Below are 56,254 nucleotides of genomic sequence, written 5' to 3'. Positions count from 1 at the left end.
TCTCGGCCGAGATCTGCAGGGCGGTGCGTTTGTGGGTGCCCTTGAAGAGCAGGTGTTCGAGGAAGTGCGAGGCGCCGGACATGGCCGGGGTTTCGTCTCTGGAACCGATGCCGACCCAGACGCCGAGCGCGATGCTGCGGGTGGTCGGGATGGCCTCGGTGACGATGCGCAGACCAGTGGGCAGGATCGTGCGCTTCACGCCGTCCTGCAGGGTCCTGGTAGTGCCGCGGGCCGGCCTCTCGGCCGGCCCGCGGGAGGAACTCGTTGTCACAGGTTTCGCTTACTCGCGGCGCTCGCCGCTGTTGCCGCCCCGCTCGCCACCGGAGCGCTGGCGCCGGCGACGCGGCTCACCACCGTCGCCGCGGGGGCCGCGGTCACCGCGGTCCTCGCGAGGCGGACGGCCGCCCTCGGCGGAGGCGGGGGCGGAGGCGGAGGCGGAGGCCGGAGCGGCCGGGGCCTCCTCGCCCTCGGGACGGACCTTGTCGAGGTAGATCTTGCCGCGGCCATCGATGTCTGCGATGGACACCTCGACCTTGTCGCCGACGTTGAGGTAGTCCTCGACCCGCTCGACCCGCTTGCCGTCGCCCACCTTGGAGATGTGCAGCAGGCCGTCGCGGCCCGGGAGCAGCGAGATGAAGGCGCCGAACGCGGCCGTCTTGACGACCGTGCCGAGGAACTTGTCGCCGGCCTTGGGCATCGTCGGGTTGGCGATCGCGTTGATCCGCTCGACCGCGGCCTCGGCTGCCGGGCCGTTGGTCGCGCCGACGTAGATCGTGCCGTCGTCCTCGATCGAGATGTCGGCGCCGGTCTCGTCCTGGATCGCGTTGATCGTCTGGCCCTTGGGGCCGATCACCATGCCGATCTTGTCGACCGGGATCTTGACCGAGGTGACGCGCGGGGCGTACTCGGACATCTCGGCCGGGCTGGCGATCGCGTCGGCCATCACGCCGAGGATCGTCGCGCGGGCGTCGTGCGCCTGCTGCAGAGCGGCCGCCAGCACGTCCGACGGGATGCCGTCGAGCTTCGTGTCGAGCTGCAGCGCGGTGACGAACTCGCTGGTGCCGGCGACCTTGAAGTCCATGTCGCCGAACGCGTCCTCGGCACCCAGGATGTCGGTCAGCGCGATGTACTGCGTCTTGCCGTCGACCTCGTCCGAGATGAGGCCCATCGCGATGCCGGCGACCGGGGCCTTCAGCGGCACACCCGCGCTCAGCAGCGACAGTGTCGATGCGCAGACCGAGCCCATCGACGTCGAGCCGTTCGAGCTCAGCGCCTCGGAGACCTGGCGGATCGCGTACGGGAATTCCTCGCGCGACGGCAGCACCGGCACGAGGGCCCGCTCGGCCAGCGCGCCGTGACCGATCTCACGGCGCTTCGGCGACCCGACCCGGCCGGTCTCACCGGTCGAGTAGGGAGGGAAGTTGTAGTTGTGCATGTAGCGCTTGTGCTTCTCGGGCGCCAGGGTGTCGAGCGCCTGCTCCATGCGCAGCATGTTCAGCGTGGTGACGCCCAGGATCTGGGTCTCGCCCCGCTCGAACAGCGCCGAGCCGTGCACCCGCGGCAGCACGCCGACCTGGGCCGACAGCGGACGGATGTCGCGCGGGCCGCGGCCGTCGATCCGGATCTGCTCGCGCAGCACGCGCTGACGGACCTCGGACTTGGTGACCGAGCGGAACGCCGCGCTGATCTCCTTCTCGCGACCCTCGAAGCGCTCGTCGAGCAGCTCGTGCGACTTGGCCTTGACCAGGTCGAGGGCTTCCTCGCGCTCCTGCTTGGCCGCGATCTTCAGCGCCTCGGCGGTCTCCTCGCGGACGGCCTCGGTGACCGCCGCGTAGACGTCGTCCTGGTAGTCCAGGAAGACCGGGAACTCGGCGACCGGCTTGGCGGCGATGTCCGCCAGCTCGCTCTGCGCACGGCACAGCTCCCGGATGGCCGGCTTGGCGGCCTCGAGGCCGCCTGCGACGACCTCCTCGGTCGGGGCGGGCGCACCGGCCGAGATCAGCTTGATCGCGTCCGGGGTGGCCTCGGCCTCGACCATCATGATCGCGACATCGCCCTCGGCGGTGACGCGGCCGGCGACGACCATGTCGAAGGTGGCCCGCTCGAGCTCCTCGAGGGTGGGGAAGTTGACCCACTGGCCCTCGACGTGCGCGACGCGGGTGGAGCCGACCGGACCGCTGAACGGCAGGCCGGAGAGCTTGGTCGACATCGAGGCGCCGTTCATGGCGACGACGTCGTAGGGGTGCTGCGGGTCGAGCGCGAGCACCGTCTCGACGACCTGGACCTCGTTGCGCAGGCCCTTGGTGAAGGACGGGCGCAGCGGCCGGTCGATGAGGCGGCAGGTGAGGATCGCGTCCTCGCTCGGTCGGCCCTCGCGGCGGAAGAACGAGCCGGGGATGCGGCCCGCGGCGTACATCCGCTCCTCGACGTCGACGGTCAGCGGGAAGAAGTCGAAGTGCTCCTTCGGCGCCTTGCTGGCCGTGGTCGTGGAGAGGACGACGGTCTCGCCCAGCTGGACGACGACCGAGCCGGCGGCCTGCTTGGCCAGCCGGCCGGTTGCGAAAGTAATCTCACGGGTGCCGAACGACCCGTTGTCGATCACAGCGGTGCGGACGATGTTCCCCAAAGCTGAGGTCCCGAGAGCAGTCTGCTCTGTCATGTTGGTGCGGTACTCCTTCATCGAAGGACCCGGTTCTCTTTTGGCCGGTCTTCGATCGAAGCGCCCAGGAGTCTCCGCCTGGGAACCACTACCGAGGACCGGGGTCCGGGTCCATGGGTGGTAAAGCACGGGGGAGTGGCCCGCGGGCCACTCCCCCGTCACGTCATCGGCGCAGGCCGAGCCGCTCGATCAGCGTGCGGTAGCGCGCGATGTCCTTCTTCTGAACGTAGTTGAGCAGTCGGCGGCGGCGGCCGACCAGCAGCAGCAAGCCACGCCGGCTGTGGTGGTCGTGCTTGTGCACCTTGAGGTGCTCGGTCAGGTCGGCGATCCGCTTGGTGAGCATCGCAACCTGGACCTCGGGGGAGCCGGTGTCGCCGTCCTGCGCCTTGTACTCGTCGATGATCTTGGTCTTGGTCTCTTGATCGAGCGCCATGTTCTCCGTGATTCTGTGTTGCCGGCTGTAAAGCCTCCGCACCCGCGGCGTCGGGCAGGCTCGCGGAGGCATGATAAAAGCGGCGTGGTTAACTCCAACGCCGCTTCCACCTTACCAGTGCGTCAACCAAGCAACGCGCGGGTCTCCTCGACGTCCTGCCGGATCTGCGCCACCAGCGGCTCGATGCCGTCATATCGACGCTGCTCACGCAGGTGGGCGACGAAATCGAGGGCGACCCGCTCGCCGTACAGGTCACCGGCGAAGTCGAGCACGTACGCCTCGACCCGCCGCTCCTGCCCGCTGAACGTCGGGTTCGTCCCGATCGAGACGCTGGCCGGCAGCCGTCCGGCGTGCTCGCCGCCCCGGATCAGCCAGGCCGCGTAGACACCGTCGGCCGGGACCGCGGCGTAGCGGTGGACCATCAGGTTGGCGGTCGGGAAGCCGAGCTCGCGGCCGCGCTGGTCACCGCGGACCACGACGCCGCCGACCTGGTGCGGCCGCCCGAGGGCGGCGGCCGCGGCGCGGACGTCACCCGCGTCGACGCAACTGCGGATGTACGTCGAGCTGAACACCAGCCCGTTGTCGGAGACCAGCGGCGCATCTTCCACCTCGAAGCCGAACGACCGGCCCAGCCGCTCGAGTAGCGGCACGTCACCGGCCGCCCGGTGCCCGAACCGGAAGTTGTCGCCGACCACCACGACCGCCGCGTGCAACGCCTCGACCAGCACGTCGTGCACGAACGCGTCCGGGCCGAGCTGGGAGAACGCCGGGGTGAACGGCTGCACGCAGAGCGCGTCGACGCCCAGCTGCTCGATGAGCTCGGCCTTGCGCACCGGCTCGGTCAGCACGGCCGGGTGCGAACCCGGGCGCACGACCTCGGAGGGGTGCGGGTCGAAGGTCATCACCACCGACTGGAGGCCGAGGTCGCGGGCCCGCTTCACGGCGTGCCCGATGATCGCCTGGTGCCCGCGGTGCACACCGTCGAAGACCCCGATCGTGACGACGGACCGGCCCCAACCGCCCGGCACCGACTCATATCCGCGCCAACGCTGCATGGGCACAGCGTATCGGCCTGCCAACCCGACCGAAACGGTACGATTAGCGCCGATATGCCCATTGGTTGGAGTGCCTTAGTCCTGCTCGCGGCGGAGCTGACCTTCGCGGTTCTCTTCCTCCGCGCCCTCGGTGGCTACCTGCGCAAACGCGATCCCATGTGGCGCGACGTCACGCTCGTGTTCCTGCCCTGCACGGCCGTCTTCGGGGTCGACCTGGCCCGGCGGGCCAGCGGCGGCCACCTGTCGCCCTGGGTCGGCATCACGGCCAGTGCGATCCTGCTCACCCAGCCCTACCTCACCGTGCGGCTCGCCGGTCGCCTGCGGCGGGTACCCCGTTCGGTGCACTGGCTGATGATCGGCGCCTACGTGGCGATCGCCGTGCCGATCGTGCTCGCCCCGCGACCGCTCGACCGGCGCGAACTCGTCTCGATGATGGTCGCGTTCTCGCTCAGCGAACTGGTGGCGGCCCTGCTGCTGTGGGACAAGGCGCGCACCCGTACCGGAGCCAACCGGGCCCGGCTGATAACCGCGGCCCTGGCCACCATCGTCTTCGGCGCGATGATCGTGTTCATCGGGCTGGGCGCGATGCCGCACGCCAACCCGTCCCTGCCGACCGTCAGCCGGGTGCTCGCCCTGATCAGCGGGGTCGGCTACCTGGTCGCCTTCGTGCCTCCGCGCTGGCTGCGCCGGATGTTCTCGGCCACCGCGGCACAGGAGATCACCGAGCGGTTGCTGCGGGCCCCGGTCGAATCACCCGAACAGGTCTGGCAGACCTACGCCGACATCATGCGGGTGCAGACCGGCTCCGACGCGGTCGCCGTGCTCATGCCGCGGGCCGACGGGCAACTGGCCCAGGTCGCGTACGCCGGACCGCGGATCGCCCGGCCGGAAGGGCTCAGCGGCGCGGACCTGACCGCGCTCATCCGGGTCGGGCAACCGGCCCGGCTCCGGGAGAGCGCCGCCGAGGTGCTCACACACTTCGGTGACGATATGGGCGACGACTTCGTCACCGTGGTCAGCATGCCGGTGCCGCCCGACGTCGAGGGCGCCGTGCTGCTCTTCCACTCCCACCGCACCCTGTTCAGCGACGACGACCTGCGGCTCTTCGTGGCCCTCGGCGGCCAGGCCGGAGTGCTCGCCGAACGTCAGGCCGTGCTCGACGCCCAGCGCCGGCTGGCCACCGAACTGAGCGTCTCGGTCGACGCGCTCACCCGGGCCAACCAGGCCAAGAGCTCGTTCCTCGCCAACATGAGCCACGAGCTGCGCACCCCGCTCAACGCGATCATCGGATTCAGCGACCTGATGCGCATGGAGGAGCCGGACGGCGACCGGCGCAAGGTGCCGGCCGAATGGGTCGAGCACATCCACACCAGCGGCCGGCATCTGCTCGGCCTGATCAACGACATCCTCGACCTGGCCAAGGTCGAAGCCGGGCGCCTGGAACTGCGCCTCGCCCCGCTGCGGGTCGACACCGCGGTGCAGGAACTGCTCACCGGCCTGAGCCCGCTCTTCACCACCAAAGAGATCACCGTCGACACCACGCTGCTGCCGGCGACCGCGCTGGCCGACCGGGTCCGGTTCCGGCAGATCGTCGAGAACCTGCTCTCCAACGCGATCAAATTCACCCCGCAGGGCGGGACGGTCGCGGTGCTCGTCCAGGCCGCCGAGGACCAGGTGTTCGTCTCGGTGGCGGACACCGGCGTCGGCATCGACGAGGCCGATCAGAGCCGGATCTTCGAGGAGTTCCAACAGGTCGGCGATCCCGACCGGCAGCGTGCGGGGACCGGGCTGGGCCTGGCGCTCACGCGCCGGCTGATCGAGGCTCACGGCGGCGAGATTTCCGTACGCTCGGAGCCCGGCGAAGGCAGCGTTTTCACCGTACGCATGCCCGGCGCCCCCGTGATCCGCTCGATGCCACCGCCCGGGCACAGCGGCAATCAGCCCTACGTGCTGCTGATCGAGGACGACCCGCAGGCCGCCGACCTGATGTGCGCCCAGCTCAACACCGCCGGCTACCGGGTCGACGTGGCCGGCGACGGCGAGACCGGGCTGTCCGCCGCCCGCGCACACGCCCCCGACGCGATCGTGCTCGACGTCGCCCTGCCCGACATCGACGGCTGGGAGGTCATCCGCCGGATCAAGGCGGACGACCGGCTGGCCGGCATCCCGGTCTTCTTCGCCAGCATCATTGACGACCCCGAATCCGGGCTGGCTCTGGGCGCGAACGACTACTTCGTCAAGCCGATCGACCAGGCCAAGCTGCTGCGCGCGCTGGCCGCCGCGATCGCCACCCGGCCCACCCCGCGGGTCCTCGTGGTCGATCACGACGACGCGGTCCGCCAGGCGATCGAGGACGGCCTGCGGGCCGGCGGCGCCGACGTGGTGACCTGCGCCGACGGACGCGAAGGCCTGGCGATGAGCCGCAAGGGCGAGTTCGACCTGATCGTCTGCGACATGCAGTCACCCGAAGTCGACGGTTTCAGCCTCCTGGCCGCCATCGAGCGGGAACCGGCCACCCGGCACACCCCGGTGCTCGGCCTGAGCGCGGCCGCCCTGACCGGCCGCTCCCCCGCCGACGCCGGGCCGCTGGTCGCCACGGCCATGGCCGGCGGCATGGTGGCGGACGCGATGGCCGGCGGGCCGGGATGGGAAAACCTGGCACCTCTGCTCGGCAGCCGACCGGTCCAGCCGGCTCAGGAAGACAATCGGAAGGACGTCCGGTGACGAAGATTCTCCTGGTCGAGGACGAGGAACTGAACCGCACCCTGGTCAAGGCGGTGCTCGCCCGGGCCGAGGTGGCCGCGGTGCGGGAGGCGGCGGTGATCGACGCGCTCAGCCTGGCCTCGGCCCGCGAGAAGCTGGGCACCGAGGACGTCGACCTGGTGCTGCTCGACATGAACCTGCCCGACGGCAACGGCCTGAGCCTGGCCCGCGAACTGGCCTCGGGCGGCATGCCGACCGGCCGTCGCAGGCCGGCCGTGGTCGCGGTGACGGCCAGCGTCCTCCCGTCCGACCGCGCCGCGGCGATCGAGGCCGGCTGCGACGGCTTCCTGGACAAGCCCTACGCCGCCGCCGACCTGGTCGCGACCGTAGCCCGCCACCTGCCGTAGAGGACCTGTCCTAGGCCGGTGCGAGCACGATCTCGGCTCGGGCGCGGCCCGCCTTCTCCGACACGATCGCCAGCAGCTCACCGGACGGGGCGAAAACGGCGTACGGTCCCTCGATGCCGACCGGCGTGAGCGGGCCGCCGTGGCTGAGCACCTTGGCCTCGTCGGCGGAAGCCGACCGCTGGGGGAAGGTCTGCCGCGCCGCCTCGGCCATCGGCAGCGAGATGACCTCCGGCGCCTTCTCCTCGAGTTGCTCCAGCGTGACCGCCTCGGCCAGCGTCATCCCGCCGACCGCGGTGCGCCGCAGCGCGGTCAGATGCCCGCCGACCCCGAGCGTCCCGCCCAGGTCGCGCGCGATCGCGCGGATGTAGGTGCCCGACGAGCAGGTCACCTCGATGTCGACGTCGATGACTTCGCGCCCGTCGGCGGTGACCGTGTGGCGCAGGTCGAGCACGTCGAGCCGGGAGATGGTCACCCGGCGGGACGGGAGTTCGAACTCCTCGCCCTCGCGGACCCGCTTGTACGCCCGCTTGCCGTCGATCTTGATGGCGCTGACCGCGCTCGGCACCTGGTCGATCTCGCCGCGCTGCGCCTCCAGGCAGTCGTGCACCGCGGCGTCGGAAACGCCGCTGACCGGAGTGGTCGCGGTGACCTCGCCCTCGGCGTCGTCGGTGATCGTCGACTCGCCGAGACGGATCGTGGCGGCGTAGCTCTTCTCCGAGCCGATCACGTACGTGAGCAGGCGGGTCGCCCGGTTGACGCCGATGATCAGGACGCCGGTCGCCATCGGGTCGAGGGTGCCGCCGTGCCCGACCCGGCGAGTCTTAGCCAGGCGCCGGATGCGCGCCACGACGTCGTGCGAGGTCATCCCCGCCGGTTTGTCCACCACGATGAGCCCGTCCGCTGTCACCCGCCCCACCCTGCCAGACCGGCTTTACCGGGTGGCGCCCAGGACCGCCCACCGGGCGGATCTCCACCGCCAAACCATGGTCACGAAGCGGATCATGATGAACAGCGTGAGACCCGCCCAGACGCCGCGGATGCCGAGGTCGAGGCCGTAGGCGAGCCAGATCGCGGGCAGGAAGCCGAACATCGCCGAGGCCAGCGTGATGTTGCGCATGTAGCGCACGTCGCCCGCACCGATCAGTACGCCGTCGAGGGCGAAGACCACCCCGGCGAACGGCATCATCCCGATGAACCACGGCCAGATGATCGCGGCCTGCTCGATCACCCCGCGGTCGCCGGTGAACCAGCCCGGCACCACGCCCGCCCCGGCTAGGGCGAGCAGCCCGAACGCCACGCCGGCCACCGCGCCGGCGATGGTCACCCGGCGGGCCACGTCGCGGGCCAGAGCGCCGTCGGACGCGCCGAGCGCCGCCCCGACCAGCGACTGCGCCGCGATGGCGACCGCGTCCAGCACCAGCGAACTGAAGAACCACAACTGGAGGGCGATCTGGTGGGCGCCGACCGAGGCGACGCCGAAGCGGGACGCGACCGCGGTCGCGGAGACGAAGCAGGCCTGGAAGGCGGCACCCCGGATGAACAGGTCGCGGCCGAGCACCAGTTGCCGCCAGATCACCTGCAGGGTGGGCCGCAGTTCGCTGGTCGCGCGCACGAGCGCGACCAGGAACGATCCACCGGAGACGGTCTGTGCGACCACATTGGCGATCGCGGAACCGGTCAGGCCCCAGCCGACCGGATAGACCAGCAGGGGGCAGAGGATCGCGGAGAGCACATTGGCGCCGAGCACGAACAGCAGCGGGCGCCGGGTGTCCTGCACGCCGCGCATCCAGCCGTTGCCGGCCGCCGCGAGCAACAGTCCGGGCGCGCCCAGGGCCGCTATGCGCAGCCAGCCCGCCGCCGCGTGCGCGGTGACGGCGTCGCCCGCCAGGGCCCCGGCGATGGGTCCGGCCAGGACTTGCGCCGCCAGCGCCACGAGTACGCCGGTGCCCAGCGCGAGCCACGACGCCTGAACGCCCTCGGCGATCGCCCCGGCCCGGTCACCGGCCCCGAACCGGCGGGCCGAACGCCCGGTCGTCCCGTACGCCAGGAGCGTCCCCAGCCAGGCGGCGGCCGACATGACGGTCCCGCTAACCGCGACGGCCGCAAGCGGAACGCGGCCGAGGTGGCCGACCACGGCGGTGTCGACGAGCACGTAGAGCGGCTCGGCGGCCAGCACGACGAGCGCCGGAAGGGCGAGCTGAACGATCCGCCGCGCGGTCGCGGGGGTCTGCTGTTCAGCCGGTGGTGCCTCGGCAGACGGGCTCATGGTTACCCATGATGCCCGCCCTGCCGTAAGCAGTGCAACGTGCGCCAGGCCTTACTGGCGCGTGTCCATCGAGGTCTGCAGCGCCCGGCGGGCCTGCTCGCGGGCGTCGTCGCTGGACTGAGGCTTCGGCTTGGCAGCCATGATGTGTTTCCTTCCACACGGTGGGCGTCGGCACGCAACGGCGCGCGCCCCAAGATCGGTCGAGCAGGGCGTCACAGAGGCCTGGTCCGGGATCGCCGGACGTCTGGCGAGGTGACGCGGCCCAGGTGGGTGAACCCGGGCGGCTCGAGGCCTTCGCAGCGGGCGGTGGTCGCGACCCGGACGAAAACCAAATCACCGTTCAGGTCCCCAAACTATCGTTCAGGTCCACGACTTGACGCCTAGTTCCCAGCCACCGGGATAGGAGTTCTGTTTGCTGGCTGAGCTTGCTGGCTCCGCTTCGCTCCGCGGGCGATTGCCTGGGATCCGGCGTCATCGGAGATGTTTTTGGGCTGAGCTTGCTGGCTCCGCTTCGCTCCGCGGGCGATTGCCTGGAACCCGGCGTCATCGGAGATGATTTTGGGCCGCCCGCAAACCCCGCGGGCGGCCCAAAATCAGCTGCGATAACACCGGCGGCAATCGCCGGGTTGTGGCGTTTTGTGAAAAACACGGGCGGCGAACGCCGGAGCGTGGCGGATCGTGATACCGCGACAAACGCCGGATTGTGGTGGTTAGGGGTGAGTTGGCTGAATCAGGCAGGCCTCTAGCTTTTTTCGTACGGCTACTACTACCTCGCCTGGCGTGCCGTGGCCTGTGAAGCCGGCCGCCAGCCGGTGGCCGCCGCCGCCGAAGGCGGTTGCGACCCGGCTCACGTCGACCGCACCCTTGCTGCGCAGGGACACCGCCCACTCGCCCGCCGCGAGCTCCTTCACGATCACGGCCACGTCGGCCTCGGCCACGCTGCGTACCGGGTCGATCAGCGTGTCGAGCACGTACGGCCGTTGGCCGTGCCGTTCGAGATCGGCCAGCGTGGCGTACGTCCAGACCATGCCCCGCCCGCCGGCGGCGGTCGGGTCGAGAGCGGCCCGGCCGAGCACCTCACCGACCAGCTTGATCGCCCCGAAGGGGCGGGTGTCGAAGATGCGCCGGGAGATCGCGCCGGGGCTGATGCCGGTCTCGATCAAGCGCGCGGCCAGCTCGTGTACGGCCGGCGTGGTCATGTCGAACTTGAACGAGCCGGTGTCGGTCGACAGAGCGACGTAGAGACACTCCGCGATCTCGGCGTCGAGGGCGACCCCGAGACGGCTCAGCAGCCCCTCGGCCACCACCGACGTGGCGGCGGCCCGCGGGTCGACCAGGTTGATCCGGCCGAAGCCGGTATTGGACGCGTGATGGTCGAGGGCGACCACGCACGGAGCCGGCGGCAGCAGTTCGACCAGGGCACCGAGGCGCGACTCGGCGGCCACGTCGAACGTCATGACCAGGTCGGCGTCGCGGAAGGCGTGGTCGTCGGGGACCAGCAGGTCGCGGCCGGGCAGCGTCTGGTAGGGCTCGGGCAGCTCGAACGGGCCCGGGAAGGTCGCCCGGAGCCGGGTGAAGCCGAGTCGCCGTAGCCCGAGGGCGAAGCCGAGCATGCTGCCCAGCGCGTCGCCGTCCGGGTTGACGTGACAGATGAGCTGGATCTTGTCGCCGTCGTCACCGGGGGTGAGCCCGCGGACCGCCTCGACGGCCGCGGACCACTCCGTGTCGGTGACGCCCCCCGCTGAGTCGGAGGCTGTCGTCACCCGAGGTCCTCCCGGGCACCCACGCGTTCGGCGTCGGAGTCGGACTCCTCGTCCTCGTCTTCCTCTTCGCTCTTGTAGGGGTCGGGGTCGCCCGCGTAGTGCTTGCCGGCGGCGAGCCGCTGCACCTCTTCGTCACGGTGACGCGCCTCGGCCAGCAGGTCGTCGATCTCCTTGGCGTGGTCGAGCACGTTATCGAGCACGAACGCCAGGCTGGGCGAGTGACGCAGACCGAGCGCGTGCCCGACCCGGGTGCGCAGCATGCCCTTGGCGCTCTCCAGCGCCGCCTGGGTGCCCGCCTGCTCGGTCGTGTCGCCGAGCACGGTGTAGTAGACCGTCGCCTCGCGCAGATCGCCGGTGATCCGGGCGTCCGTGATCGTGACCATGCCGAGCCGGGGGTCCTTGATCTCCCGCACCAGCGATGCCACCAGCTCACGTACGCGCTCAGCGTGCCGACGCGTCTTGGCCGGGTCCGACATATCGCCCACCTCCGACTATGGTCCCAGCGGGGCCGTGACGGGCCCCCGCCCAACGTGCTGAAGCCTACCCAGGTCGCGTTGCGACCGAACGTCCCGGCAGCCCGCACCCATCACTCGTCGTCGCCGTCGCCGTACAGGCGGCGCTTCACCGAGAGCAACTCGACCTCGGGACGGCCGGCCATCTGGTTCTCGCACGTGTCGATCACGGCCCGGGCCTGGGCCGCCTCGGCCGCCACCACGGCGACCCCGAGCAGGGCCCGGCCGTGCAGGTCATGGAATCCGACCTCGGCGGCACTGACCTCGTATTTCTTCAGCATCGCGAGGATCGGGCGGACGTAGGAACGCTTCTGCTTGAGCGACCGCGAGTCGCTGGGCAGCAGCAGGTCGAAGACAGCGGTCTCGGTAAACATCGCCCGGTAGATTACCGCCGCGCGATCACCACGTCGCGCTCAATTCCCTGGTCGACCCGGTGTTCCAGGGGAAGATGCTCGACGATCTCGAGGCCGTTCGCGCGCAGGATGTCCTCGGCCAGCTCACGACGGGCGACCTTGGTGTTCCACGAGAGCCCGAGCGCCGCGCCCGGCCGCAGCAGGGGCAGCCACTGCGGTACGGCGCGCTCGAGCAGATCGAGCGGGCGCCTCGACAGGCCGCCTTCGTCGTAGCTGCCGTGGGCTACGCCGTACGGGAGGTCGGCGACCAGCACGTCGGCGAAGCCACCCCGGATCAGCCCGTCGAGCTGGGTGGTGTCGCCCTGGATGACGGTGACCTTCTGCACCGCGCCCGCTTTGTGGTCGTCCTTGCTGGCCGCCATCGTGACCTCGAGCCGGCGGGCGGCCCGGCGCCCCTGCCGGCGCACCGGCACCAGTTCGGCGGTGTGCTTGAGCCGCTTGCGCTTCAGCCAGGTCTGCAGGAACAGCTTGTACGCCTCGACGTCCTTCCCGTCGATCTCGATCCCGACCGCGTCGTAGCCGTACATCAGGGCCTGGTTGAGCGTGGTGCCGCGGCCGCAGAGCGGGTCGAGGACGGTCAGGTGGCCGTCGAGCATCCGCTCGGCCGCCGAGGAGGCGAGCAGCGTGAGGTTGAGGACGAGCTTGGTGAACTGCTCGTTGGTCTTCCCCACGTACTTCGGGATCGTGATCAGGTCACTGTCGTAGTGCGCCAGCGGCGTCAGCTCGAGCGGCCGCAGCAGCTCACCCTCCCGCTGGAAGAGCGCGTACGCCGACGACAGGTTCGACACGTACGCGATGTCCCGCGCGCTCAGCTCGCCTTCGAACGCCAGGTATTCCACCCCGCCGATCCGGGTGGGCGAGACCTCGGTGATGTCCGCGGAGAGCACCCACGAGAACGCGGCGAGTTCGGCAATCGCCAGCCGGGAGGCCTGATCGGCGTAGACACGGTTGGCGGACGGGGCGAGGAGTAACGCGTACGCGGACATGGCCGCCATTTTGGCAGGCCGGGTGACCCACAACGGAAAGCGGGCCCGGCGCGCAAAGCGCCGGGCCCGTTTCCTGCGAACTTCTTAGGCGCGCGGCTTCTCGCGCATCTCGAAGGTCTCGATCACGTCGCCGACCTGCGGGCTGCCGAAGCCGCTCAGGGTCAGACCACACTCGAAGCCCTCGCGGACCTCGGTGGCGTCGTCCTTGAACCGGCGCAGCGAGCTGATCGTGACGTTCTCCGCCACCACGGTGCCCTCCCGCAGGATGCGGGCCTTGGCGTTGCGGCGGAGGAGACCAGTGCGGACCATACAGCCGGCGATCAGACCGATCTTGGACGAGCGGAAGACCTCGCGGATCTCCGCCGTGCCCAGCTCGACCTCTTCGTACTCCGGCTTGAGCAGGCCCTTGAGCGCGGCCTCGATCTCCTCGATGGCCTGGTAGATCACGCTGTAGTAGCGGATCTCCACGTTCGCCCGGTCGGCCAGCTCCTTGACCTTGTTGGACGCCCGGACGTTGAAGCCGATGATCGTGGCCGTGGCATCCGAGGAAGCCGAGGCCAGGTTCACGTCGCTCTCGGTGATCGCACCGACGCCTCGGTGGATGACCTTGAGCTGGATTTCGTCCGGGATCTCGATCTTGAACAGCGCGTCTTCCAGGGCCTCGACCGAACCGGACGAGTCGCCCTTGATGACCAGGGTGAGCGAGGTCTTCTCGCCCTCCTTGAGCTGCTCCATGAGCGTCTCGAGAGTCGCCTTGGTGCGCGAGTTGGCGAAGCTCGCCGCGCGGCGGCGGGCTTGCCGCTGCTCGGCGATCTGCCGGACCGTACGGTCGTCCTCGCCGGCCAGGAACGTGTCGCCCGCGCCCGGCACCGAGGTGAGACCGAGGACCAGCACCGGACGCGCCGGCAGTGCCTCGGCCACCTGGTTGCCGTTCTCGTCGAGCATGGCGCGGACGCGACCGTGCGCGCCACCCGCCACGATCGAGTCGCCGGCCCGCAGCGTGCCCTTCTGGACCAGCACGGTCGCCACCGCACCACGACCCTTGTCGAGGTGCGACTCGACGACCGCGCCCTGAGCCGCCCCGTCGATCGGAGCGGACAGCTCCAGCGACGCGTCGGCGGTCAGCAGGACGGCCTCGAGCAGGTCGTCGATGCCGATGCCGGGCTTGGCCGCGACGTTGACGAACATCGTGTCGCCGCCGTACTCCTCGGCGAGGAGCCCGTAGTCGGTCAGCTGCTGGCGGACCTTGTCCGGGTTGGCGTCCGGCTTGTCGACCTTGTTGACCGCGACCACGATCGGCACCTCGGCCGCCTTGGCGTGGTTCAACGCCTCGACCGTCTGCGGCATGACGCCGTCGTCGGCCGCGACCACCAGGATCACGATGTCGGTCACCTGGGCACCACGGGCACGCATGGCGGTGAACGCCTCGTGGCCCGGGGTGTCGAGGAACGTGATCGCACGCTCTTCACCCTGGTGAGGGACGACGACCTGGTAGGCACCGATGTGCTGGGTGATGCCACCCGCCTCGCCGGCCACCACGTTGGTCTTGCGGATCGCGTCGAGCAGCTTCGTCTTACCGTGGTCGACGTGACCCATGACGGTCACCACCGGCGGCCGGGTGACCAGCCGGTCCTCGGCGACCGCGGCGTCGAGGTCGATGTTGAACTGCGCGAGCAGCTCACGATCCTCGTCCTCCGGGCTGACGATCTGCACGTCGAAGCCCAGGTGCTCACCCAGCAGAAGCAGGGTGTCATCGGAGCACGACTGCGTGGCCGTCACCATCTCGCCCAGGTTGAACATCTCCTGGACCAGCGAGCCGGGGTTCGCGTTGATCTTGTCAGCGAAGTCGGAGAGCGACGCACCACGCGACAGCCGGATCTCCTGACCCTGGCCGCGCGGAGCGCCCGAACTCATCTGCGGAGCAGACAGGTTGTCGAACTCTTGACGCCGCTGCTTCTTCGACTTGCGGCCACGGGTCGGACGGCCACCCGGACGCCCGAAGGCACCCGCGGCACCGCCGCCACGGCCACGACCGCCGCCACCGGGACGACCCGGGGCACCGGCACCGACCGGACCGCCACCGCCGCCGCCGGGGCCGCCGCGGTAGCCACCGCCACCGCCGGCACCGCCGGGACCACCGCGGTAACCGCCGCCACCGCCGGCGCCCGCACCGGGACCGCCACGGAAGCCGCCGCCACCGCCGGCGCCCCCACCGGGACCGCCACGGAAGCCACCGCCACCGCCGCCACCCGGACCGCCACGACCGCCGCCGGGACCACCGGGACGGCCGGCACCGGGACCAGCCGGACGACCAGGACGCTGCGCCGGCATGGACGCCGGGCTGGGCCGCGGCGGCATCGATGCCGGGCTCGGCCGCGGCGGCATGCCGGGCTGGTTGGGACGAGGCATGGCCGAGGGGTTCGGCCGCGGAGCGCCGCCACCGGAAACCCCGAACGGGTTGTTACCCGGACCGCGCGCGGGCGGCCGCGGGGCGCCACCGGCCGGACCGGGACGCGGGCCACCGGGCGCACCAGACGCCGGCGGACGAGCGGCCGGGGAACCCGGACGAGGCGGAACGGAGCCGGGGCCGGGACGCGGACGCGTGGTCGCGCCGTCGGACGGCGGCTGCTGGGCGCGACGCTCGGCGTCGCGGGTGCGGGCGGCCTGAGCGGCCTTGACCGCGGCCTCCTGCTCGGCCTTCAACGCCGAGGCGCGGGCCTCGGCGGCCGCCACCTCGATGTCGTGGGCACTGGCCGGCTTGGTGACCGGGCCGGGCGTCGGGCCCGGACGGCCGGTCGGCGGCTTGGGCCGCACAAACGGGCCCGGGGACGGCGCCGGCGACGTGGGCGCGCTGGACAGCTCCGAGCTGGACAGCTCGGTGCTGGGCTCGCTTGTGGCCGGAGCGGACGGGCGGCGCGGCGGCTGGGGCCGGGCGCCGGTCGGGTTGGGGCGGGCGGTGGGCGCCGGGGCGCTTGCTCCGGAGGCACTGGGCGCGGACGAGGCGGGCGCCGCCGGAGCGGCCGAACCTGTCTCGAAGGCACCACGGAGCCGCCGGGCCACCGGGGCCTCGACCGTGCTGGATGCGGACTTGACGAACTCGCCCATGTCTTTGAGCTTGGCGAGAACGGTCTTGCTGTCGACCCCGAGCTCTTTGGCGAGCTCGTGAACGCGGGCCTTGCCTGGCACTGCACTCCTCACTTCGAGGTCGTGCGAGCAGCGCCCGCAGACCTCACTCGTGCACTAGAAGCCTGGTCATTTCAGGGACTTCATCGTGTGCTCATCTAGGTCGTCCTACCTTGCTGGTCGTGGCTCGGCCACCAGGGCCGAGTCATCGGTCGTTCCCCACGGCCACAGAGACCGTGCGGATGTGCTCGGCCAGCGGCCCGGTGTCAGGGACCCCGGAAAGTCGCAGCGCGCGCCCGAAAGCACGACGCCGCTCCGCCAGCGCGAAGCAGGCCGGATCAGGATGCAGATGCGCTCCCCGGCCCGGCAATCGGCGGCTCGGATCCGGCTGGAGCCGGAGATCATCTCCGGAACCGGTCGAGACGAACCGAATCAACTCAAAAGCCGCCGCCCGATTGCGACAGCCAATACAGGTACGGGTGAAATTCTCCCCGACCACTGGAAAGTCTACCCCTCGTGCGTCGGTGGCGCGTATCCGGTCAGCTTCCTGCCTCGGCCGCATCGCGATCCGGGGTCTGGGCGGGCTCGTTGTCCGGATGGATGTCGATGCGCCAGCCGGTGAGCCGGGCCGCCAGCCGGGCGTTCTGCCCCTCGCGACCGATCGCCAGCGACAACTGGAAGTCGGGAACGGTCACCCGGGCGGTGCGGGAGGCCGCATCGACGACCTCCACACGCAGGGCTTTTGCCGGCGAGAGCGCGTTGCCGACGAACTGCGCCGGGTCCTCCGAGAAGTCGATGATGTCGATCTTCTCGCCGTGCAGTTCGCTCATGACGGCCCGCACCCGCTGCCCCATCGGGCCGATGCAGGCGCCCTTGGCGTTGACCCCGGGAACGGTCGAACGGACCGCGATCTTCGAACGGTGACCTGCCTCACGCGCGATCGCGGCGATCTCGACCGTGCCGTCGGCGATCTCCGGAACCTCGAGCGCGAACATCCGCTTGACCAGCGCCGGATGCGAGCGCGAGAGGGTGATCTGGGGGCCGCGGAAGCCCTTGGCCACATGCACCACGATCGCCCGCAGCCGGGCGCCGTGCTCGTAGGACTCGCCGGGGACCTGCTCGGACTGGGGCAGGATCGCCTCGATCTTGCCGAGGTCGACGATCACGATGCCCTTCTCGGCCCGGGCGGCATCCGCCTGCACGATGCCGGTGACCAGGTCGCCGTCGCGCCCCGCATATTCCCCGAAGTGCTGCTCGTCGGTCGCCTCACGCAGACGCTGCAGGATCACCTGCTTGGCGGTCATCGCGGCGATCCGGCCGAAGTCGTGCGGGGTGTCGTCCCACTCCCGCACCACGGTGCCGTCCGCGTCCAGTTCCTGGGCCAGCACCGAGGCCACCCCGGTCTTGCGGTCGATCTCGACGCGAGCGTGACCCTCGGCTCCGTCGGTGTGCCGGTAGGCGGTCAGCAGCGCGGTCTCGATGGCCGCGATGATCGTCTCGAACGGGATCTCCCGCTCGCGCTCCAGGGCGCGTAGCGCCGCGAGGTCGATGTTCACTCCTCGCCCTCCCCTTCGTCGTCAACGTCGTCTTCTTCTTCGTCGCCGAAATCGGCCTCGTCCATGCGCTTGAACTCGACCTGCACCTTGCCGGGGCCGAGCTCGTCGAAACGCAGCGCGCGGGGGGTGCCGTCGACGTCGAGAACGATGCCGCTCTCGTCGACGTCGAGCACGCGTCCGGTCAGGCCGTTGACCGCGACCAGTCGGGTGATGTTGCGCCGCCAGTGGCGCGGCAGGGTCAGCGGCCGGTCGACACCCGGCGAGCCGACCTCGAGCTGGTATTCGCCCGGGAGCACCTCGCCCCCGCCCTCCTCGGCCGCGTCGAGCGCGGCCGAGATCTCGCGGGAGACCGCGGCGACGCCGTCGAGGTTGATGCCCCCGTCGGCGTCGACCAGCACCCGGACCACGTAACGGCGGCCGGCCCGCGACAGGCCGACCTCTTCGAGGTCGTAGCCGGCCGCCTCGACGACCGGTTCGATCACGGCCCGCACCCTGGCCTTGGCCGCGGCGAGGTCGATGCGTGGCGCCGCGGGAGCGCGATCGGCCGCCTCTTCCCGCCGGCGGGCGCCGGGACGGCTGCCGGGCCGGGATCCGGCACGGCCACGCTGCGTCATCGAGACTCGACCTCTCCTCGGCTATGTCGATAAACGACGCTGTAGTCGATCAACGACGGTGGGCCGCCGGGCGAAAATGCCCCGCGGCTGACGCAGAGCGTAACGCGCGCGCTGTCGGGACGCGCCGCCGCCGCTCCGAATCGGCGCCATCCGCAGGTCACCACCTATGCCCGATGGTGTTCACTGGCCCGGTGCGGATGAACGCGGTGCGGATGAACCCGGAGCGACCGAGCCGGCGGCGGGTGCTGGGCATGGCGGCTACCGGGCTGGGCAGTGCGGCACTGTCCGGATGCGGACTGTTCGGCAGCAAACCCACCACGTCGTCGACTGAAGGGAACGACGCCTTGCAGCCGCTGCTCGCCGAGGCGGTCGCGCTGGCCGGGGCGTACGACAAGGCGGCCGCCGCCCAGCCCGATCTGGCCGCCCGGCTCAAGCCGCTCGCCGACGACCACCGTGCGCACGCCGCCGCTCTGGCCAAGCTGATCGGCAAGGCGGTGCCCACGGCGGCACCGGCCGCGGTCGGCTCGGGCGACGTGCTGGCCGGGCTGCGGACCGCCGAACAGGCCGCTCAGCGCAACGCGGTCACCGCCTGCAAGCAGGCCCCGGCCGACCGGGCGGCGCTGATCGGCTCGATCGCCGCCTGCCGGGCCACCCACGCCGAGGCGCTGCGATGAGCGCGGGCGACGCCCTGGGTGCGGCCCTCGCGGCCGAGAACGCCGCGATCTATGCGTACGGCGTGCTCGGCGTCCAGCTGGAGAGCGACGACGAGAAGTCCGACGCGCACACCGCCGAGACCGCGCACCGGCAGCGGCGTAACTACGTGGTGACCCGCCTCGACGAGCTCAAGGTGAAGGCACCGGCGACGCCGGCCGGCTACGACCTGCCGTTCCCGGTGACCGACCGCGACTCGGCGCTCAAGCTGGCAATTCACGTCGAGGACGGGGTGGCCCAGGCGTGGCGGCCGGTCCTGCCGGTCACCGGATCGGCCGATCGCACCACCGCGCTGTCGGCGCTGACCGACGCGGCCGTACGCGCCACCAGGTGGCGGCGCCGGGCGTCGGCCGATCCGCTGACCCTGCCATTCCCCGGTCGCGCCGGCTAGGGGGATTTTGTCCGTTTTCGTGCTCAGTGCCGGAGTGCTGACCGGCCGACGTCGATGCACAACAATGGCGGGGTGCGCGAGGAGATCGACGTCACCACGGCCCGGGGCGACCTGGCCGTCCGGCTGTCCGAGCTGATCCAGCGGCGGTGGTCGGCCGACGTGCAGGCGATCGGCGTGCACGGCTCGCTGGCCCACGGCGACGACCAGGACGGCAGCGACGTCAACCTGCTCGTCGTCACCTATCGGGCCGGCTCCGGACCGCGGGCCGCGCTGCGCAAGGTCGACGGCACGCTGGTCGACCTCGAGGTGGCGACCGGCGAGGAAGGACTGCTCCGGGCCCGCCGGCTCACCCCGCGCTGGCCGCTCGACGCCGACCGGTTCGTGACCACGCGGGCGTCCCACGACCCGGGCGGCTGGTTCGGCAAGCAGCGCGACATGCACCTCGCCCGCCTGGCCGAGGCGCGGCCACCCGAGTTCACCGGGCTGGCCCGGCACAACTGGGAGATGGCGTCGGCCGCGCACGGCCGCGCGGTCCGCCTCGCCGAGTGGTACGAGACGGACGCCGCGCTGGTGATGATCGCCGAGGCCCGGCTGCGTGCGGCCCTGGTGGCCGGCTTCCTCACCCGCACCTACTTCCGCAATGCGGCCGACGCGGTCAAGCGCACCGGGGTGGCCGGCGCCGACATCCAGGAGCTGGCGGCGGTGCTGAAGACACAGGCCGAGGAGCTGACCGCCCGCGGCCGCCCGGTCGACGGCGCCCTCAACGCCCTCTTCGACTAGCGCCGGCCGCCGAAAGCCCCGAGCGGCGGCCGCCGAAAGCACCCAGCGCCGGCCGCCGAAAACACCCAGCCGCCGGCCACCCAGCCGCCGGCTCCCGAAAGCACCCAGCCGCCAGCCGCCCAGCCGCCGGCCGCCGAAAACACCCAGCCGCCGGCCACCCAGCCGCCGGCCGCCGAAAGCACCCAGCCGCCGGCCGCGGAAAGCACCTAGGAGACGCCGACGCCGATCAGGGCGCCGATGCCGTAGGTCGCGGCCGCGGCCAGGGCGCCCAGCACGAGCTGCCGGAAGCCGCCGCTCCACCACGGGCGGGCGGTGAAACGGCCCACGATCGCGCCCGCGGTGAACAGGCCGACTCCGCCGATGCCCAGCGCCAGCCACAGGTTGTCGAGGCCGAACAGGTAGGGCAGCAGCGGGAACAGCGCGCCGACGGCGAAGCAGACGAAGGACGACACGGCCGCGGTCCATGGGCTGGGCAGCTCGTCCGGCACCACGCCCAGTTCCTCCTGCGCGTGCACCCGCAGCGCCTGCTCGGGATGCTTCTTGAGCACGTCGGCGACCTGCCGGGCCAGCGCGACCGGCAGCCCGCGGGCCACCCACATCGCGACCAGTTCCTCGGCCTCGCCGTCCGGGTTGACCTTGAGCTCGTGGAGTTCCTTGTCGAGTTCGGCCGCGACCTGCTCGTTCTGGGTGCGGACGCTGGTGTATTCGCCCAGGCCCATCGAGATGGCGCCGGCGACCAGGCCGGCTGCGCCGGTCAGCAGCAGGGCCCGGTGGCCGGCTCCGCCGCCGCCCACCCCGGCGATCAGCGCGATGTTGGTGACCAGGCCGTCCATCGCGCCGAAGGTGGCCGCGCGCAGCCAGCCGCCGCTGACGTCGGCGTGGTGGTGCTCGATGACCGCGGTCACGGAACGGTGAGGATCTCGCATCCGTCCTCGGTCACCACCAGGGTGTGCTCGAACTGCGCGGTCCACTGACGGTCCTTGGTGACCACGGTCCAGCCGTCGGCCCACATGTCCCACTCGTGGGTGCCGAGTGTGATCATCGGCTCGATGGTGAAGGTCATGCCCGGCTCCATGACCACGTCGAGGCGCGGGTTGTCGTAGTGCGGCACGTACAGGCCGGAGTGGAAGGTCTCGCCGATGCCGTGGCCGGTGAATTCGCGGACCACGCCGTAGCCGAACCGCTTCGCGTACGACTCGATGACCCGGCCGATCACGTTGATCGGGCGGCCCGGCGCCACCGCCCTGATGCCCCGCATCATCGCCTCGTGGGTGCGCTCGACCAGCAGCCGGGCCTCCTCGCTGACGTCACCGACCAGGAACGTCGCGTCGGTGTCGCCGTGCACGCCGCCGATGTAGGCGGTGACGTCGACGTTGATGATGTCGCCGTCGTCGATCACCGTGGAGTCGGGGATGCCGTGGCAGATCACCTCGTTGAGCGAGGTGCAGCACGACTTGGGGAAACCCTTGTAGCCCAGCGTCGACGGGTAGGCCCCATGGTCGCAGAGGAACTCGTGCACCACCCGGTCGATCTCGTCGGTCGTCACGCCCGGTTTGCAGTGTTCCCCCGCGAGCTGGGTCGCCTGCGCGGCCAACCGGCTCGCCACCCGCATCTTGTCGATGGTCTCGGTGGTCTGCACGTGCGAACCACGCCACTCTTTCGGGCGCTTCTTTCCGACATATTCAGGACGGACGATGGATGCCGGGACCGCCCGCCAGGGCGACTGTTTACCCGGCACCAGTGGGGCACGAACGGTCATAGCCCCAGCCTATCGCCGAGCCCGCGCGCCGCCGGGCCGAGAGCCGCGGTCGCATAACGGCACCGGTGTCCCGGATGAACCGGTTCTTGCCGCCCTCCGGCCCCTGTGTAATCGTGTCCAGGTGGATCTAGACGGGGCGGATTCGAACTTCGCGGCCACCGGCGTGGTGTCCGGGGACCGGGTCGTCGTGACGGTCTCCGGCGAGGTCGACATGTCCACCGCCGACGCCATGTTCCGGGCCGCGACGCGGCACAACACCGCCGCGGCGACGCTCGACCTGCGGGCGGTCACCTTCTTCGACTCGGCCGCGATCCACGCGCTCATCCGGCTCGCCGACCGCTTCGGCGCGGGGCTCGAGGTGCAGCCCTCGCCCCAGGTGCGGCGGGTGCTGGAGATCTCAGGACTGTCGACGCAGCCCTGGCTTCACGGCTGAAAGGGACGCCGGAGGGTCACCGACGTGCCGTTCTCGGTGCGCGCCACCGACAGCTCGGCCAGCGCGCCGATCAGCGCGAGGCCCCGCCCGCGGAAGCCGGCCGCGTCGGCCGGTTTCCAGCGCCCGGTGTCGCTGACCGTGACCGACACCACCAGGTCGTCGATCGACGCCTCGACCGTGATGACCGGCTCGGCCGGGTCGACCGGGTGCTCGATCGCGTTGGCCGCCGCCTCGGAGACCGCCACGGTCAGATCGAACCGGTCGGCCTCGGGCACCCCGTGCGCGGTCAGGAACTCTTCCAGCCGGCGGCGCAGTACGCTCAGGCGGGTCGGCTCGGCGGGCAGCCGCAGCACGAACTCGTGCGGCTCGGTCGCCTGCAGCGCGAGCAGCGCGATGTCGTCGCGCCGGGTGCGCCCGGCGACCTTGCCCAGCAGCCGGTCGAGGAGGTCCTCGACGTGCTCGCCCGGCTGGGCCATGTCATCGGTCAGCTCGGCCAGCCCCGTGTCGATGCCGACGTTGCGGTCCTCGACCAGGCCGTCGGTGTAGAGCAGCAGGCGGCTCCCGGGAGACAACTCGCTCGTCAGCGTCGGGTAGACCGAGTCGGCCAGCGCCCCGATCGGCGGCCCGAGGGCGCTGGTGTAGAGGAACGTGCCGTGCTTGCCCGGCGCCGCGAGCACCGGCGGCGGATGGCCGGCCGACGAGTAGTGCAGCTGCTGGGTGCGCGGGTCGAACCGCACACACACCACGGTCGCGAACTGCCGCCGGCCCAGGTTGTCGACCAGGCGGTTGAGCCGGGTCAGGGCGGCACCGCAGTCGAAACCCTCCAAGATGTACGCCCGGAGGGCGTTGCGTAGCTGGCCCATGCCGGCCGCCGCCTGGACGCCCTTGCCGACCACGTCGCCGATCACCAGGAACAGCTGGTCGTCGGCGCCGACGATCGCGTCGTACCAGTCGCCGCCGACCTCGGCCTCGCTGCTGCCGGGCAGGTAGCGGCTGGCCACGATCGCGCCCGGCATGCGGGGCAGGGTGTGCGGCAGCAGGCTGTGCTGCAGCGTGCTGGCGATGCGGTGCTCGGCCTCGTAGAGCTTGGCGTTGCCCAGGCGCAGCCCGATCAGCCGGGCCAGCTGGGTAAGCATGATCCGGTCGGGCGGGTCGGACGGCCCCCACCAGACCCGCAGCTCGCCGAGCGACGCGCCGGACGGGTCGGGCAGCGGCAGCACCACGTCGGCTTCCTCGCCCGGACCGGCGCCCCCGTCGGCCTCCGCCTTGGCCCCGGGTGTGCTCACCACGACCCGTCCGGCCGAGGTCATCGCGAGCACGTGCCGGGCTGCCACGTCGGCCACCTCGGCGGTCGTGCGCACGGTGTTGACCGCGGCGGCGGCGTCGACCAGACCGCGCAGCCGGCTGATGATCTGCCGCCGGGCCTGGCCGAGGTCGAGGTTGGCCCGCACCCGGGCCACCAGGTCGCGGGCCGAGAACGGCTTGACCAGGTAGTCGTCGGCGCCGGCGGCCAGGCCTTCGACCGAGGCCTCCTCGCCGGCCCGGGCCGACAGCACCACGATCGGTACGTCGCGGGTGCGCTCGTCCGCACGGAGGGCCGTGATCAGGCCGAACCCGTCCAGGCGGGGCATCATCACGTCGGTCAGCACCAGGTCGAAGCGGTCCTGCGAGGCCAGTTCGAGGGCGGCCACGCCGTCGGCCGCGGTGGTCACGTCCCAGTGCGAGCGCAGCAGCCGGGCGACGTGGTCGCGCAGGTCGGCGTTGTCGTCGGCGAACAGGATGCGCCCGCGGTGATCGTCGCGGGTGGCGGCCGGGGCGTTGATCGCGGCCGGCATCGTCGTGTCGCCGGCCCACCAGCTCGTCTCCTCGATGAACAGGCGCGGCTCGACGTCTTCGACCACCAGCGAAGAAGCCTCGGCGAGGCGGTCGGGCGGCAGATGCGCCGTACCGAAAGGGAGCCGGACCGTGAAGACGCTGCCGTGACCGACCTCGCTCTCGGCGGAGACCGAGCCGCCGTGCAGCTCGACCAGCTCGCGCACCAGGGCGAGGCCGATGCCGGTGCCCTCGTGGCTGCGTGACCAGGCGCCCTGCACCCGGTGGAAGCGGTCGAACAGCAGCGGTTGCTCGTCGCGCGGAATGCCGACGCCGGTGTCACGGACGGTCAGGACGGCCAGGCCGTCCTCGGCGAAGACGCGCACCACGATGCGGCCCCGCTGGGTGAACTTGACCGCGTTGGAGAGCAGGTTGAGGACGATCTTTTCCCACATCTCGCGGTCGACCTGCACCGGATCGGGCAGCGGCGGCGCGTCGACGACGAGCTCGAGCCCGGCCCGCTCGACCGCCGAGCGGAAGGTGCTGGCCAGTCGGAACGTGTAGTCGGCGAGGTCCGTCGGGCGGTACGACGCGCGGGTGCGGCCGGATTCGATCCGGGAGAAGTCGAGCACGGTGTTGACCAGCTTGAGCAGGCGCAGACCGTTGCGCTGCATGGGAAGCAGCCGCTCGCGCTGCGTCGGGGAAAGCTCCGGATCGTCGAGCAGGTCCTCCAGCGGGCCGAGGATCAGCGTCAGCGGGGTGCGGAACTCGTGGCTGACGTTGGAGAAGAAGTTGGTCTTGGCCTGGTCGAGGGCGGCCAGCTCGGCCGCGCGGCGCCGTTCCTCCTGGTAGATGTGGACGTTGCTCACGGCCTGGCCGATCTGGGCGGCGACGTTGTCGAGGAAGTCGCGATAGCCGGCGTCGAGCGGGAGGAAACGGCTCACCCCGACGATCAGGGCGCCCGACCGCACCGGCCCGACCCCGAGCGGCAGCACCAGCGCCTCGTCGGCGGCGCCCGTTCCCGGGTCGAGGCGCATCCGCCCGGCCCGGCCGGTCGCGATCACCTCGGCCACCTCCGGCGGCGCCGGCTGGTCGTCGAGGACGAGCGACGCGTACGGGATGTCGCGGTCGTTCTCCCGCAGGGCGGCGAGCGTCTCGGTGATCAGCGTCGGCTGGTCGGGCGAGTCGGCCAGGCGGCGGCCGAGAGCAGTCAGCATGCGCAGCCGGCGCTCGCTGAGCACCCGGGCGGTGGTCTCGTTGACGATGCACATCACGCCGGTGACCGAGCCACCGGCGGCCCGGATCGGGTCGTAGGAGATGTCGAAGTACGTCTCCTCGAGGAAGCCGAAGCGTTCGATCGTGAACGGGTAGTCGCGGGCATAGAACGACTCGTCGGTCTCCCGTACGCCGTCGAACAGCTTGTGCAGCACCGTCCAGGTCTCGGCCCACATGTCGGCGCCCGACCGGCCCAGGCTCTCCGGGTGCTTGCCGCCCAGGGCGCTGATGTAGGCGTCGTTGTAGAGGGCCGTCCACTGCGGGCCCCAGAAGAGCACGATCTGCGCCTTGGAGGCGAGCATCGTGGCGACGGCGTGCTGCAACTCGGCCGGCCACCGGGCGGGTTCGCCCAGCGGGGTGTTCGACCAGTCGATCTCACGCATGCGGCGGCCCATCTCGCCACCGCGGGCGAAGGCCGTACTCAACTCGATCGGAAGGGCGCCGCCCATGCGTTCCTCCCGCGATTCAGCGTTCCGGCGCGAGATTACCGGTCCGGTTCTGCACCGTAACACCGGCGTCGGACACCCACCGGAACGGGCATTCACTCTCTCTCGGCGAAGATGGGTCGTCCGTCGATGCTGTAGCCGTTCTTGCGCCGCCGATATTCGGCAAGATCGTCGTCGGAGCGCCGCCCGTGCGAGCGGATCAACAGATCACGGTCGCCCTCGTACGCCATGAGCGGCACCGCGTAACCGCAGGAATCGCTGACCCGCTGCACGTCGATGTCGATGATCGACCGGGCCCCGTGGTGGTCGGGCGCGTCCGGGAAGAGCTTGAGCAGCTCGTCGAACTCGGGATCGGTCACCGGGACCGCCCGGCCGCGGCCGTGGAAGCGCACGATATCGGGTGGTCCCTGGAACGAGCAGAACATGATCGTGATCCGCGCGTTTTCACTCAGATGGGCGATCGTCTCGGCTCCGCTGCCGTGGAAGTCGAGGTAGGCGACCCGGTGCTCGCCGAGGACGACGAAGGTGCCGTTCATCCCCTTGGGAGACACGTTGACGTGGCCGTCGGGGCCGGACGGCGCGGTCGCCACGAAGAACATCGGCTGCGCCTCGACAAACTCCCGCAGCCGGCTCGAGATACCGTCATGCAGCTTCATGACTCGATGCTGCGGGACGGCCACGGTTCGGCGCGACGCGAATCCCGCAGGGTGAGCCGGCGGCCCGCGACGGCCCGCACCATGCAGCCGGCGGTGGCGCCGACGCCGCCCGGCGGCGGCTCTGCGGTCGGTGACGGTCAGGACGCGTACGCCTGAAGCGGTTTTGCCTTGCTCATTGCCGCCGCCTCCACCAGGGCCGAGAAGACGCGCAGGTCGGCGGTGCGCTCGGGATGCCACTGGACGCCGAGCGCGAAGACGCGCGACCGATCTTCGATGATCTCGATGACCTGATCGTCGGGGCACCAGCCGACGGCGGCGAACTCGCCCGGGTCGTCGACCGACTGGTGGTGGAACGAGTTGACCGTGAGCTGGTCGCCGAGCAGGGCGTGGGCGTAGGAGCCGGCGCGGGTGACCACGTCGTGCCGGCCGTAGGCCGAGGCGGAGACGGCCAGCGGGTCGGTTCCCGAGGCGGCGCGGTGCCGGTCGTGGCCGATGACGTCGGGCAGGTGCTGGTGGAGCGAGCCACCGGCGGCGACCGCCATGACCTGCATGCCGCGGCAGACGCCCAGTGTCGGCAGGTCGGCGGCGAGCGCGGCCTTCATCAGCATCAGCTCGGACGTGTCCCGGGCCACGTCGACGTCGATCTCCGGGTGCGGTTCGGCCCCCCAGTACGCGGGGTCGATGTCTCCGCCCCCGCTGAAGACGATGCCGTCGAGCGACTCGATCACGTCGGTGTCCGGGTCGTCGGGCGTGATCAGCACTGCACGGCCCCCGCTGGCATGTACCGCCTTGACATACGTCATGGGGAGCATGCCCGCCATGAGGCTGTTGGTGTCGTACTGGATCTGCTGGGCGTAGGCGGTCATGCCGATCAGGGGCCTGGGCATGTGGGTTGTTCCTCCTGTTACTTCGTCGGTCAGCGCGCCGCTCGGAGAAGGGCGCCGAACAGGTGCTCGTCGCGGGTCACCTCGGGGTGCCACTGCACGCCGAGCAGGAACCGGCGGGACGGATCTTCGACCGCCTCCGGCAGCCCGTCGTCGCTCTGCCCGGTGATCAGCAGCGATCCCGGGTCGGCGACGCCCTGATGGTGGTGGCAGTGCACGACGGTGGCCTCACCCAGGAGTTCGGCTGCCCGGCTGCCGGGTGTGAGCTTGACCTGCTGCTCGCCGTAGACCCCGGGGGCCGGGTTGTGCCGCTCGTGGCCCAGCACGTCGGGCAGATGCTGGTGCAGGCGGCCTCCCGCGGCGATCACGAGTTGCTGCATGCCCCGGCAGATGCCGAGAACCGGGGTGTCCGTCTCCAACGCCCGGCGCAGCAGGAGCATTTCCCCGGCGTCGCGATCGGGGCGGCTCACGGTCTCGGCGGCCGCGGTGGCGCCGTAGAGGTCGGGGGCCACGTCGGCCCCGCCGGAGAGGACGAGCCCGTCCAGGACGTCCACCACGTCGGCGTCGTGATCGTCGGGCGGCAGCAGGATCGCGCGGCCGCCGGCCAGGGTCACCGCCTCAACGTACGCCTGCGGGATCAGTGCGGCGGGAAGATCGCGCCAGACGCCCCAGCGGGCCGGCTCCACGTATGTCGTTATCCCGATGACCGGACGCATCGTCCCACCGTAACCACGTCGTGCTTCACCTCGGAAAGGGGTGCGCGGCGTCACCGAAGCCGGTGGCGCCGCGCCCGGGTCCCTCTGTCCCACCCACACAGGGAACCAGGCCTGCGCGGGCGGGGATTCGACCCCTTCGTCCGGTTGAACCGGACGTATGGGGCCCCATGCCCGCCGGTGGGCACTGTTAAACCATCACAGTGGAGTTACATAGGCACCGGTGATGCCGCCGTCCACCACGAACTGTGATGCCGTCATGAACGACGCATCGTCACTGGCGAGGAAGGCGACGGCCGCCGCGATCTCCTCCGGCTCGGCGAACCGGCCCATCGGCACGTGCACGAGACGACGGGCCGCCCGCTCCGGATCCTTGGCGAACAGCTCCAAGAGCAGCGGCGTCGCCACCGGCCCCGGGCACAGCGCGTTGATGCGGAGGCCCTCGCGGGCGAACTGCACGCCCAGCTCGCGGGTCATCGCCAGCACGCCGCCCTTGCTCGCCGTGTAGGCGATCTGGGAGGTCGCCGCCCCGAGCAGCGCGACGAACGACGCCGTGTTGATGATCGAGCCCTTGCCCTGCCGCTGCATGTGCGGGATCGCGTACTTGCAGCAGAAGAAGACCGAGGTCGTGTTGACCCGGATGACCTTTTCCCAGGCCTCGATGCCGGTGACCAGGATGGAGTCGTCGTCGGGCGGCGAGATGCCGGCGTTGTTGAACGCGATGTCGACCCGGCCGTACCGCTCGGCGACGCCGTCGAAGAGGGCCTTGACCTGCTCCTCGTCGGCGACGTCACACCGCACGAACTCGCCGCCGAGCTCATCGGCGGCGGCCTTGCCTTCCTTGTCGGAAATGTCCACCGCGACGACGCGAGCGCCCTCCGCCGCGAAACGACGCGCGGTGGCCAGCCCGATTCCACTGCCGGCCCCGGTGATCACGGCGACCCGGTCCTGCAAACGCTCCACTTAGTCTCCTGTAGCTAGGAACACGTTCTTGACATCGGTGAACGACAACAGCGCGTCCGGACCCAGCTCCCGGCCGAGGCCGGACTGCTTCATCCCGCCGAACGGGGTCCAGTAGCGCACCGACGAGTGGCTGTTGACGCTGAGCGCGCCGGTCTCGACCGCCCGCGAGACCCGCAGCGCGCGGCCGAGGTCGCGGGTCCAGAGGGAGCCGGACAGGCCGTACTCGGTGTCGTTGGCGAGCCGGACCGCGTCCTGCTCGTCGGTGAACGGCAGCACCGACAGCACCGGCCCGAAGACCTCCTCGCGCCAGTGCCGGTCGGCGGTCGAGTGGGCGAGCAGCACGGTCGGCGGGTACCACCAGCCGCCGGTCTTTTCCGGCGCCGTGCCGGTGAAAGCCACGTCCGCATCGTCGACGAAGGACGCGACCGTGCTCCGGTGCGCAGCGGAGATCAACGGACCCATCTCCGACGAGTCGTCGCCGGGATCGAGCACCCGGAAGGCGCGCACCGCCGGCTCCAGCAACGCCAGGAACTTCTCGAAGACCGACTCCTGCACCAGCAGCCGCGAGCGGGCGCAGCAGTCCTGGCCGGCATTGTCGAACACGCTGCCCGGAGCGCTGGTGGCGGCCTTTTCCAGGTCGGCGTCGGCGAAGACGATGTTGGCGCTCTTGCCGCCCAGTTCCAGCGTCACCCGTTTCACCTGGTCGGCGCAGCCCGCCATGATCGACTTGCCGACGTCGGTCGACCCGGTGAAACAGACCTTGCGGACCGCCGGATGGGTGACGAACCGCTGCCCGACCACCGAACCCTTGCCCGGCACCACCTGGAACACGCCCTCGGGCAGACCGGCCTCCAGCGCCAGCTCGCCGAGCCGGATCGCGGTCAGCGGGGTCAGCTCGGCCGGCTTGAGCACGACCGTGTTGCCGGCCGCCAGCGCGGGCGCGAAACCCCAGCCCGCGATCGGCATCGGGAAGTTCCACGGCACGATGATGCCGACCACGCCGAGCGGCTCGTGGAACGTGACGTCGATGCCGCCCGGCACCGGGATCTGCCGGCCGGACAGCCGTTCCGGCGCTCCGGCGTAGTAGTTGAGCACGTCCCGGACGTTGCCCGCCTCCCAGCGGGCGTTGCCGATGGTGTGCCCGGCGTTGCGCACCTCGAGCCCGGCCAGCTCGTCGAGGTGCCCGTCGACCACGGTGGCGAAGCGGCGGAGCAGCCGCGCCCGGTCACCCGGGGCGACCGCGCGCCACGCGGCGAAGGCTTGCTGCGCACGTTCGATCGCGGCGTCGGTTGCGGCCAGATCCAGAGACGGTACGGCGGTGAGCAGCTCACCGGTCGAGGGGTTGATTACGTCAGTCACCTGGTGCTCACATCCGTTCGAAGCCGCGTCGCAGCTCCCAGTCCGTTACCGCGGCGTCGAAGGCCGCCAGTTCCACCTGAGCCATGTTGCCGTAGTGGGCGACCACCTCGGGACCGAATGCGTTGCGGGCCACTTCACTGCCGAGCCACAGGTCACCGGCCTCGCGCAGCGTGGTCGGCACGCGAGGGGCGGTCGCGTCGTCATAGGCGTTGCCGACGAGCTCGGGCTCGAGCTCCAGCTCGTTGTCGAGTCCGTGCAGCGCGCCCGCGACCAGGGCCGCGATCGCCAGGTACGGGTTGACGTCGCCGCCCGGCACCCGGTTTTCCACCCGCATGCCCTCGCCGTGCCCGGCCATCCGCAGCGAGCAGGTGCGGTTGTCGACGCCCCAGCGCAGGGCGGTCGGCGCGAACGACCCCGGCTGGTAGCGCTTGTACGAGTTGATGTTGGGGGCGAAGAGCAGGCTGAACTCGCGCATCGTGGCGAGCAGGCCGGCCACCACCCGCTGCCCGGTCACGCTCAGATGAGCCGGGCCGTCCCCCAGCATCGCCGACTTCCCGTCCGGGCCGCGCAGCGAGAAGTGGATGTGGCACGAGTTGCCCTCGCGCGCGTTCGGCTTAGCCATGAAAGTGAGCGCCATGCCCTCCTGGGCGGCGATCTCCTTGGCCCCGTTCTTGTAGATCACGTGGTTGTCGGCGCAGGTCAGCGCGTCGGCGTAGCGGAACGCGATCTCGTGCTGTCCGAAGTTGCACTCGCCCTTGGCGCTCTCCGGGGTGAGGCCGGCGCCGTACATCTCGTTGCGGATGCGGCGCAGCAGCGGTTCGACCCGGGCGGTGCCGAGCAGCGAATAGTCCACATTGTATTGATTGGCCGGGACGAGATCGCGGTAGTTCTTCTCGAACGCCTGCTCGTAGCTGTCGCGGAACAGCACGAACTCGAGCTCGGTGCCTGCGAACGCGGTCAGCCCGTGCTCGGCCAGCCGGTCCAGCTGGCGCTGCAGGATCTGCCGGGGCGAGGCATAGACCGGTACGCCGTCGGTGGTCTCCAGGTCGGCCAGCACCATCGCCGTCCTGGGCTGCCACGGCACCGGCCGCAGGGTGCGGAAGTCGGGCTTCATGACGAAGTCGCCGTAGCCGCTCGACCAGGACGACATCTGGTAGCCGTCGACGGTGTTCATGTCGACGTCGACGGCGAGCAGGTAGTTGCAGCCCTCGCTGCCGTGGGCGACCACCTCGTCGACGAAGTAGCGGCCGTGCAGGCGTTTGCCCTGCAATCGGCCCTGCATGTCGGTCAGGGCCAGCAGCACGGTGTCGATGCTGCCGTTGTCGACGGCGACGTCCAGGTCCTCGAGGTGCATGGCAAGAGTCCTATCGCAGGGGACCGACAGATTTCCGGCGCCGGGCCGAAGAACGGCCCGGCGCCGGTTCGTACGCGATCACTCGGTGGGCATGGTCTGTTCGCCGTGGGCCGCCTTCTCGATCAGGTTCTGCCTCGGCCCGGTGAACCACTTCCGCGCGCTGGCGAACCACCAGATCGCGGCCGCGCCGACCACGACCGCCACGGCGACGATCGTGTAGTTGAAGTTGGCCGCCGTGATCGGGCCGGCCGTCGGCAGGACGAAGAGCACGCAGATCACGACGACCCACACGATCGACAGCCAGCCGACGATCGGGCTCCACCGGCCGAGGTTCCACGGTCCGGGCCGGAAGTCCGGATTCAGTCGTCGGAGCAGCACGGGTGCGACGTACGCGATGTAAAGCCCGATGACCGCGATCGAGGTGGCCGCCAGGTAGGCGGTCGTGTTCCAGAGCGACGGGAGCACCAGGATGATGGAGATCGCGACGCACAGCCAGATCGAGTTGGTCGGCGTGCCCGTACGCGTGTTGACCTGCTTCCAGATTCGCGAGCCGGGCAGCGCGCCGTCGCGGGCGAACGCGTACGACATCCGGGAGTTGGCGGTGACCGAGGCCATGCCGCAGAACCACTGCGCGACCATGCAGATGAAGAGCAGGAACTCGCCCGTATGCCGGCCGGCCGCATCGATGAAGATCTGCGCCGGCGGCAGCTTCGTCACGCTGCCCAGTTCGGCGTCGTAGTCCTGGATCGACCAGGTGATGGCGAAGAGCAGCACGAAGCCGGCGATCACCGAGACGACCACCGACATCACGATGCCGCGCGGGGCGGCCCGGGAGGCGTCGTGGGTCTCCTCGGCCACGTGCGCCGAGGCGTCGTAGCCGGTGTACGTGTATTGAGCCATGAGCAGGCCGATCAGCACCGCGTAGAGGCCGGCACCGGCGAACGAGAACCCGGTCGCGTTCTTGACCTCGAAGAAGACTTCGGAGATCGGCTTGTGCTGGTCGGGGACGATCGCCAGCACGCACACGATGATCGCGACGCCGACCAGGTGCCACCACGCGCTCACATCGGAGAGCAGCCGCACCAGGTTGACGCCGAACGTGTTGAGCAGGCCGTGCACCACGATGATGACCAGGAAGATCAGGAAGGTCTTGCCGGTGGTCACCGTCATGCCGAAGGTCAGGCTGAGGAATGCCGAGGTGGTGATCGCCGCTCCGAAGTCGATGGCCGCGGTGACCGCGACCTCGCCGAGGAAGTTGAACCAGCCGACGAACCAGGCCCAGGCGGCCTTGTTGCGTTTGGCCAGGGCGGCGGTCCACCAGTAGAGGGCACCGGCGGTCGGGTAGGCCGAGCAGATCTCGGCCATCGCCAGGGCGACCAGGGTGACCATGATGCCGACCAGGAGCCAGCCGATGGTGATGGCGAACGGGCCGCCGGCGGTCATGGCGATCGAGTACGACGTGATCGCGCCGGCCAGAATTGAAATGATCGAGAAGGAGACCGCGAAGTTCGAGAAGCCGGACAGTCGGCGGTGCAGCTCTTGCTGGTAGCCGAGTTCGGCGAGGCGTTCTTCGTCGGTGCTGGCTGCTGGGTTGACGCTCATCTGCGACTCCCTTGACCGAGGGGCGCTGTGACCTGGGCCACCGCGTGCCGTGATGATCTCTCCACGGTGTTACGCGCGTCAATGAGCCGCGTAAATTGCGTTGCCCGGACGATCGGATGACGGGCACACTCATGGACATGTCGGGGCATTGGATCGGATCACCACTCCGAGCCCTGCCGGTGTTCTGACGCTGTTCTTCAGCGCGCGAGCCCTCGGCAGGCTTCGCGAACACCCGGGGGCTGCTCACCCGCCCCCTCCCCGCGGCGGCGCGGGGCGCGGTCACCTCTCTCTCGACGCAGGTTGATGCCTGCGCAGCGCCCGCCCCGTGCCGCCGCATCCAAGCTCGTAAAACTCAGACGAATTGCCCGAAAAATCTACAGCGTCGAGGGTAGAAATTGCTCGGTGATCGGCATAGAGTTCGGGAGTCGGCCACGCACAGCCGACAAGCAAGTGGCATAGACGCTTGAGTTGGCTAAGGAGGACGAGATACCGCAGCAACGCGAAATCACGACGTCCCCGACCCGACAAGAGGTGATCGCAGCCGATGCCCATCACTCAGGACGTTTGCTAGCGGCACGCAGGCGAACGCCCTCATGCGCCGACGACGGTCGGCTCAAGAATTGAAAAGCCAAGGCCCCGGTTACCCGCCGGGGCCTTGGACTGTGTTGTGTGCTGGACAACCGGACGATCCCGGAAGGACAGATGAACAAGACGTTCGACGACGCCGACTACCCGGCATACTCGATGGGCCGTGCCGCCGACATCATCGGCGTGACCGCGGCCTTTCTTCGCAGTCTCGGCGCCGCGGGCCTGATCGAGCCCGAGCGTTCCCTCGGCGGTCACCGCCGCTATTCCCGCCACCAGCTGCAACTCGCCACCCGCGTCCGCCAGCTGCTCGACGAGGGCCTCCCCCTGACCGCCGCCTGCCGCATCGTCACGCTGGAGGACCGGCTCGAAGCAGCCCGGCGCCAGATCGTCGCCCTCGGCGGCACCCTGACCAGCGACGAGGACGCCGAAGTCCCCACATCGACCCGCGCCGCGATTCCCTGACCGCCGCCCCGCGGGCTGCCCTCCTGGCCAGCACTACCGGGTGCCGAGTCACTACGATGCCGCCGTGAGCAGCGCCAAGAAGCGGCGGAACGGGAAGAACCAGCAGGGCCGTCGATCCGGGCGCCGCACCGCCGACATCAGCGGGAGCCTGCAACCGGCTGGACCGGGAAATTGGCGCCATCAGAAGCGAGCTGGTGGCCCGAAACGAGCCGCCGTGGCGCCCCCTGGTGTTGAGCGGTCTCGCCCTCGCATCCCTCGTCGCCCTGGTCATCATGACGTCGCTGATCCCCGCCGGCTTCACCACCCCGGCGCCCAATCTGAGCATCCTCGGCAGCGCGAAGGTATACATGATCGACGGCCGGTCAGGCGCGTCGTTTCCGGCCGCAGCCGACTCCGGGATCACCGTCACGACCAGTTCCGACCAGGACTGACCCTGAGCCCACTGCTGGAGGAACCTCAGGCGAGCGTGGCGCCGTGTCTTGCTCAGGACAACCTGATGCTGTGGGGCCCCGGGGAGAGTGAGGCCGTCATCGCGGTCGTCAGTAAGGAACGCGGTGCCAACTGGCAGGGCAACCTCCTGCCGAAGCAGTAGATCGAGGTCATCCCACGCGGCGGACGATGGCGAGCAGGGACTCCTCGACGTCCTCGATCGGGCGCTCGGGCATGAACACCAGCCAGTCGACGGCCACCACCAGGCCGACACCGAACAGCGCCGACGACGACACCCGCACGTCCAGCTCGGGCGGCAGGTCGCCCGAGTCGACGCCCGCCTGCAGGGTCGACGCGATCACCCCGATCGCCTGTTCGCGCAGCAGGATCAGGGTCTGCTGCCACTCCCGGTTGGTGCGCCACATCTCGGAGAGCAGCAGCTGGGCGAACGCCCGATAGCGCTGAATGTATTCGAGCTGGGTGCGCACCAGCGCCGCGACCGCCTCGCGCGGTGGCCGGCCGGCCACCGCCTCGCGGAAGGCATCGGTCAGCAGCCCGATGCCGTGCCGCAGCAACTCCTCGAAGAGGTCGGTCTTCGACTTGAAGTTGTAATAGACGGTGCCCTTGGCGACCCCGGCGCGCAGCGCGATGTCCTCGACCGTGGTGGCGGAGAAGCCCTGCTCGGCGATGAGTTCGACGGCCGCCTCGTAGAGCTTCTGCCGGGTGTCTTCCCGGCGCCGGCTGCGCCCGTCGCCGTTCACGTCGTCAGACATTACCGGTCACAGCACGAGTTCCGGATGAAGGTCGGCGCCGGTCATCCGGCGCGCCCGGTGGGTCACCCACAGCGTCAAACTGACGCTTGCGATTCCGTACGCGATGAGCACCAGCAAAGCGTGCGCGATCGCCGACAGCGAACCGCCGTCGATCGCGTGCCGCAGCGCCTCGACCGTGTACGTCATCGGCAGCAGCGGATGGATCGCCCCGAAGAACCCGGGTGACGTCTCGACCGGATAGGTGCCGCCGGACGACGTGAGCTGCAGCATGAGCAGCGCGAGCGCGACGATCCGCCCGGCCGCCTTGAGTGCCGCCCCGAGCAGCTGCATGATCGCGGCGAACACGGTCGCGGTCAGCATCAGCAGCCCCCAGACCAGCCACGGGTGCACCGGCGAGAGGCCGAGCGCGAACCGCACGACCAGGAACAGCAGGGTGGCCTGGGCGAACCCGACCGCGACCGCGGGCAGCAGCCCGGCCAGCGCGACCCGCGGTGTCGGCGCCTCGGACATCAGGTAACGCCGGTTCAGCGGGCGCAGCACCATGAACGTGACCATCGCGCCGACCCAGAGGGCCAGGCTGAGGAAGTAGGGCGCGAAGCCGACGCCGTACGTGCTCGCCGGGTGCTTGACCACGCGGTCGAGCGCGACCGGGTCGGCCAGCACGTCGGCGCGGGAGCCGGTGTCGTCGCCGTACCCGGGAATTTGATCGGCCCCGTCCGATAGGCCCGACGCGAGCTTGCCCGCCCCGGTCTGCAGGTCGCCGAGGCCGGAAGCGAGTTGCCGGCCCCCGGTGGACAGCGTGCCGAGGCCGTCGTCGAGTTGCCGCGCGCCGCTGGACAGCTGGTAGATGCCGCCGCGCAGGTCGATCGCGCCGGCCTTGGCCTGGGTGGTGCCGGTGTGCAGCTGCCGGGCGCCGGTGGCGAGCTGGTCGAGACCGGCCGACAGCGCGTCGATCTTGGCTCGCCCGGCCTGCAGCCGGTCGGCCAGGTGAGGGGCGGCCGCGGCGACCTGGCGGGCCGTGGAGGCCACCTCGCGCAGGCGGTCGCGCAGCCCGTTCAGGTCGGCGTCGTGCACCTGCTTCTGCACCTGTTCGGCTTCGTCGAGCAGCTGGTTCGCGAGCGTCTTGGCCTCGTCCAGCCCGGGCTGCTTGTCGAGATAGGACTTCAGCGCGCGGGCATCGTGCACGGCTTTGTCGGCCGCCGTCGAGATCGCGCCGACGTTGTCGGCCAGCGCGTCGGCACCGCGAGCGACCTGGTTGGCGGCGTCCTGGATGGTGGCCGCGTTCTGCCGGAGCACCGGTTCGATCTGGTCGGCCGCGCCGTCGACGACCTTGGCCAGCTGCTGCCCGCCGGACGCCGCCTGCGCGGTGCCGGTGGCCAGCTGCTCGGCGCCGTTGTCGAGGCGGGTCAGGCCGGCCACGAGGTCGTTGGCGCCCTGGCCGGCGGTGCCCAGCCCGCCGGCGAGCCGACCCGCGCCGGCATGCGCGTCGTCGATGCCACTCGAGAGCCGCGACGCACCGCTTTTCGCCTGGTCGGCGCCGTTCTTCAGCTGGGATGCCCCATTCGCCGCCTGCTGCGTCTGCTGCTTCAGGTCGGTGAAGCCGATCAGCATCTTGTCGAAGTATCCCGACGAAGCGCTCGCCGCGGCGGCCGCTCGCACCTCGTCGAAGGCGGTCCGGGCGAACACCCCGGACAGATAGTTGGTGGCGTCGTCGCTGACCGCGTTCAGCTGGGCGGCCTGCGGTGACGCAGCGGCGTCGGGACCGGTCACCAGGTCGGACGAGAAGTCGGCCGGGATCCGCAGCATGATCTGGTACTTGCCGCTCTCCAGGCCCTTCTCGGCGCCGTGCTCGTCGGTCACGTGCCAGTCGAAGATCTTGCGACGGATGAGCTCGTCGGCCAGGTCTCGCCCGGCGTGCACGGACGTGCCGTCGGTCGCGGTCGCGGTGCGGTCCTCGACGACCAGGGCGGCCGGGATGTGGTTGAGCCGGCCGTAGGGATCCCAGAAGGCGGCCAGGTAGAGCGCGCCGTAGAGCAGCGGGATCACGGCCAGGACGACGACGGCAGCGGTGGTGAGCCGGCCGCGGAAGAAACGGCGCAGCTCCAGCCACGCCAGCGTCAGTGTCCTCATCGGAGCACCCCCAAGTCGATTACTTCGGTCACCCGGTCCGGATCGACCTCGCGGGCGGTGACCAGCACCGCGATGCCCCGGTCGGCGAGCTGTTCGATCAGCTCCCAGAGTTTCTGCTGCTCCCCCGCGTCGAGCCCGTCGTCCAGGCCGTCCAGCGCGATCACCGGCGGTTCGCCGAGGGCAGCCAGGATCAAGCCCAGAACCTGTTTCTCGTACGGCGTGAGATCACGACCCTGCTTCTGTGGGTCGAGGCCGTGCAGTTCGACGTCCTTCGTGGGCCGTCCGAGCAGTGCGAGACGTTCGCGGACGTGCTCGGCGACCGTGAAAACGGGTTCCGGCGCCTCGGCTTCGGGAACGTGACCGAGGGACGGCGTACGGGAAAGGGCGAGTGACCCGGCACCCAGCCGGAACCGGCCGGCCAGGGCGAGCAGTGCGGTCGTCCGTCCGCTGCCGGGCGGTCCGATCACCGCGACCACGTCGCCCGGTTGGACCGTGACGTCGAGACCCTGGAAGAGCCACCGGCGCCGACGGCGGACGCCGACACCCCGCGCTTCGAGCACCGACATGTCGCACTTCTTTCTTTGAACTGACCGGTCAGTCTAAAAACATACTCGCATCGGTGATCATTCCCTTCGCGTGGTGGTGGACCTCACGGTTGTTACCGGGCAGTATCGACGGCATGGCGAACCGCTGGGGCATGACGATTCCGCTGAGCGGGGTCCCGCTCGCCGACCACGCCGCTGTCTTCCAGGCGCTGGCCGACGCCGGCTTCACCGATTTGTGGACCTCCGAGGTGGCCGGCACCGACGCGTTCACGCCGCTGGCGCTCGCCTCGGCGTGGGCGCCCCGCATGCGGCTGGGTACCGCCGTCGCCCCGGTCTTCACCCGCGGCCCGGGCCTGCTGGCGATGACCGCGGCCGCCCTGGCCGAGGCCGCCCCCGGCCGCTTCCAGCTCGGCATCGGCGCGTCGTCCCCGGTCGTCGTCGGCGACTGGAACGCCGCCGAGTTCGAGTCGCCCTACGCCCGCAGCCGCGACATGCTCCGCTTCCTGCGCGCCGCCCTCAACGGCGAACTGGTCGACGAGTCCTACGAGACGTTCCAGATCCGCCGCTTCCGCCTGGAGCGCCCACCGGCCGACCCGCCGGCCCTGCTGCTGGCCGCCCTGCGCCCCGGCATGCTCCGCCTGGCCGCCGCCGAGGCCGACGGCGTGATCCTCAACTGGCTGGCCGCCTCCGACGTGCCCACGGCGCTGGCCGCGACGGCCGCCGCCCGCCCCGGCTTCGAGGTGGCCGCCCGCATCTTCGTCTGCCCGACCGACGACGCCGCCTACGCCCGCACGATCGGCCGCCGCCTGATCGCCGCCTACCTGACGGTCCCGGCGTACGCCGCCTTCCACCGCTGGCTGGGCCGGACCGACATCCTCGCCCCGATGTGGGAGGCCTGGTCAGCCGGCAACCGCAAGGCCGCCGTGGCCGCCATCCCCGACGACCTGGTCGACGCGCTGGTCGTCCACGGCGCCCCCGACTCCTGCCGCATCCAGGTCGAGGCCTACGCCGCGGCCGGCGTCACGGTCCCGGTCATGGCCCTGCTGCCGACGCCCGAGGTGGACGCCGGCGGCGCTCCCGCCATGGCCAAGCTCCTGACCGCCCTGGGCCGCTGAATCCACAGTCCGGCGGCAGCGGCGCCTGGCCGAGCCCGGGGCGGCCGAGGCGTACGACGCGACGCGGCTGGCGTTCGAGCTCGGCCGCAGCGTGCGGGAGCTGCGGGAACGGCACGGCTGGAGCCAGAACCGGCTCGCCCGGGAGTCCGGCATGACCCAGTCGGCCATCGCCCGCTCCGAGGCCGGCGGAACCGTGCCCACCCTCGCCGTGCTGGAACGGCTCGCGGCGGCGCTCGGCGTGAGCCTGAAGGTCGGCTTCGAACCGCGCACCGACGCGGCGTAGGGGCCGCGATCAGCGTGTCCGGGTCTCCCAGACCGGGTGCTGTGGCTCGTCGTTGTGCACGACGATGTCGACCTGGTCGGCCGGGCGGACTCGGGCGAAATAGAACTGCTGGGAGGGGATGTAACGCTCCCGCCAGCGCCGTTCGACTTCGGCCCGGGAGGACACCCGGCGCTCCCGGATCACGGCCCGGTCCACGGTCTTCTCGAGCGCGGTCGACACGAAGATGCGCAGGTCCCACCGATCGATCAGTTCCGGGCGCATGAGGAAGACGCCGTCGAAGATCAGCACGGCGTCGGCGGGGGCCGTCGCCACCGGCGGCGACAGCGTGGCATCGACCGTGTGGTCGTAGACCGCGTACCGGAAGCGTCGATTCCCGCCCGGCCCGAGCGGATCGAGCAGAACCCGGTTCAGCGCGTCGTAGTCGTGCGCGTCGAAGTAGCAGCCCTCGGCCGAGTATTCGCCGCGCGGATAGCGCTGCGCACGAGGGAAGAGGAAATCGTCGATCGTCGCGCGGATGACGTCGCGGCCCTGCGTGCGCAGCACCGCGGCCAGCTCGTCGGCGAGCGTGGTCTTGCCGGCGGCGGGCGGTCCGTCGATGGCCACCCGCGTCGGGTGTCCGACGGTGCCGGACCCGACCGCCTCAGCCAGGCGGCCGAGCACCTCGTCGCGGGTGCCTTGGTCCATTTCCAGCCCCGTCCTGGTCGCGAAGGTCGACGTGCCGAGCCTCCCGGAAAGTCAACCACGAAGCCACGACCTGGATCAGCGCTCGAGGAGCGCCCGGGCGCCCTCCGGGTGGGTTTCGCCGCGGGCCGGCGGCAGGGCGGAGAGCCGGTCGAGCTGGGCGGCGGTGAGCTGCACCGCGTCGGCGGCGATGTTTTCCTCCAGGCGGGTCACGCGCTTGGTGCCGGGGATCGGGGCGATGTCGTCGCCCTGGGCCAGCAGCCAGGCGAGCGCCACCTGGGCCGGGGTCACGCCGGCGTCGGCGGCCACCGCGTTGACCTCGTCGGCCAGGCGCAGGTTGTGCTGGAAGTTGTCGCCGGTGAACCGCGGGTTGCCGCGGCGGAAGTCGCCCTCGGCGAACGCCGACTCGTCGCGGATCGTGCCGGTGAAGAGGCCGCGGCCGAGGGGCGAGAACGGGACCAGGCCGATGCCCAGCTCCCGCAGGACCGGCAGGATGCGCTCCTCGATGTTCCGGGTCCACAGCGAGTATTCCGACTGCACGGCGGTCACCGGCTGGACGGCGTTCGCCCGGCGGATCGTCTCCGGGCCGGCCTCGGACAGACCGAAGTGCCGGACCTTGCCCTCGGCGATCAGCGACGCGACCTCGCCCGCGGTCTCCTCGATCGGGGTGCGCGGGTCGACCCGGTGCTGGTAGTAGAGGTCGATGTGGTCGGTGCCGAGGCGCTTGAGCGAGCCCTCCACCGCGGTGCGGATGTTGGCCGGGCGGGAGTCGGCGTTGCGGCCGTCGCCCGGGGAGTGCGAGATCAGGCCGAACTTGGTGGCGAGCACGACCTGATCGCGGCGGCCCTTCAGCGCGCGGCCGACCAGTTCCTCGTTGATGTAGGGCCCGTAGACCTCGGCCGTGTCGATCAGGGTGACGCCCAGGTCGATGGCCCGGTGCAAGGTTCGGATCGACTCGGCGTCATCGGTGCCGGCGCCCGTGTAGCCGTGGGACATGCCCATCGCGCCGAGGCCGATGCGGGCGACGTCGAGGTCACGCAGCTTGATGTGCTTCATGACGTCTATGCAACCGCGCCGGGCGCGGTTTGGGGAGGTTCTGCTGGTACCCCCGGCCGACGGCCGGGGACGGCCCGGTGTGGCGATCGGCTCATCCGCAAACCGGGGAACGGTCACGCTGTGCGTTTGGTCGCGGTTGTCGGCCGTACGCGCGGAAAGCGCGAGGCTCACTGAAAAGAGTGAGCCTCGCGCGGGGTTGTCACTACTCGCTGTCGGCGAGGATCGCGTAGAGCTTGCGCTTGGTCTCGTTGAGCACCTCGAGCGCCTTGTCGCGCTGCTCGGGCGTGCCGTTGAAACCGACCTGCCGGAGGGCGCTCATGATGCCGACCGCCGCGTCGCGGAAGTCCTGCACCTGGTTCATCGTGTCGTCGCCGATCTCGGACCACGGCGGGTTCTGAGCGGCGGTCTCGGCCTCGGGGCGACCGTCCTCGGTGAGGCGGTAGCTCTTGCGGCCGCCCTCGGCCTCGGGGGCGATCAGGCCCTCGTCCTCCAGGAGCTGGAGGGTCGGGTAGATCGAGCCGGGGCTGGGGCGCCAAATGCCGTTGGTGCGGGAGTCGAGCTCCTGGATGATCTCGTAACCGTGCATGGGCCGCTCCAGGAGCAGGGCCAGGACGGCCGAGCGGACGTTGGGCCGGCCGCGGCCGCCGCGTCGCCGCCCGCCACCGCGCTGGCCCCAGGGGCCGCCGCCGAAGTCGGGGCCGGGACCGCCGCCGCCGAACGGGAATCCGGGCGGGAAGCCGAAGCCGCCGCGCATGCGCCGACCGTGACCGTGCATGAAGTCCTCGTGGATGTGTCGCATGACTATCTCCAAGCTGTCGTTGATACGTTGACGATATATCGGAAGTACATCGCGATGCAAGGGTTTCTTGGAGAAAGCCGAGTGGAGGGGTAGCCGTGGGTGTCAACCGGCAACGATCTGGCAATGTGATACCCGTGCTTACGGTGCCGCTTCGCCAGCTCGGGGAGTCCGAGCGCGCGGCGGTCGAGAAGATCCTCGACCGCGACCCCTACGCCGGTGCCCAGATCGCCGAGCGGGTGGCCGCGCACGGGCTGAACTGGTGGCGCTCCGACGGCCGCATCTTCGGATACGGGCCGGGACGCAAGGTCGAGTCGGTGATCTGGTCCGGCGCCCACCTGGTGCCGGTCTGCGCGACACCGCCCGCTGTGGCCGCGTTCGCCGACATGCTCGGCGCCGAGCCCCGCATCTGCTCGTCGATCATCGGACGGTCGGAGGCCGTGCTCGATCTGTGGTCCCGGCTCGGCGGGCACTGGGGACGCGCGCGGGACGTGCGGCCCAACCAGCCACTGCTCGTCGCCGATCAGGACCCGGCGGTCGCACCCGACCCGGCCGTGCGCCTCGTGCGGCCGGCCGAGGTCGACCAGCTGTTCCCGGCCGCGGTCGCGATGTACACCGAAGAGGTCGGCGTCTCACCGCTGATCGACGACGGTGGCCGCGGCTATCGGCGGCGCATCGCCGAACTGGCCAAGGGCAAGCGGGCGTACGCGCGGTTTCACGGCGATCGGGTGATCTTCAAGGCCGAGCTGGCGATCGTCACCCGCCGCACGACCCAGGTGCAGGGCGTCTGGGTCGATCCGGAGTTTCGCGGGCGCGGGCTGGCCGCCGGGTGCATGGCCGCGGTGGTGCACGACGCGCTGCGGCGCGTGGCACCGACCGTCAGCCTCTATGTGAACGATTACAACACGGCGGCCCGCCGGGTCTACGCCAAATGCGGCTTCGTCTCGGCGGGCTCGTTCGCGACAGTGCTCTTCTAGTTTTTCCTCAGTGGACCGTGACCTGCGGTCCGGGGAGCAGCTCGCGCAGCTCCTCGGGCAGGTCGGCGCCCATCTCGTCGGCCAGCCGGAGGGCCTCCTCGATCAACGTCTCGACGATGATCGACTCGGGCACGGTCTTGACGACCTGGCCCTTGACGAAGATCTGGCCCTTGCCGTTGCCCGAGGCGACGCCCAGGTCGGCCTCGCGGGCCTCGCCCGGGCCGTTCACCACGCAGCCCATGACGGCCACCCGCAGCGGCACCGGCAGCCCCTCGAGCCCGGCCGTGACCTGCTCGGCCAGCGTGTACACGTCGACCTGGGCCCGGCCGCAGGACGGGCAGGAGACGATCTCGAGGCCGCGCTCGCGCAGGCCGAGCGACTCGAGGATCGCGTTGCCGACCTTGACCTCCTCGACCGGCGGCGCCGAGAGAGAGACCCGGATCGTGTCGCCGATGCCCTCGGCCAGCAGCGCACCGAACGCGGTCGCCGACTTGATCGTGCCCTGGAACGACGGACCGGCCTCGGTCACGCCGAGGTGCAACGGGTAGTCGCACTGCTCGGCCAGCTGGCGGTACGCCCGGATCATGACCACCGGGTCGTTGTGCTTCACCGAGATCTTGATGTCGCGGAAGCCGTGCTCCTCGAACAGCGAGCACTCCCACAAGGCCGACTCGACGAGCGCCTCGGCGGTGGCCTTGCCGTACTTTTCCAGCAGACGCTTGTCGAGCGAGCCCGCGTTGACCCCGATGCGGATCGGCGTACCCGTCTCGGAGGCCCGCCGGGCGATCTCCTTGACCTGGTCGTCGAACTTGCGGATGTTGCCCGGGTTGACCCGGACCGCCGCGCACCCGGCGTCGATCGCGGCGAACACGTACTTCGGCTGGAAGTGGATGTCGGCGATGACCGGGATCTGGGACTTCTTGGCGATCGCCGGCAGCGCCTCGACATCGTCCTGCGATGGGACGGCCACCCGCACGATCTGGCAGCCCGAGGCGGTCAGCTCGGCGATCTGCTGCAGCGTGGCGTTGACGTCGGCGGTGAGAGTGGTGGTCATCGACTGCACGCTGACCGGTGCGCCACCACCGACCAGCACACCGCCGACGTTGATCTGGCGGCTGTGGCGGCGGGGCGCGAGCGGCGGCGGGGGTACGGCCGGCATTCCGAGGCTGACTGCGGTCACTTCACATCACCTGTCAGAAGAGCTTGATCGGGTTGACGATGTCGGCGGTGACCGTGAGCACGGTGAACGCGCCGCCGATGAGGATCACTGCGTAGGTGAGAGGCATCAGCTTGTAGTAGTCGACCCGGCCGGGGTCCGGCCTTCGCATTCGAGCATAGATCCAGGACCTTGCTCTCTCGTACCAGGCGATCGCAATGTGACCACCGTCCACCGGCAGCAGCGGCAGAAGGTTGAAGATGCCGATGAAGACGTTGAGGGCGATGAACACGCTGAGGAACACCTCGGGAACACCGTGTTGCAGCGCTTCGCCGCCGATGCGGCTGGCACCGACCACGCTGATCGGAGTGTCCGGGTCGCGCTCGCCGCCGGTGATCGAGTGCCAGAGCGCCGGGATGCGCTGCGGCACCCGGCCGATCGCCGAGAAGGTGTTCTTCACCAGGTACCACGCGTAGTCGCCGGTCGCCGGGATCGCGCTCGCCGCGTTGTATTTGATGATCGCCGGGACGGCCGTGTTGTCCCACGCCACCCCGGCCACCGCGACGCTCGACAACGCGCCGTTCGGATTGTCGATCGGCGGGCGCTGGGCGCTCTTCAGGTCGACCTTGACGGTCTGGGAGACGCCGTTGCGCGTGATGGTGAAGTCGGTCAGGCCCGGCTTCTGCGCCCGGATGGCGTTGGTCAGCTGTTCGAAGGTCGACACCGGCGTGGTGCCCACCTGGGTGACCACGTCGCCGTCCTGCAGGCCGGCCGCCTTGGCCGGCGCCGCCACGCCGGAGCCCTGACCGACCGTGCAGTCGGGCACGTTGGTCAGCTGCACGCAGTCGCTGACCCTGATCTGCGCCGACTCCTGGGCCGCGGTCTGCGGGTAGTCGAGGTTTTGCAGGCCGATCGTCATCGCGGCGATCCAGGTGGCGACGATGGCCAGCAGGAAGTGCGTGAACGAGCCGGCGCCCATCACGATCGTGCGTTTCCACACCGGGAACCGCCACATCGCGCGGGGCTCGTCGGCCGGGTCGACATCGTCGTCCTGCGGCGTCATGCCGACGATCTTGCAGAACCCACCGAGCGGGATGGCCTTCAGGCCGTACTCGGTCTCGCCGACGTGGAACGAGAAGATCGTCGGGCCGAAGCCGACGAAGTAGCGGGTCACCTTCATCCCGAACCGCTTGGCGGTGATCATGTGGCCCAGCTCGTGCAGGCTCACCGAGACGAGGATGCAGGCCGCGAAAGCCGCCACACCCACCCAGTACAACACCATCAGGCTCCGATCACGTGTCGGGCCTGGGCACGCGCCCACGCCTCCGCGGCAAGCACGTCGTCGACGGTACCCGGTTCGGCAAAGTCCGGGGCCGCCGCGAGCACCCGCTCCAGGGTGTCGACGATGCCCAGAAAAGGTAGCCGACCGGACACGAAAGCCGCCACGCACTCCTCGTTGGCCGCGTTGTAGATCGCCGGGCGGCAGGCGCCGGTGCGACCCGCCTCCTTGGCCAGCCGGACCGCCGGGAACGCGTCCTCGTCGAGCGGGCGCAGCTCCCAGTTGTGCGCCTCGCGCCAGTCGACGCCCGCCGCGGCCTGCGGCACCCGCTCCGGCCAGGCTAGGGCGAGCGCGATCGGCAGGCGCATGTCGGGCGGGCTGGTCTGGGCGAGCGTCGAACCGTCGGTGAACTCGACCATCGAGTGCAGATAAGACTGGGGGTGCACCATCACCTCGATGTCGTCGTACGGCACCCCGAACAACTCGTGCGCCTCGATCACCTCGAGACCCTTGTTCACCATCGTCGCCGTGTTGATCGTGACGACCGGGCCCATGTCCCACGTCGGGTGCTTGAGCGCATCCTCGACGGTGACGTGGGCCAGTTCCTCGCGGCGCCGGCCGCGGAACGCCCCGCCGCTCGCGGTCAGAATCAGCCGCCGTACCTCCTCGCGGGTGCCGCCTCGCAGGCACTGGGCGAGCGCCGAGTGCTCGGAGTCGACCGGCACGATCTGGCCCGGCTTGGCCGCCCGGCGCACCAGCGGACCGCCCGCGACCAGCGACTCCTTGTTGGCCAGCGCGAGAATGCGGCCGGCCTTGAGCGCGGCGAGCGTCGGCGCGAGGCCCAGACTGCCGACCACCCCGTTGAGAACGACGTCACACGGCACCCGCGCCAGCTCGGCCATCGCGTCGGGGCCGGCCACGATCCGCGGGATCTTGAAGTCGCCGGTGGCGTAGCCGCGCTTCTGCGCCACGCCGTAGAAGGCGAGCTGCAGGTCCTGCACGGTCGACGCGTGGGCCACGCCGACCACATCGACGCCGAGCTCGAGCGCCTGAGCCGCGAGCAGCTCCACGTTGCCGCCGCCGGCACCGAGGGCCACCACCCGGAACCGGTCGGGGTTGCGCTTCACGATGTCGATGGCCTGAGTTCCGATGGATCCGGTCGAGCCGAGCAGAACGAGGTCACGCATGGCGCCCATCTTCCCGCGAAGTGGGTATGGCTAGGCCATGTGGGGGTGGCTGAAGCCGTTGCAGGGCCGTGACGTGGCACTACGGGCCGCTGCCGTGACGTTTTATGGGGGAATCGCCGTGGTACCGATCGCGCTGCTCGCGATCTGGGTGAGCGGCGCTCTGGTCGGCGCCGACCGGGTCCGGCGGCTCACCGGGCACACCATCGCGGCACTGCCGGACGAGATCGGCGCGCCGCGGGCTCTGGGCGCGGTGATCGATGCCGGGCTCCACCTGACGCCGGTCTTCGCGCTGGCCAGCCTGCTGCCGGCCACCTTCTACGGCGAAGGGCTCCGGCGGGCGTTCGTGTCGCTGCGCGACAACCCGGAGTCGTTCGTCGGCTGGCGTGGCCGCCTGCTCTGGCTGCCGCCGTTGGCGGCCGCGCCGGCCCTGCTGCTGGCGATGTTCCTTGCGCTTCCGACAACCAGCGCTTTATGGGTACGCGGCGGCTGGTACTCGGTTCTCGGGGTCGTCCTGTCGTTCCTCGCCGCCTGGCTGCTCCTGACCCCGGTGGTCGTCTGGGTCTACCGGTACGTCGCCCCGGACCGTCCCGCCTGGCCCGCCGCGCTCGCCGTCGGATCGTTCACCGCCGCCAACCTCTCCGGCTTCCTGCACGGCTTCGTGCTGTTCTGCTCGCTCCCGCTCAACCTCGGCGCCCCGTTCGGCGGCTTCACCGGGATCGGCGGAACGGTTGCCGTCGGCCTCTGGCTGTACATGTTCCACGTCATCCTGCTCGCCGGATATGCGGCCACACTCAGCGCAAGCAACTACTTGCGTAACCGCCCGTCCCATTCACCGGCGTAACACCCGGGCAATACTCGCTACGCTTGCTCGCCATGGAGCACGACTACCCCACTCACGCCGACGTGGTGATCATCGGATCCGGCCACAACGGTCTGGTCTCCGCGGTGCTGCTCGCCCGGGCCGGGCTCGACGTCGTCGTGCTCGAGGCCGCCGACGTGCTCGGCGGCGCCACCCGCACCGAGCACCCCTTCGGTCGGGTGCCCGGCCTCGGGCAGTCCACCGGGTCCTACCTTCTCGGCCTGATGCCCCCCGAGCTGCTGCGCACGCTCGACGTCGACATCTCGGTGCTGCGCCGCGACCCGCACTACTTCCTGCCCACACCCGGCCCGGCCGGCTCGCCCTACCTGCTGTTCGGGCGCGACCGCTCGTCGATGCGGGCGCAGATGGAACGCTTCTTCGACCCCCGCGACATCGCCGCCGAGGAAGCCCTGTCGATCGAGATCGGCGCCCTGCGGTCCGACCTCGCGCCGGCCTGGCTCGAAGAACCGGGCACCGTCGAGGAGATCGCGGACCGGCACATCCGGCCCGCTCTGCAAAGCACCTTCATCGATCTCGTACGCGGTTCGGTCGCCGACTACCTGGCCCGCTTCGGGTTCAAGAGCGAGCTGCTGACCAGCATGTACGCGGTGACCGACGGCCTCAGCGGACTCAACGCGGGCCCCGACGACCCGGGCACCGGGCACAACTTCCTCGTGCACAACATGTGCCGGCTGCCGGACGCCGACGGCACCTGGATGATCGCCCGCGGCGGGATGGGCACGGTCTCCGGCACGTTCGCGGCCGCCGCGGCCGCGGCCGGCGCCCGGCTGTTCACCTCGTCACCGGTCTCGGCGGTAACGGTCGACGGCGGAGCCGCCAGCGGGGTCGTGCTGGCCGATGGTCGTGTTCTGCGCGCGTCGGTCGTGCTGGGCAGCTGCGATCCCTACCAGTTGATGTCGCTGGTGCCTTCGGGTGCGCTGCCGGCCGCCCTGACGTCCCGCATGGAGGCGGTGCGGCGGACCGGCACCACGCTGAAGGTCAACCTCGCGCTGCGTGAGCTGCCGCAGTTCTCCTGCCTGCCCTCGGGCGCCCCGTCACCGTACGGCTCCACGATCCACCTGCTGCCGGGCTCGGCCGGGCTGGCCGGGGCCTCCTCGGAGTCGCCGATGGCCGCCCTGCGCGGCATGTGGGAGGACGTCCAGGCCGGTCGGTTACCCGCCGAGCCGACCATCGAGTGGTACGTCCACACCACCGTCGACCCGTCGCTGCAGGACGAGGCCGGACACCACTCGTCGGCGCTGTTCGTGCAGTCCGTGCCGTACTCCCTGACCGGCACGACGTGGACCGACGCGCTGCCCGGCTACGTCTCGCAGCTGCTGTCGATCTGCGACCGCTACGCCCCGGGCACGTCCGACCTGGTCGCCGACATGATGCCGCTGACCCCGCCCGGCATCGAGGAACACTTCGGCATCACCGGCGGCCACATCCACCACGTCGACAACACGGTCGCCTTCAACGAGCGCATGCCGTACTTCACCGGCCTGGACGGCCTCTATGCGGGCTCGGCCGGCGCCCATCCGGCCGGTAGCGTGATCGGCGCCGCGGGCCACAACGCGGCCAAGCGCATCCTCAAGGACCTCGGCCGCTGAGACCTGTCCTAAACCATGATCGCCGGCTTCGGTCCGCACGGCGCACGCGGCACCGCCGGCACGCCCGGTGTCGCCGGCGTGCAGGGCCCGGCCGGATCGAACGGGCCGCAGGGTCCGGTCGGCCCGCAGGGCACGAAGGGTGACCGCGGTCCGCGCGGCGCGGCCGGGTCGGCGTCGTGATCCTCCCACTGAAACTGGCCGCGACGGTGGTGGCCGGGGCCGTCGGCTGCGGCGTCGCCTCCGGTGTGGCCGTCGCCGGTGTCGCCGGAGTCGGTCCCGCCGGGGCGCAGGGTGCCCCGGGCGCTGCCGGTGCTCCCGGAGCCCCCGGAGCGGACTCCACGGTGGCCGGCGCGGTGGGTGAAGCCGGCGCCAAGGGGCTGACCGGCGACGCCGGGCCGACGGGCGCCGACTACCACGCGTCGTGGTCGATCGTCGACGCCTCGGATCTCGACTCCAACTTCATCTCGTGTGCCGTCGCACCCTTGACGTGCATCCCCGGCGTCGAGTCCTTCTGGGGCGGGACGCTCGTCGTGCGCAACACCGGCACCCGGACGCAGCGGGTCCGGTTCTCCCTGGAGATGTACTACAAGCCGAACGGCACGGTCGGCTGCACGGTCGACATCGACCAGGATCTGGCCGACAAGAAGATCGCGGACGGGGACGACAGCGAGATCCCCGGCCAGGACACATCGGCGCCGATCTACGTGAAGCCGGGCCGCACCGACCGCATCTTCGTGTCCGACGACTCCGGCGGCTGCCTCTCGGCGGACGAGAACCTGCACTGGACGCCGCGGATCAAACCACCCCGAAGTTAGTTCAGCCACTCACGCAGGTCGCCCGGGCGGGGTGAGCGTTCCGGGCGCGCCAGCGCCCTGCTCGCCCCGGCCGGGCCCTCGGCGTGAGCGACGGTCCGCACCCCGCAGCGAGCTACGACCCGGTCTTGTCGGCCCTGATCTTGTGGCCGACGCTGGTCAGGCATTTGCCGGTGGGGAGGTCGAACTTCCAGCCGTGGAGCTGGCAGGTCAGTACGTTGCCGTCGACGATGCCGAAGCGGCTGAGGTCGGCCTTGAGGTGGGGGCAGCGGCGCTGCACCGTCCAGTCGCCGAGTTGGGTGTCCTCGGCTTCGACGGCGCGTTCGTGCTCGTCGTACCAGCCCTCGGCGTACTGCAGCCGCTCCTCGGAGAGGCACTTGAAGAAGGCGTAGACGAACTCGTTGTATTGGCCGATGCGGGCGGCCGAGAAGCGGCAGGACAGGAACAGCGAGTTGACCCAGTCGCCCTCGTCGATGTGGATCAGGTGCTCGATCAGGGCGCGGCCGGTCTTGAAGCGGTAGCGGACCTTCTCGTCGGCGTAGGGGCGGACCTGCTTGCCGGGGAAGTCGACGACGATCGACTCGACGACCTCGCCGTCGGGGCCGTCACTGTCGGTGAGGTCGAAGCGGACCGGGCCGCCGACCCCGTTGGCCATGTAGATCGACTCTTCGAGGAGCGGCTCGATGCGCTTCTTGAGCTCGCCGAGCACGTCGATCTCGGGGTGCCGCCAGGACGCCTTCTCGGCCGCGATGATCGGGGCCTTGCGGTCGCGCATCTCCTCGAGGTGCTGCTTTTTGTTTTTGAAGTACTCGTCGACGTCCGTCGGGTGTTCGGTCGTCGCCGCTTTTTCCGACAATTCGGTCACCGAGCCGGGCAGCAGGACGATGCCGTTGGTGCCGCCGACCTTGGCGTACTCGGACAGGAAGACCGACTGGTCGGGGAAGATGTTGCCCTCGTCGCCGAAAATGTCGTTGAACTGCCACAACGTGTCGTCGAGGAAGCACGGCGGGCCGGCGATCGGGAAGACGTGGTCGGCCTTCAGGTCGTCGATGTAGCGCCACGTGCGGTCGAACTGGCGGTCGCGCTTCTGCTTGCCGAAGGCCGTCTTGGCACCCTCGGGCAGCTCATAGACCATCGGGTACCAAATGGCGCCGGAGAACTGCAGCATGTGCGCGTGCACGTGGCCCAGCTCGGCGAAGGTGGTCAGGTCGGTCGGTCGGGCGTCGTTCTGGTTGAGCACGCGGACGCCGTCGTGCTCGACCCAGAGTGAGCTGTCGCCGATCGGCCCGTCGGTCGGGCTGGTCAGCGCCTGGATCATGATTTTGAGCCCGCCGTCGAGCTCGTGCACCTGGTTGGAGACGGTCTTGAAGAACTTCGTGAAGCCCAGCTCACGCAACTCGTCCTCGAGCTGACTCGTCGGGTATTCCGGCAGGAGGACTGTCGCCTTCTTGCTGATGAACTGCTTCAGGTGCTGGGCGTCGAAGTGGTCCCGGTGCAGGTGGGAGACGTAGAGGTAGTCGACGTCGCCGAGGGTCTCCCAGTCGAGCTGCGAGTTGTCGGGGAACGGGAACCATGAGGCGAAATAGGCCGGGTTGACCCACGGGTCGCACAGAATGCTGCCGGCGGACGTGTCGATCCGCATGCTCGCGTGGCCGGTGCCCGTGATCCGCACAGTGGGTCCCTTCTCGTTCGTCGTTCGACGGCCTCGAAGGTACCCGGTCCGGGTCCTCCTGATGAATTTCGGGTTGTGGCAGGCCCCGGTCCGCGCCCGGAGCCGACGTGCGAGACTGAAGACCTACGTGATCGCCTTCGAGGAAGGACAAAAGGCGTGTCTGCTGAATCGGACCCGGTCTACGCCCCCGACCAGCTCAAGCCGGGCAATCGCAAGATGGCCCGCATCGGCGCGCTCGGCACGGCCGTCGTCATGCTGCTGTTCTTCTGGGGCAACCACGAAGGCAACACGGAAAACGTGTTCCTGGTGCTCTTCGCACTCGCGCTGGTCGGCGCCGTGATCGCCGATGTGGTGCTCCGCCGCAACGGCCTCAAGGCCAACGACCAGTAAGCCAGGCCCCAACGAGAAAGGCCCGCCGATCGGCGGGCCTTTCTCGTCTGCTTCGCCTAGCGGTGCCGCATGAGGATGTCTTTCACCTCACGCAGGGCGGCATCCACCTCGGCCTCGAAATAACCCCCCGGGACAAGACCGAACTGCAGCATGTCCAGCTCATTTTCCGGTACGGGCATGGGGCCCCGCCCGGTCATGGCCTGGAGGATGCCCTCGAACAGCCGATCCACCTGCATCGGGTCGTAACCGCTGCCGAACCGCCGCGGCTGGAACGTGCGCCGCAACTGGTCGACCCGGTGCAGCTCGCCGCCCGGCTCACCCATCAGCGGAGGCATCTGCGGCTGCGGCGGGCCGTAGCCGCCGGCGCCGCTCATCGGCGCCTCGCTCATCGGCGCGTTGGGGGGTCCACCCATCGGCGGACCGCCGTAGCCGCCGCGCATGTCCTCGCGGGGCATGCGGATTTCGGCGGTCATGTCGGTTTTACCGTGGCGGCCGGCCTCGAACCCGTCGAAGCCACCCGTGTTTTCGAAGCCACCCGTGTTCTCGAAGCCACCGGTGTTCTCGAAACCGCCGGTGTTGTCGTAGCCCTGGTCGTAGCCACCGCCCGGCGGCAGACCACGCTGCGGCATCTGCTGCTGCGGTTGCGGGGGCTGCTGGCCGTACGGCGGGGGCTCCTCGTAGCGGCCGTACGGGTCCTGCTGCTGCATCGGCTGGCGCTGAGGCATCTGCGGGGGCATCCGGTCGTCGCGCATCGGGGCGGGGAGCCGCTCGGTCGGCGGAGCCATCCGGCCACCCGGGCCGGGACCCATGCCGGGGCCCGGGCCGCCGGGACCCATGCCGGGGCCAGGACCCATGCCCGGACCGGGACCCATGCCGGGGCCGGGGCCCATGCCCTGCGGGTCCATCGCGCGGCTGCCCATGCCCGGGCCGGGCCCGAGGACGTTGCCGCTGTTTTCCATGCCACGGTTGCCCATGACGTTGCCGGTGTTCTCCATGCCGCGGCTGCCCATGCCGGCGCCGGCGATGCTGCCGGTGGTCAGGCCACCGCGCATCGAGTCGCGCATCGGGTCGTTGCCGCCGCGCCGGTCCTCGAACTCGGCCAGCTGGCGCTCCACCCGGTCGAGGTGCAGGTCGACCTGCCACTCGTCGTAGCCGCCGAAGCGCACGCGGAAGACGACGTCGTGCACCTCCTGGGCGCCGACCGGCGGGCCGACCGACTCGCCCGACAAGGTGGCCTCCACGCGGTCGAGGAAGCTGTCGACCTCGTCGACCTTGTAGCCGCGCCGAAGCGCACGCCGGCGGAAACGCTGCCCCTGACTACTCACAACGTCTCCCACTTTCCTCGCTGGGTCGTCCGCCCAGTCACTGTGCCACCTCCGCGATGGTGGCGGCGCCCCCAGCGCCCGCCTCCGTGACCTCGCTCGCGGCCAGCTGGCCGCACGCTCCGTCGATCTCCCGGCCCCGGGTGTCGCGGACCGTGGTCGCCACGCCCGCCTCACGCAGGCGCCGGACGAACTCCCGCTCCACCGGTTTCGGGCTCGCATCCCACTTACTACCCGGGGTCGGGTTGAGTGGGATCAGATTCACATGCGCCAGCTTGCCGCGTAGCAGCCGACCGAGTAGGTCGGCACGCCAGGGCTGATCGTTTACGTCCCTGATCAGGGCGTATTCGATGCTGATCCGCCGCCCGGTCTGCGCCGCGTAGTCGAACGCGGCATCGAGCACCTCGGCCACCTTCCAACGCTGGTTGACAGGCACTAGCTCATCGCGCAGATCATCATCGGGGGCGTGCAGGGACAGCGCAAGAGTCACGGACAGCTCTTCGGCGATCAATCGACGCATTGCGGGCACCAGGCCCACGGTCGAGACCGTGATGTGCCGTTGTGAAAGGCCGAGGCCCTCCGGAGCCGGTGCGATGAGCCGCCGGACGGCCTCGATCACCCGCGGATAGTTCGCGAGCGGCTCACCCATGCCCATGAAGACGACCCGGGACAGCCGCGGCGGCGAGCCGGTGACCGCACCCGAGGCGGCCACGCCGGCCAGATAGACCACCTGATCGACGATCTCGGCGATCGACAGGTTTCGAGTCAGGCCCTGCTGACCCGTCGCGCAGAACGGACAGGCCATGCCGCATCCGGCCTGACTGGAGACGCAGGCCGTCACTCGATCGGGGTAGCCCATCAGCACGCTCTCGACCAGCGCACCGTCGTGCAGCCGCCACAGGGTCTTGCGGGTCGCGCCGTCGTCGCAGGCCAGTTCGGTGACCGGGGTGAGCAGCGTCGGAAGCAGATCGCCGGCGAGCCGGGCCCGAGTCGCGGCCGGCAGATCGGTCATCGCCTCGGCGTCACGCACGAGACGGCCGAAGTAGTGGGTCGAGATCTGCTTGGCCCGGAACGCGGGCTCGCCGAGCGTGGTCACGGCCTCCTTGCGGGCGGCCAGGTCGAGGTCGGCGAGGTGGCGCGGGGGCATCGTAGGCCGGCGGCGGGTTTTAACTGCGTCGGGCTGGTCGGGGCTGGTCGGGATGACCGGAAGAATCGTCATGGCTTATCCAGTCTCCCACGCTCACCCGATCGGTCACGCATGGCTAGTTGGCCGCGATCAGGGCGAATAGGAGATAAGCCGTGGGCACCGCGAACAGGATCGAGTCGAGCCGGTCCATCACCCCGCCGTGCCCGGGGAGGAGGTTGCTCATGTCCTTGACCCCGAGGTCGCGCTTGAGCATCGACTCGGCGAGGTCGCCGATCACGGCCACGACCGAGAGCACGGCGCCGAACAGCAGACCCCAGTAGGCCGGGATGTCGAGGATGAAGTAGAGCAGCAGGGCGCTGCCGATCGCGGCGGCCGAGATCGAACCGGCGAAGCCCTCCCAGGTCTTGCCCGGGCTGATGCTGGGCGCCATCTTGTGCTTGCCCAGGAAGACCCCGGCCGCGTAACCGCCGGTGTCGGAAAGCACAACCGCGAAGAGCGTGCAGAGCACCCGCCAGGTGCCTGTGAACTCGTCGGAGTCGGACAGCACCAGTAGGACGCCGAAGCTGAGCAGGAACGGTACGTAGACCGCGGTCAGCACGCTGGCGGTGAAGTCACGCCGGAAGGCGGCCGCGCCGTCGGCGATCCGCCAGATCACCGAGGCGAGCACGGTGACCGCCAGACCGAGCAGCAGCGCGTCCGGGCCCTCGAACCAGGCCAGGCCGATCATCAGCAAGGTGCCGGCGAGCAGCGGGATCAGCGGGGCGTCGGCGCCGCTCTTCTTGAGGGCCTGAACCATCTCCCAGACCCCGACGCCGGCCGCGACGGCGATCACCGCCAGGAACGCCGGATGGTAGATGAGCAGCGAGGCGAGGACGACCAGCACGAGGCTGACCCCGACCGCGATGGCGGCAGGCAGGTTGCGGCCGGCACGGCTGCCCTTGGGCTTCCCGGACGCCCGGCGCTTGCCCTTGCTCTTGGCCCTGCCCTTGGGTTTGGCTTCGGCATCGGCCTCACCGGCCGGTCGGGCGGCCGGAACCGCCGCCTCGTCCGCGTGCCAGGCCGGGGCGGCGTCGGCGCCAGGCGCGCCGTACCCGTACGGGGCCGGCACGCCCGTGTCGTCGCCGGACTGTCCGGCACGCGGATCGAGGTAGGACATCAGACCTCGAGCAACTCGGTTTCCTTGTGCTTGACGAGCTCGTCGACGATCGACACGTACTTGTGGGTCGTGTCGTCGAGCTCCTTCTCCGCGCGGCGGCCCTCGTCCTCGCCGGTCCCGCCGTCCTTGACGAGCTTGTCGATCTGCTCCTTGGCCTTGCGGCGGATGTTGCGGATGGCCACCCGGCCCTCCTCCGCCTTG

Annotated in this window: 55 protein-coding genes (2 of these 55 cut by a window edge); 17 read left to right on the top strand and 38 right to left on the bottom strand. The window is 70.4% G+C overall.

Annotated features, from left to right (window positions below; genetic code table 11):
- From ACIA5C_RS15415 to ACIA5C_RS15400, 4 genes are all read right to left on the bottom strand, one after another.
- On the bottom strand, positions 1–271 hold the 5' portion of the coding sequence (locus ACIA5C_RS15415; protein ID WP_396054838.1) for a M16 family metallopeptidase. It extends 1,064 nt beyond the left edge of the window; only the first 271 of its 1,335 coding nucleotides appear in the window; its start codon is at positions 269–271; its stop codon lies off the left edge, out of view.
- A 9-nt stretch (positions 272–280) separates the two neighbouring features.
- Positions 281–2,659: a polyribonucleotide nucleotidyltransferase gene (locus tag ACIA5C_RS15410; RefSeq protein WP_396054836.1), complete on the bottom strand. Its 2,379-nt coding sequence runs from the start codon at positions 2,657–2,659 to the stop codon at positions 281–283.
- 163 nt (positions 2,660–2,822) lie between these two features.
- On the bottom strand, positions 2,823–3,092 hold the full coding sequence (gene rpsO / locus ACIA5C_RS15405) for a 30S ribosomal protein S15 (RefSeq protein ID WP_221378653.1): 270 nt from the start codon (positions 3,090–3,092) through the stop codon (positions 2,823–2,825).
- A gap of 122 nt (positions 3,093–3,214) precedes the next feature.
- Positions 3,215–4,147, bottom strand: a complete 933-nt coding sequence (locus ACIA5C_RS15400) for a bifunctional riboflavin kinase/FAD synthetase (RefSeq protein WP_396054833.1) — start codon at positions 4,145–4,147, stop codon at positions 3,215–3,217.
- 54 nt (positions 4,148–4,201) lie between these two features.
- Here ACIA5C_RS15400 and ACIA5C_RS15395 point away from each other — a divergent pair, with 54 nt between their 5' ends.
- A complete protein-coding gene (locus ACIA5C_RS15395; RefSeq protein WP_396054831.1) occupies positions 4,202–6,871 on the top strand; it encodes a response regulator in 2,670 nt (889 codons plus the stop codon).
- The gene (locus ACIA5C_RS15390) at positions 6,868–7,257 is read left to right on the top strand and encodes a response regulator (RefSeq protein WP_396054829.1); all 390 of its coding nucleotides are present in this window, start codon (positions 6,868–6,870) and stop codon (positions 7,255–7,257) included. The genes ACIA5C_RS15395 and ACIA5C_RS15390 overlap by 4 nt, the downstream gene beginning before the upstream one ends.
- A gap of 10 nt (positions 7,258–7,267) precedes the next feature.
- Here the strand turns inward: ACIA5C_RS15390 and truB are convergent, their stop codons facing one another.
- From truB to rimP, 10 genes are all read right to left on the bottom strand, one after another.
- Positions 7,268–8,164, bottom strand: coding sequence for a tRNA pseudouridine(55) synthase TruB (truB, locus tag ACIA5C_RS15385; protein WP_396054827.1), 897 nt, complete (start codon positions 8,162–8,164; stop codon positions 7,268–7,270).
- Between the two features lie 24 nt (positions 8,165–8,188).
- The gene (locus tag ACIA5C_RS15380; RefSeq protein WP_396054825.1) at positions 8,189–9,523 is read right to left on the bottom strand and encodes an MATE family efflux transporter; all 1,335 of its coding nucleotides are present in this window, start codon (positions 9,521–9,523) and stop codon (positions 8,189–8,191) included.
- A 710-nt stretch (positions 9,524–10,233) separates the two neighbouring features.
- On the bottom strand, positions 10,234–11,286 hold the full coding sequence (locus ACIA5C_RS15375) for a bifunctional oligoribonuclease/PAP phosphatase NrnA (RefSeq protein WP_396054823.1): 1,053 nt from the start codon (positions 11,284–11,286) through the stop codon (positions 10,234–10,236).
- On the bottom strand, positions 11,283–11,762 hold the full coding sequence (gene rbfA / locus ACIA5C_RS15370; protein ID WP_396054821.1) for a 30S ribosome-binding factor RbfA: 480 nt from the start codon (positions 11,760–11,762) through the stop codon (positions 11,283–11,285). Before rbfA ends, ACIA5C_RS15375 begins: the two co-directional genes overlap by 4 nt.
- 110 nt (positions 11,763–11,872) lie before the next feature.
- Positions 11,873–12,172: a DUF503 domain-containing protein gene (locus tag ACIA5C_RS15365; RefSeq protein WP_396054819.1), complete on the bottom strand. Its 300-nt coding sequence runs from the start codon at positions 12,170–12,172 to the stop codon at positions 11,873–11,875.
- 11 nt (positions 12,173–12,183) lie between these two features.
- On the bottom strand, positions 12,184–13,197 hold the full coding sequence (locus ACIA5C_RS15360) for a TRM11 family SAM-dependent methyltransferase (protein ID WP_396054817.1): 1,014 nt from the start codon (positions 13,195–13,197) through the stop codon (positions 12,184–12,186).
- Positions 13,198–13,281: 84 nt separating this feature from the next.
- Positions 13,282–16,383: a translation initiation factor IF-2 gene (gene infB / locus ACIA5C_RS15355; RefSeq protein ID WP_396054815.1), complete on the bottom strand. Its 3,102-nt coding sequence runs from the start codon at positions 16,381–16,383 to the stop codon at positions 13,282–13,284.
- A 142-nt stretch (positions 16,384–16,525) separates the two neighbouring features.
- Positions 16,526–16,882 carry a YlxR family protein gene (locus ACIA5C_RS15350; protein ID WP_396054813.1) on the bottom strand — a complete coding sequence of 119 codons (357 nt, stop codon included), beginning with the start codon at positions 16,880–16,882 and terminating at the stop codon, positions 16,526–16,528.
- Entirely contained in the window at positions 16,860–17,876 is a 1,017-nt protein-coding gene (gene nusA / locus ACIA5C_RS15345) for a transcription termination factor NusA (RefSeq protein WP_396054811.1), read from the bottom strand. Before nusA ends, ACIA5C_RS15350 begins: the two co-directional genes overlap by 23 nt.
- The gene (gene rimP / locus ACIA5C_RS15340; protein ID WP_396054809.1) at positions 17,873–18,490 is read right to left on the bottom strand and encodes a ribosome maturation factor RimP; all 618 of its coding nucleotides are present in this window, start codon (positions 18,488–18,490) and stop codon (positions 17,873–17,875) included. The genes nusA and rimP overlap by 4 nt, the downstream gene beginning before the upstream one ends.
- 173 nt (positions 18,491–18,663) lie before the next feature.
- On the opposite strand from rimP, the gene ACIA5C_RS15335 reads away from it, so the two are divergent.
- From ACIA5C_RS15335 to ACIA5C_RS15325, 3 genes are all read left to right on the top strand, one after another.
- Complete coding sequence (locus tag ACIA5C_RS15335; RefSeq protein WP_396054807.1) at positions 18,664–19,164, top strand: hypothetical protein; 501 nt, start codon at positions 18,664–18,666, stop codon at positions 19,162–19,164.
- Positions 19,161–19,592: a ferritin-like domain-containing protein gene (locus ACIA5C_RS15330; protein ID WP_396054805.1), complete on the top strand. Its 432-nt coding sequence runs from the start codon at positions 19,161–19,163 to the stop codon at positions 19,590–19,592. Before ACIA5C_RS15335 ends, ACIA5C_RS15330 begins: the two co-directional genes overlap by 4 nt.
- A gap of 72 nt (positions 19,593–19,664) precedes the next feature.
- Positions 19,665–20,372 carry a nucleotidyltransferase domain-containing protein gene (locus tag ACIA5C_RS15325; protein ID WP_396054803.1) on the top strand — a complete coding sequence of 236 codons (708 nt, stop codon included), beginning with the start codon at positions 19,665–19,667 and terminating at the stop codon, positions 20,370–20,372.
- 206 nt (positions 20,373–20,578) lie between these two features.
- On the opposite strand, the gene ACIA5C_RS15320 is transcribed toward ACIA5C_RS15325, so the two are convergent.
- Together ACIA5C_RS15320 and map are read right to left on the bottom strand one after the other, a co-directional pair.
- Positions 20,579–21,277, bottom strand: coding sequence for a VIT1/CCC1 transporter family protein (locus ACIA5C_RS15320; protein WP_396054801.1), 699 nt, complete (start codon positions 21,275–21,277; stop codon positions 20,579–20,581).
- Entirely contained in the window at positions 21,274–22,131 is an 858-nt protein-coding gene (gene map, locus ACIA5C_RS15315) for a type I methionyl aminopeptidase (RefSeq protein ID WP_396054799.1), read from the bottom strand. Before map ends, ACIA5C_RS15320 begins: the two co-directional genes overlap by 4 nt.
- A 121-nt stretch (positions 22,132–22,252) precedes the next feature.
- Between map and ACIA5C_RS15310 the strand changes: the two genes are divergently transcribed.
- Positions 22,253–22,564 (top strand): STAS domain-containing protein, encoded by a 312-nt coding sequence (locus ACIA5C_RS15310; protein ID WP_396054797.1) that lies wholly within the window; start codon positions 22,253–22,255, stop codon positions 22,562–22,564.
- Here the strand turns inward: ACIA5C_RS15310 and ACIA5C_RS15305 are convergent.
- Together ACIA5C_RS15305 and ACIA5C_RS15300 are read right to left on the bottom strand one after the other, a co-directional pair.
- The gene (locus ACIA5C_RS15305; RefSeq protein WP_396054795.1) at positions 22,555–26,100 is read right to left on the bottom strand and encodes a SpoIIE family protein phosphatase; all 3,546 of its coding nucleotides are present in this window, start codon (positions 26,098–26,100) and stop codon (positions 22,555–22,557) included. The two genes, ACIA5C_RS15310 and ACIA5C_RS15305, sit on opposite strands and share 10 nt — an antisense overlap.
- Positions 26,101–26,192: 92 nt before the next feature.
- The gene (locus tag ACIA5C_RS15300; RefSeq protein ID WP_396054793.1) at positions 26,193–26,753 is read right to left on the bottom strand and encodes a pyridoxamine 5'-phosphate oxidase family protein; all 561 of its coding nucleotides are present in this window, start codon (positions 26,751–26,753) and stop codon (positions 26,193–26,195) included.
- On the opposite strand from ACIA5C_RS15300, the gene ACIA5C_RS15295 reads away from it, so the two are divergent.
- Complete coding sequence (locus tag ACIA5C_RS15295) at positions 26,742–26,909, top strand: hypothetical protein (RefSeq protein ID WP_396054791.1); 168 nt, start codon at positions 26,742–26,744, stop codon at positions 26,907–26,909. The two genes, ACIA5C_RS15300 and ACIA5C_RS15295, sit on opposite strands and share 12 nt — an antisense overlap.
- Here ACIA5C_RS15295 and ACIA5C_RS15290 read toward each other — a convergent pair.
- From ACIA5C_RS15290 to ACIA5C_RS15265, 6 genes are all read right to left on the bottom strand, one after another.
- Positions 26,891–27,640 carry a gamma-glutamyl-gamma-aminobutyrate hydrolase family protein gene (locus tag ACIA5C_RS15290; protein ID WP_396054789.1) on the bottom strand — a complete coding sequence of 250 codons (750 nt, stop codon included), beginning with the start codon at positions 27,638–27,640 and terminating at the stop codon, positions 26,891–26,893. The genes ACIA5C_RS15295 and ACIA5C_RS15290 overlap by 19 nt on opposite strands.
- Positions 27,641–27,669: 29 nt before the next feature.
- Positions 27,670–28,353, bottom strand: coding sequence for a gamma-glutamyl-gamma-aminobutyrate hydrolase family protein (locus ACIA5C_RS15285; RefSeq protein WP_396054787.1), 684 nt, complete (start codon positions 28,351–28,353; stop codon positions 27,670–27,672).
- A 195-nt stretch (positions 28,354–28,548) separates the two neighbouring features.
- Positions 28,549–29,313 carry a 3-oxoacyl-ACP reductase gene (locus ACIA5C_RS15280; RefSeq protein ID WP_396054785.1) on the bottom strand — a complete coding sequence of 255 codons (765 nt, stop codon included), beginning with the start codon at positions 29,311–29,313 and terminating at the stop codon, positions 28,549–28,551.
- Positions 29,314–30,672, bottom strand: coding sequence for an aldehyde dehydrogenase family protein (locus ACIA5C_RS15275; protein ID WP_396054783.1), 1,359 nt, complete (start codon positions 30,670–30,672; stop codon positions 29,314–29,316).
- Positions 30,673–30,679: 7 nt separating this feature from the next.
- The gene (locus ACIA5C_RS15270) at positions 30,680–32,026 is read right to left on the bottom strand and encodes a glutamine synthetase family protein (RefSeq protein WP_396054781.1); all 1,347 of its coding nucleotides are present in this window, start codon (positions 32,024–32,026) and stop codon (positions 30,680–30,682) included.
- A gap of 78 nt (positions 32,027–32,104) precedes the next feature.
- Positions 32,105–33,628 (bottom strand): amino acid permease, encoded by a 1,524-nt coding sequence (locus ACIA5C_RS15265; RefSeq protein WP_396054779.1) that lies wholly within the window; start codon positions 33,626–33,628, stop codon positions 32,105–32,107.
- Between the two features lie 669 nt (positions 33,629–34,297).
- Here ACIA5C_RS15265 and ACIA5C_RS15260 point away from each other — a divergent pair.
- The gene (locus ACIA5C_RS15260; protein ID WP_396054777.1) at positions 34,298–34,678 is read left to right on the top strand and encodes a MerR family transcriptional regulator; all 381 of its coding nucleotides are present in this window, start codon (positions 34,298–34,300) and stop codon (positions 34,676–34,678) included.
- 194 nt (positions 34,679–34,872) lie between these two features.
- Entirely contained in the window at positions 34,873–35,109 is a 237-nt protein-coding gene (locus ACIA5C_RS15255) for a hypothetical protein (RefSeq protein ID WP_396054775.1), read from the top strand.
- A gap of 168 nt (positions 35,110–35,277) precedes the next feature.
- Here the strand turns inward: ACIA5C_RS15255 and ACIA5C_RS15250 are convergent, their stop codons facing one another.
- From ACIA5C_RS15250 to ACIA5C_RS15240, 3 genes are read right to left on the bottom strand one after another with little or no spacing between them, the layout of a single operon-like run.
- A complete protein-coding gene (locus ACIA5C_RS15250) occupies positions 35,278–35,880 on the bottom strand; it encodes a TetR/AcrR family transcriptional regulator (RefSeq protein ID WP_396054773.1) in 603 nt (200 codons plus the stop codon).
- A gap of 6 nt (positions 35,881–35,886) precedes the next feature.
- Positions 35,887–38,010 carry a YhgE/Pip family protein gene (locus tag ACIA5C_RS15245; RefSeq protein ID WP_396054771.1) on the bottom strand — a complete coding sequence of 708 codons (2,124 nt, stop codon included), beginning with the start codon at positions 38,008–38,010 and terminating at the stop codon, positions 35,887–35,889.
- Positions 38,007–38,576: an ATP-binding cassette domain-containing protein gene (locus tag ACIA5C_RS15240; RefSeq protein ID WP_396054769.1), complete on the bottom strand. Its 570-nt coding sequence runs from the start codon at positions 38,574–38,576 to the stop codon at positions 38,007–38,009. The genes ACIA5C_RS15245 and ACIA5C_RS15240 overlap by 4 nt, the downstream gene beginning before the upstream one ends.
- 131 nt (positions 38,577–38,707) lie before the next feature.
- Between ACIA5C_RS15240 and ACIA5C_RS15235 the strand changes: the two genes are divergently transcribed.
- On the top strand, positions 38,708–39,670 hold the full coding sequence (locus tag ACIA5C_RS15235; RefSeq protein ID WP_396055613.1) for an LLM class F420-dependent oxidoreductase: 963 nt from the start codon (positions 38,708–38,710) through the stop codon (positions 39,668–39,670).
- 25 nt (positions 39,671–39,695) lie between these two features.
- Complete coding sequence (locus ACIA5C_RS15230) at positions 39,696–39,953, top strand: multiprotein-bridging factor 1 family protein (RefSeq protein WP_396055611.1); 258 nt, start codon at positions 39,696–39,698, stop codon at positions 39,951–39,953.
- Between the two features lie 9 nt (positions 39,954–39,962).
- On the opposite strand, the gene ACIA5C_RS15225 is transcribed toward ACIA5C_RS15230, so the two are convergent.
- From ACIA5C_RS15225 to ACIA5C_RS15215, 3 genes are all read right to left on the bottom strand, one after another.
- Entirely contained in the window at positions 39,963–40,637 is a 675-nt protein-coding gene (locus ACIA5C_RS15225; protein WP_396054767.1) for a cytidylate kinase family protein, read from the bottom strand.
- Positions 40,638–40,712: 75 nt separating this feature from the next.
- Complete coding sequence (locus ACIA5C_RS15220; protein ID WP_396054765.1) at positions 40,713–41,690, bottom strand: aldo/keto reductase; 978 nt, start codon at positions 41,688–41,690, stop codon at positions 40,713–40,715.
- Between the two features lie 202 nt (positions 41,691–41,892).
- Positions 41,893–42,489: a PadR family transcriptional regulator gene (locus tag ACIA5C_RS15215; protein WP_396054763.1), complete on the bottom strand. Its 597-nt coding sequence runs from the start codon at positions 42,487–42,489 to the stop codon at positions 41,893–41,895.
- A gap of 134 nt (positions 42,490–42,623) precedes the next feature.
- Between ACIA5C_RS15215 and ACIA5C_RS15210 the strand changes: the two genes are divergently transcribed.
- The gene (locus ACIA5C_RS15210) at positions 42,624–43,463 is read left to right on the top strand and encodes a GNAT family N-acetyltransferase (protein WP_396054761.1); all 840 of its coding nucleotides are present in this window, start codon (positions 42,624–42,626) and stop codon (positions 43,461–43,463) included.
- A 7-nt stretch (positions 43,464–43,470) separates the two neighbouring features.
- Here the strand turns inward: ACIA5C_RS15210 and ispG are convergent, their stop codons facing one another.
- Genes ispG through dxr form a run of 3 tightly spaced genes read right to left on the bottom strand, consistent with a single transcriptional unit; the run spans position 43,471 to position 47,094 of the window.
- Positions 43,471–44,643, bottom strand: a complete 1,173-nt coding sequence (gene ispG, locus ACIA5C_RS15205; RefSeq protein WP_396054759.1) for a flavodoxin-dependent (E)-4-hydroxy-3-methylbut-2-enyl-diphosphate synthase — start codon at positions 44,641–44,643, stop codon at positions 43,471–43,473.
- 13 nt (positions 44,644–44,656) lie between these two features.
- Entirely contained in the window at positions 44,657–45,898 is a 1,242-nt protein-coding gene (locus ACIA5C_RS15200; protein WP_396055609.1) for a M50 family metallopeptidase, read from the bottom strand.
- Positions 45,899–45,900: 2 nt separating this feature from the next.
- Positions 45,901–47,094 carry a 1-deoxy-D-xylulose-5-phosphate reductoisomerase gene (dxr, locus tag ACIA5C_RS15195; RefSeq protein ID WP_396054757.1) on the bottom strand — a complete coding sequence of 398 codons (1,194 nt, stop codon included), beginning with the start codon at positions 47,092–47,094 and terminating at the stop codon, positions 45,901–45,903.
- A 28-nt stretch (positions 47,095–47,122) separates the two neighbouring features.
- Here dxr and ACIA5C_RS15190 point away from each other — a divergent pair, with 28 nt between their 5' ends.
- Genes ACIA5C_RS15190 through ACIA5C_RS15175 form a run of 4 tightly spaced genes read left to right on the top strand, consistent with a single transcriptional unit; the run spans position 47,123 to position 50,369 of the window.
- Entirely contained in the window at positions 47,123–47,926 is an 804-nt protein-coding gene (locus tag ACIA5C_RS15190) for a YhjD/YihY/BrkB family envelope integrity protein (protein ID WP_396054755.1), read from the top strand.
- A gap of 32 nt (positions 47,927–47,958) precedes the next feature.
- Entirely contained in the window at positions 47,959–49,554 is a 1,596-nt protein-coding gene (locus ACIA5C_RS15185; RefSeq protein WP_396054753.1) for a phytoene desaturase family protein, read from the top strand.
- Between the two features lie 15 nt (positions 49,555–49,569).
- Complete coding sequence (locus ACIA5C_RS15180; RefSeq protein WP_396054751.1) at positions 49,570–49,734, top strand: hypothetical protein; 165 nt, start codon at positions 49,570–49,572, stop codon at positions 49,732–49,734.
- Entirely contained in the window at positions 49,731–50,369 is a 639-nt protein-coding gene (locus tag ACIA5C_RS15175; protein ID WP_396054749.1) for a hypothetical protein, read from the top strand. Before ACIA5C_RS15180 ends, ACIA5C_RS15175 begins: the two co-directional genes overlap by 4 nt.
- 112 nt (positions 50,370–50,481) lie before the next feature.
- On the opposite strand, the gene ACIA5C_RS15170 is transcribed toward ACIA5C_RS15175, so the two are convergent.
- Positions 50,482–52,038, bottom strand: a complete 1,557-nt coding sequence (locus ACIA5C_RS15170; RefSeq protein ID WP_396054747.1) for a Rieske 2Fe-2S domain-containing protein — start codon at positions 52,036–52,038, stop codon at positions 50,482–50,484.
- Positions 52,039–52,194: 156 nt separating this feature from the next.
- Between ACIA5C_RS15170 and ACIA5C_RS15165 the strand changes: the two genes are divergently transcribed.
- Complete coding sequence (locus ACIA5C_RS15165) at positions 52,195–52,428, top strand: DUF2631 domain-containing protein (RefSeq protein ID WP_396054745.1); 234 nt, start codon at positions 52,195–52,197, stop codon at positions 52,426–52,428.
- 56 nt (positions 52,429–52,484) lie between these two features.
- On the opposite strand, the gene ACIA5C_RS15160 is transcribed toward ACIA5C_RS15165, so the two are convergent.
- The 4 genes in view from ACIA5C_RS15160 to frr are tightly spaced (at most 43 nt apart) and all read right to left on the bottom strand, a layout consistent with a single transcriptional unit that may run on beyond the window.
- Complete coding sequence (locus tag ACIA5C_RS15160) at positions 52,485–53,753, bottom strand: DivIVA domain-containing protein (protein WP_396054743.1); 1,269 nt, start codon at positions 53,751–53,753, stop codon at positions 52,485–52,487.
- 37 nt (positions 53,754–53,790) lie between these two features.
- Positions 53,791–54,969, bottom strand: a complete 1,179-nt coding sequence (rlmN, locus tag ACIA5C_RS15155) for a 23S rRNA (adenine(2503)-C(2))-methyltransferase RlmN (protein ID WP_396054741.1) — start codon at positions 54,967–54,969, stop codon at positions 53,791–53,793.
- Positions 54,970–55,012: 43 nt separating this feature from the next.
- On the bottom strand, positions 55,013–56,053 hold the full coding sequence (locus tag ACIA5C_RS15150) for a phosphatidate cytidylyltransferase (protein ID WP_396054739.1): 1,041 nt from the start codon (positions 56,051–56,053) through the stop codon (positions 55,013–55,015).
- A protein-coding gene (gene frr, locus ACIA5C_RS15145; RefSeq protein WP_396054737.1) for a ribosome recycling factor crosses the window boundary here: on the bottom strand, positions 56,053–56,254 show its 3' portion. 356 nt of this gene lie beyond the right edge of the window; 202 of the gene's 558 nt are visible here — the last part of the coding sequence; its start codon lies beyond the right edge, outside the window; its stop codon occupies positions 56,053–56,055. Before frr ends, ACIA5C_RS15150 begins: the two co-directional genes overlap by 1 nt.

Source organism: Actinoplanes sp. NPDC051343 (assembly GCF_044455125.1).
Classification (GTDB): Bacteria; Actinomycetota; Actinomycetes; order Mycobacteriales; family Micromonosporaceae; genus Actinoplanes.
This window is presented reverse-complemented; position numbering and strand designations above follow the sequence as displayed.

Coding starts and splice junctions, on each gene's coding strand:
- ACIA5C_RS15290 (WP_396054789.1), bottom strand. CDS start 27,640: ATGCCCAGGCCCCTGATCGGCATGACCGCCTACGCCCAGCAGATCCAG.
- map (WP_396054799.1), bottom strand. CDS start 22,131: ATGACCGTTCGTGCCCCACTGGTGCCGGGTAAACAGTCGCCCTGGCGG.
- ACIA5C_RS15335 (WP_396054807.1), top strand. CDS start 18,664: ATGGTGTTCACTGGCCCGGTGCGGATGAACGCGGTGCGGATGAACCCG.
- rlmN (WP_396054741.1), bottom strand. CDS start 54,969: ATGACGATTCTTCCGGTCATCCCGACCAGCCCCGACCAGCCCGACGCA.
- ACIA5C_RS15410 (WP_396054836.1), bottom strand. CDS start 2,659: ATGACAGAGCAGACTGCTCTCGGGACCTCAGCTTTGGGGAACATCGTC.
- ACIA5C_RS15235 (WP_396055613.1), top strand. CDS start 38,708: ATGACGATTCCGCTGAGCGGGGTCCCGCTCGCCGACCACGCCGCTGTC.
- ACIA5C_RS15150 (WP_396054739.1), bottom strand. CDS start 56,053: ATGTCCTACCTCGATCCGCGTGCCGGACAGTCCGGCGACGACACGGGC.
- dxr (WP_396054757.1), bottom strand. CDS start 47,094: ATGGGCGCCATGCGTGACCTCGTTCTGCTCGGCTCGACCGGATCCATC.
- rpsO (WP_221378653.1), bottom strand. CDS start 3,092: ATGGCGCTCGATCAAGAGACCAAGACCAAGATCATCGACGAGTACAAG.
- ACIA5C_RS15365 (WP_396054819.1), bottom strand. CDS start 12,172: ATGTTTACCGAGACCGCTGTCTTCGACCTGCTGCTGCCCAGCGACTCG.
- ACIA5C_RS15285 (WP_396054787.1), bottom strand. CDS start 28,353: ATGCGTCCGGTCATCGGGATAACGACATACGTGGAGCCGGCCCGCTGG.
- ACIA5C_RS15225 (WP_396054767.1), bottom strand. CDS start 40,637: ATGGACCAAGGCACCCGCGACGAGGTGCTCGGCCGCCTGGCTGAGGCG.
- ACIA5C_RS15240 (WP_396054769.1), bottom strand. CDS start 38,576: ATGTCGGTGCTCGAAGCGCGGGGTGTCGGCGTCCGCCGTCGGCGCCGG.
- ACIA5C_RS15185 (WP_396054753.1), top strand. CDS start 47,959: ATGGAGCACGACTACCCCACTCACGCCGACGTGGTGATCATCGGATCC.
- ACIA5C_RS15330 (WP_396054805.1), top strand. CDS start 19,161: ATGAGCGCGGGCGACGCCCTGGGTGCGGCCCTCGCGGCCGAGAACGCC.
- ACIA5C_RS15360 (WP_396054817.1), bottom strand. CDS start 13,197: ATGTCCGCGTACGCGTTACTCCTCGCCCCGTCCGCCAACCGTGTCTAC.
- ACIA5C_RS15250 (WP_396054773.1), bottom strand. CDS start 35,880: ATGTCTGACGACGTGAACGGCGACGGGCGCAGCCGGCGCCGGGAAGAC.
- ACIA5C_RS15380 (WP_396054825.1), bottom strand. CDS start 9,523: ATGAGCCCGTCTGCCGAGGCACCACCGGCTGAACAGCAGACCCCCGCG.
- ACIA5C_RS15220 (WP_396054765.1), bottom strand. CDS start 41,690: ATGAAGCACATCAAGCTGCGTGACCTCGACGTCGCCCGCATCGGCCTC.
- ACIA5C_RS15180 (WP_396054751.1), top strand. CDS start 49,570: ATGATCGCCGGCTTCGGTCCGCACGGCGCACGCGGCACCGCCGGCACG.
- ACIA5C_RS15190 (WP_396054755.1), top strand. CDS start 47,123: ATGTGGGGGTGGCTGAAGCCGTTGCAGGGCCGTGACGTGGCACTACGG.
- ACIA5C_RS15300 (WP_396054793.1), bottom strand. CDS start 26,753: ATGAAGCTGCATGACGGTATCTCGAGCCGGCTGCGGGAGTTTGTCGAG.
- ACIA5C_RS15270 (WP_396054781.1), bottom strand. CDS start 32,026: ATGCACCTCGAGGACCTGGACGTCGCCGTCGACAACGGCAGCATCGAC.
- ACIA5C_RS15395 (WP_396054831.1), top strand. CDS start 4,202: ATGCCCATTGGTTGGAGTGCCTTAGTCCTGCTCGCGGCGGAGCTGACC.
- ACIA5C_RS15215 (WP_396054763.1), bottom strand. CDS start 42,489: ATGCGACACATCCACGAGGACTTCATGCACGGTCACGGTCGGCGCATG.
- ACIA5C_RS15400 (WP_396054833.1), bottom strand. CDS start 4,147: ATGCAGCGTTGGCGCGGATATGAGTCGGTGCCGGGCGGTTGGGGCCGG.
- ACIA5C_RS15265 (WP_396054779.1), bottom strand. CDS start 33,628: ATGAGCGTCAACCCAGCAGCCAGCACCGACGAAGAACGCCTCGCCGAA.
- ACIA5C_RS15245 (WP_396054771.1), bottom strand. CDS start 38,010: ATGAGGACACTGACGCTGGCGTGGCTGGAGCTGCGCCGTTTCTTCCGC.
- rimP (WP_396054809.1), bottom strand. CDS start 18,490: ATGACGCAGCGTGGCCGTGCCGGATCCCGGCCCGGCAGCCGTCCCGGC.
- ACIA5C_RS15350 (WP_396054813.1), bottom strand. CDS start 16,882: ATGCGGCCGAGGCAGGAAGCTGACCGGATACGCGCCACCGACGCACGA.
- ACIA5C_RS15295 (WP_396054791.1), top strand. CDS start 26,742: ATGCAGCTTCATGACTCGATGCTGCGGGACGGCCACGGTTCGGCGCGA.
- ACIA5C_RS15305 (WP_396054795.1), bottom strand. CDS start 26,100: ATGGGCGGCGCCCTTCCGATCGAGTTGAGTACGGCCTTCGCCCGCGGT.
- rbfA (WP_396054821.1), bottom strand. CDS start 11,762: ATGTCGGACCCGGCCAAGACGCGTCGGCACGCTGAGCGCGTACGTGAG.